At 34.0% G+C, this 57,671-nt stretch carries 52 protein-coding genes and 1 tRNA gene (1 of these 53 running past the window's edge); 39 read left to right on the forward strand and 14 right to left on the reverse strand.

All coding sequences use genetic code 11. From position 1 onward, the window contains the following. Positions 1-127: 127 nt before the first annotated feature. Positions 128-1,387, forward strand: a complete 1,260-nt coding sequence (locus D778_RS04710; RefSeq protein WP_007648185.1) for a Y-family DNA polymerase — start codon at positions 128-130, stop codon at positions 1,385-1,387. Positions 1,388-1,409: 22 nt separating this feature from the next. Here D778_RS04710 and D778_RS04715 read toward each other — a convergent pair whose 3' ends face one another. Then, positions 1,410-2,222 carry a hypothetical protein gene (locus D778_RS04715; protein ID WP_007648188.1) on the reverse strand — a complete coding sequence of 271 codons (813 nt, stop codon included), beginning with the start codon at positions 2,220-2,222 and terminating at the stop codon, positions 1,410-1,412. 36 nt (positions 2,223-2,258) lie between these two features. Between D778_RS04715 and D778_RS04720 the strand changes: the two genes are divergently transcribed. After that, complete coding sequence (locus D778_RS04720) at positions 2,259-2,996, forward strand: SOS response-associated peptidase (RefSeq protein WP_007648190.1); 738 nt, start codon at positions 2,259-2,261, stop codon at positions 2,994-2,996. Positions 2,997-3,350: 354 nt separating this feature from the next. Here the strand turns inward: D778_RS04720 and D778_RS04725 are convergent, their stop codons facing one another. From D778_RS04725 to D778_RS04735, 3 genes are read right to left on the reverse strand one after another with little or no spacing between them, the layout of a single operon-like run. Then, positions 3,351-5,855, reverse strand: a complete 2,505-nt coding sequence (locus D778_RS04725) for a TonB-dependent receptor (RefSeq protein WP_155949887.1) — start codon at positions 5,853-5,855, stop codon at positions 3,351-3,353. Beyond that, positions 5,839-6,750 (reverse strand): FecR family protein, encoded by a 912-nt coding sequence (locus D778_RS04730; protein ID WP_007648194.1) that lies wholly within the window; start codon positions 6,748-6,750, stop codon positions 5,839-5,841. Before D778_RS04730 ends, D778_RS04725 begins: the two co-directional genes overlap by 17 nt. A gap of 48 nt (positions 6,751-6,798) precedes the next feature. Further along, on the reverse strand, positions 6,799-7,323 hold the full coding sequence (locus tag D778_RS04735; RefSeq protein ID WP_007648196.1) for an RNA polymerase sigma factor: 525 nt from the start codon (positions 7,321-7,323) through the stop codon (positions 6,799-6,801). Between the two features lie 145 nt (positions 7,324-7,468). Between D778_RS04735 and D778_RS04740 the strand changes: the two genes are divergently transcribed. From D778_RS04740 to D778_RS04840, 20 genes are all read left to right on the forward strand, one after another. Then, the gene (locus tag D778_RS04740; protein ID WP_007648198.1) at positions 7,469-8,539 is read left to right on the forward strand and encodes a hypothetical protein; all 1,071 of its coding nucleotides are present in this window, start codon (positions 7,469-7,471) and stop codon (positions 8,537-8,539) included. Between the two features lie 28 nt (positions 8,540-8,567). After that, the gene (locus D778_RS04745) at positions 8,568-9,044 is read left to right on the forward strand and encodes a hypothetical protein (protein ID WP_040491550.1); all 477 of its coding nucleotides are present in this window, start codon (positions 8,568-8,570) and stop codon (positions 9,042-9,044) included. A 114-nt stretch (positions 9,045-9,158) separates the two neighbouring features. After that, positions 9,159-9,539 carry an OB-fold protein gene (locus D778_RS04750; RefSeq protein ID WP_007648202.1) on the forward strand — a complete coding sequence of 127 codons (381 nt, stop codon included), beginning with the start codon at positions 9,159-9,161 and terminating at the stop codon, positions 9,537-9,539. Positions 9,540-9,554: 15 nt separating this feature from the next. Next, positions 9,555-10,148 carry a T9SS type A sorting domain-containing protein gene (locus D778_RS14130; protein WP_081602616.1) on the forward strand — a complete coding sequence of 198 codons (594 nt, stop codon included), beginning with the start codon at positions 9,555-9,557 and terminating at the stop codon, positions 10,146-10,148. 40 nt (positions 10,149-10,188) lie between these two features. Beyond that, a complete protein-coding gene (locus D778_RS04760) occupies positions 10,189-11,037 on the forward strand; it encodes a DUF5777 family beta-barrel protein (RefSeq protein ID WP_007648204.1) in 849 nt (282 codons plus the stop codon). Positions 11,038-11,048: 11 nt separating this feature from the next. Further along, positions 11,049-11,408, forward strand: a complete 360-nt coding sequence (locus D778_RS04765; protein WP_007648205.1) for a hypothetical protein — start codon at positions 11,049-11,051, stop codon at positions 11,406-11,408. A gap of 19 nt (positions 11,409-11,427) precedes the next feature. Further along, the gene (locus tag D778_RS04770) at positions 11,428-11,979 is read left to right on the forward strand and encodes a YceI family protein (RefSeq protein ID WP_007648206.1); all 552 of its coding nucleotides are present in this window, start codon (positions 11,428-11,430) and stop codon (positions 11,977-11,979) included. 474 nt (positions 11,980-12,453) lie between these two features. Further along, positions 12,454-13,761 (forward strand): tyrosine-type recombinase/integrase, encoded by a 1,308-nt coding sequence (locus D778_RS04775; protein WP_007648208.1) that lies wholly within the window; start codon positions 12,454-12,456, stop codon positions 13,759-13,761. 85 nt (positions 13,762-13,846) lie between these two features. Beyond that, on the forward strand, positions 13,847-15,229 hold the full coding sequence (locus tag D778_RS04780) for a hypothetical protein (RefSeq protein WP_040491515.1): 1,383 nt from the start codon (positions 13,847-13,849) through the stop codon (positions 15,227-15,229). Positions 15,230-15,318: 89 nt separating this feature from the next. Then, positions 15,319-15,615, forward strand: a complete 297-nt coding sequence (locus D778_RS04785; RefSeq protein ID WP_007648216.1) for a helix-turn-helix domain-containing protein — start codon at positions 15,319-15,321, stop codon at positions 15,613-15,615. A 2-nt stretch (positions 15,616-15,617) separates the two neighbouring features. Further along, the gene (locus D778_RS04790) at positions 15,618-15,899 is read left to right on the forward strand and encodes a helix-turn-helix domain-containing protein (RefSeq protein WP_007648217.1); all 282 of its coding nucleotides are present in this window, start codon (positions 15,618-15,620) and stop codon (positions 15,897-15,899) included. A gap of 32 nt (positions 15,900-15,931) precedes the next feature. After that, positions 15,932-16,645: a hypothetical protein gene (locus D778_RS04795; protein WP_007648218.1), complete on the forward strand. Its 714-nt coding sequence runs from the start codon at positions 15,932-15,934 to the stop codon at positions 16,643-16,645. 288 nt (positions 16,646-16,933) lie between these two features. Beyond that, on the forward strand, positions 16,934-21,814 hold the full coding sequence (locus D778_RS04800) for a DEAD/DEAH box helicase (RefSeq protein WP_007648219.1): 4,881 nt from the start codon (positions 16,934-16,936) through the stop codon (positions 21,812-21,814). Beyond that, positions 21,814-22,254, forward strand: a complete 441-nt coding sequence (locus D778_RS04805; protein WP_007648220.1) for a hypothetical protein — start codon at positions 21,814-21,816, stop codon at positions 22,252-22,254. Before D778_RS04800 ends, D778_RS04805 begins: the two co-directional genes overlap by 1 nt. Before the next feature lie 2 nt (positions 22,255-22,256). Beyond that, positions 22,257-23,657, forward strand: a complete 1,401-nt coding sequence (gene xseA, locus D778_RS04810) for an exodeoxyribonuclease VII large subunit (RefSeq protein ID WP_007648221.1) — start codon at positions 22,257-22,259, stop codon at positions 23,655-23,657. Continuing rightward, the gene (xseB, locus tag D778_RS04815; protein WP_007648222.1) at positions 23,630-23,839 is read left to right on the forward strand and encodes an exodeoxyribonuclease VII small subunit; all 210 of its coding nucleotides are present in this window, start codon (positions 23,630-23,632) and stop codon (positions 23,837-23,839) included. The genes xseA and xseB overlap by 28 nt, the downstream gene beginning before the upstream one ends. 140 nt (positions 23,840-23,979) lie before the next feature. Beyond that, entirely contained in the window at positions 23,980-24,975 is a 996-nt protein-coding gene (locus tag D778_RS04820; RefSeq protein WP_007648223.1) for an SDH family Clp fold serine proteinase, read from the forward strand. 1,338 nt (positions 24,976-26,313) lie between these two features. After that, positions 26,314-26,745: a hypothetical protein gene (locus D778_RS04830; protein ID WP_040491518.1), complete on the forward strand. Its 432-nt coding sequence runs from the start codon at positions 26,314-26,316 to the stop codon at positions 26,743-26,745. Between the two features lie 22 nt (positions 26,746-26,767). Then, positions 26,768-27,499, forward strand: a complete 732-nt coding sequence (locus tag D778_RS04835) for a hypothetical protein (RefSeq protein WP_007648227.1) — start codon at positions 26,768-26,770, stop codon at positions 27,497-27,499. Positions 27,500-27,912: 413 nt separating this feature from the next. Then, positions 27,913-28,554, forward strand: coding sequence for a DUF6266 family protein (locus D778_RS04840; protein ID WP_007648229.1), 642 nt, complete (start codon positions 27,913-27,915; stop codon positions 28,552-28,554). Between the two features lie 121 nt (positions 28,555-28,675). Here the strand turns inward: D778_RS04840 and D778_RS04845 are convergent. Continuing rightward, positions 28,676-28,751 (reverse strand) — tRNA-Phe (locus D778_RS04845). Positions 28,752-28,894: 143 nt separating this feature from the next. Here D778_RS04845 and D778_RS04850 point away from each other — a divergent pair. From D778_RS04850 to D778_RS04880, 7 genes are all read left to right on the forward strand, one after another. Further along, positions 28,895-29,626, forward strand: coding sequence for a type III pantothenate kinase (locus tag D778_RS04850; protein ID WP_007648231.1), 732 nt, complete (start codon positions 28,895-28,897; stop codon positions 29,624-29,626). Beyond that, on the forward strand, positions 29,623-30,942 hold the full coding sequence (locus D778_RS04855; protein ID WP_007648233.1) for a hypothetical protein: 1,320 nt from the start codon (positions 29,623-29,625) through the stop codon (positions 30,940-30,942). Before D778_RS04850 ends, D778_RS04855 begins: the two co-directional genes overlap by 4 nt. 17 nt (positions 30,943-30,959) lie before the next feature. After that, positions 30,960-32,336 (forward strand): hypothetical protein, encoded by a 1,377-nt coding sequence (locus D778_RS04860; RefSeq protein ID WP_007648235.1) that lies wholly within the window; start codon positions 30,960-30,962, stop codon positions 32,334-32,336. Positions 32,337-32,420: 84 nt separating this feature from the next. Continuing rightward, positions 32,421-32,972 carry an LPS export ABC transporter periplasmic protein LptC gene (gene lptC, locus D778_RS04865; protein ID WP_007648237.1) on the forward strand — a complete coding sequence of 184 codons (552 nt, stop codon included), beginning with the start codon at positions 32,421-32,423 and terminating at the stop codon, positions 32,970-32,972. 38 nt (positions 32,973-33,010) lie between these two features. Next, complete coding sequence (locus tag D778_RS04870; RefSeq protein ID WP_007648239.1) at positions 33,011-33,202, forward strand: hypothetical protein; 192 nt, start codon at positions 33,011-33,013, stop codon at positions 33,200-33,202. 3 nt (positions 33,203-33,205) lie between these two features. After that, complete coding sequence (locus tag D778_RS04875; protein ID WP_007648241.1) at positions 33,206-34,495, forward strand: hemolysin family protein; 1,290 nt, start codon at positions 33,206-33,208, stop codon at positions 34,493-34,495. Positions 34,496-34,596: 101 nt separating this feature from the next. Continuing rightward, positions 34,597-36,723, forward strand: coding sequence for a peptidylprolyl isomerase (locus D778_RS04880; protein ID WP_007648243.1), 2,127 nt, complete (start codon positions 34,597-34,599; stop codon positions 36,721-36,723). Between the two features lie 52 nt (positions 36,724-36,775). Here the strand turns inward: D778_RS04880 and D778_RS04885 are convergent, their stop codons facing one another. Together D778_RS04885 and D778_RS04890 are read right to left on the reverse strand one after the other, a co-directional pair. Further along, positions 36,776-37,681, reverse strand: coding sequence for a GYDIA family GHMP kinase (locus D778_RS04885; RefSeq protein WP_007648245.1), 906 nt, complete (start codon positions 37,679-37,681; stop codon positions 36,776-36,778). Between the two features lie 3 nt (positions 37,682-37,684). Further along, the gene (locus tag D778_RS04890) at positions 37,685-39,013 is read right to left on the reverse strand and encodes a hydroxymethylglutaryl-CoA reductase, degradative (RefSeq protein ID WP_007648247.1); all 1,329 of its coding nucleotides are present in this window, start codon (positions 39,011-39,013) and stop codon (positions 37,685-37,687) included. A 149-nt stretch (positions 39,014-39,162) separates the two neighbouring features. Between D778_RS04890 and D778_RS04895 the strand changes: the two genes are divergently transcribed. From D778_RS04895 to D778_RS04910, 4 genes are all read left to right on the forward strand, one after another. After that, the gene (locus tag D778_RS04895; RefSeq protein WP_007648248.1) at positions 39,163-41,394 is read left to right on the forward strand and encodes a S9 family peptidase; all 2,232 of its coding nucleotides are present in this window, start codon (positions 39,163-39,165) and stop codon (positions 41,392-41,394) included. 24 nt (positions 41,395-41,418) lie between these two features. Further along, positions 41,419-42,957 carry a peptide MFS transporter gene (locus tag D778_RS04900; protein WP_007648249.1) on the forward strand — a complete coding sequence of 513 codons (1,539 nt, stop codon included), beginning with the start codon at positions 41,419-41,421 and terminating at the stop codon, positions 42,955-42,957. A 27-nt stretch (positions 42,958-42,984) separates the two neighbouring features. Beyond that, complete coding sequence (locus D778_RS04905) at positions 42,985-44,769, forward strand: peptide MFS transporter (RefSeq protein ID WP_007648250.1); 1,785 nt, start codon at positions 42,985-42,987, stop codon at positions 44,767-44,769. Positions 44,770-44,887: 118 nt separating this feature from the next. Beyond that, positions 44,888-45,433 (forward strand): thioredoxin family protein, encoded by a 546-nt coding sequence (locus tag D778_RS04910; protein ID WP_007648251.1) that lies wholly within the window; start codon positions 44,888-44,890, stop codon positions 45,431-45,433. Here the strand turns inward: D778_RS04910 and D778_RS04915 are convergent. Genes D778_RS04915 through surE form a run of 5 tightly spaced genes read right to left on the reverse strand, consistent with a single transcriptional unit; the run spans position 45,430 to position 50,211 of the window. Beyond that, the gene (locus tag D778_RS04915) at positions 45,430-47,481 is read right to left on the reverse strand and encodes a ComEC/Rec2 family competence protein (RefSeq protein WP_040491521.1); all 2,052 of its coding nucleotides are present in this window, start codon (positions 47,479-47,481) and stop codon (positions 45,430-45,432) included. The genes D778_RS04910 and D778_RS04915 overlap by 4 nt on opposite strands. 21 nt (positions 47,482-47,502) lie before the next feature. After that, positions 47,503-48,039, reverse strand: a complete 537-nt coding sequence (locus D778_RS04920; RefSeq protein ID WP_238307582.1) for a C40 family peptidase — start codon at positions 48,037-48,039, stop codon at positions 47,503-47,505. Then, a complete protein-coding gene (gene lpxB / locus D778_RS04925) occupies positions 48,023-49,138 on the reverse strand; it encodes a lipid-A-disaccharide synthase (protein ID WP_007648254.1) in 1,116 nt (371 codons plus the stop codon). The genes D778_RS04920 and lpxB overlap by 17 nt, the downstream gene beginning before the upstream one ends. After that, positions 49,139-49,420: a hypothetical protein gene (locus D778_RS04930; protein ID WP_007648265.1), complete on the reverse strand. Its 282-nt coding sequence runs from the start codon at positions 49,418-49,420 to the stop codon at positions 49,139-49,141. 11 nt (positions 49,421-49,431) lie between these two features. Beyond that, positions 49,432-50,211, reverse strand: a complete 780-nt coding sequence (gene surE, locus D778_RS04935; protein ID WP_007648272.1) for a 5'/3'-nucleotidase SurE — start codon at positions 50,209-50,211, stop codon at positions 49,432-49,434. A 223-nt stretch (positions 50,212-50,434) separates the two neighbouring features. Here surE and D778_RS04940 point away from each other — a divergent pair, with 223 nt between their 5' ends. Then, positions 50,435-52,549, forward strand: a complete 2,115-nt coding sequence (locus tag D778_RS04940) for a carboxy terminal-processing peptidase (RefSeq protein ID WP_007648274.1) — start codon at positions 50,435-50,437, stop codon at positions 52,547-52,549. Positions 52,550-52,555: 6 nt separating this feature from the next. Continuing rightward, entirely contained in the window at positions 52,556-53,653 is a 1,098-nt protein-coding gene (locus D778_RS04945; protein ID WP_007648276.1) for an ABC transporter permease, read from the forward strand. 52 nt (positions 53,654-53,705) lie between these two features. Here the strand turns inward: D778_RS04945 and yihA are convergent, their stop codons facing one another. Together yihA and D778_RS04955 are read right to left on the reverse strand one after the other, a co-directional pair. Beyond that, a complete protein-coding gene (gene yihA / locus D778_RS04950; protein WP_040491524.1) occupies positions 53,706-54,311 on the reverse strand; it encodes a ribosome biogenesis GTP-binding protein YihA/YsxC in 606 nt (201 codons plus the stop codon). 38 nt (positions 54,312-54,349) lie between these two features. Beyond that, a complete protein-coding gene (locus D778_RS04955; protein WP_007648280.1) occupies positions 54,350-55,114 on the reverse strand; it encodes an alpha/beta fold hydrolase in 765 nt (254 codons plus the stop codon). Between the two features lie 294 nt (positions 55,115-55,408). On the opposite strand from D778_RS04955, the gene mraZ reads away from it, so the two are divergent. The 4 genes in view from mraZ to D778_RS04975 are tightly spaced (at most 60 nt apart) and all read left to right on the forward strand, a layout consistent with a single transcriptional unit that may run on beyond the window. Further along, positions 55,409-55,879: a division/cell wall cluster transcriptional repressor MraZ gene (gene mraZ, locus D778_RS04960; RefSeq protein WP_040491526.1), complete on the forward strand. Its 471-nt coding sequence runs from the start codon at positions 55,409-55,411 to the stop codon at positions 55,877-55,879. Continuing rightward, a complete protein-coding gene (gene rsmH, locus D778_RS04965; RefSeq protein WP_007648296.1) occupies positions 55,866-56,762 on the forward strand; it encodes a 16S rRNA (cytosine(1402)-N(4))-methyltransferase RsmH in 897 nt (298 codons plus the stop codon). The genes mraZ and rsmH overlap by 14 nt, the downstream gene beginning before the upstream one ends. Then, positions 56,763-57,080 carry an FtsL-like putative cell division protein gene (locus D778_RS04970; RefSeq protein ID WP_007648299.1) on the forward strand — a complete coding sequence of 106 codons (318 nt, stop codon included), beginning with the start codon at positions 56,763-56,765 and terminating at the stop codon, positions 57,078-57,080. It abuts the gene before it with no gap. A gap of 60 nt (positions 57,081-57,140) precedes the next feature. Continuing rightward, a protein-coding gene (locus D778_RS04975; protein ID WP_007648300.1) for a penicillin-binding protein crosses the window boundary here: on the forward strand, positions 57,141-57,671 show its 5' portion. The gene runs 1,422 nt beyond the window's last position; 531 of the gene's 1,953 nt are visible here — the first part of the coding sequence; the start codon lies at positions 57,141-57,143; its stop codon lies beyond the right edge, outside the window.

The raw sequence follows: 57,671 nt of genomic DNA on the forward strand, positions 1-57,671 counted from the left end.
GTTTTATTCATTTAGTTTCTCGGTTTTTTACATTAACCACAACTTGGGATATCAACACATTTGTACCTGTTTATAAAAATCCATTAAATCTAAATGTTTCCTCAAATTTATAAAATAAATTTGTTGCATGTATGCCCTTATAGATTGTAATAATTTTTATGCTTCTTGTGAGAGAGTATTTAACCCATCATTAAATGGTAAGCCAGTTGTGGTTTTATCCAATAATGATGGTTGTGTTATTGCGCGTTCTAATGAGGCCAAAGCATTGGGTATTCCAATGGGCGCACCTGCATTTGAGTATAAAAAGACATTTGAGAAGTATAATATCAACATTTTTTCTTCCAATTATGCGTTGTATGGTGATATGAGTAGTAGAGTGATGAATCTACTTTCAGAGTTTACACCGGAAGTTGAAATATACAGTATTGATGAAGCCTTTTTAAAATTTATAGGTTTTGATTTTTTTAATTTCCAAGAGATAGGTCTTCAAATGAAAAGAAGAGTTACCAAAGGAACGGGAATCCCTATAAGTATCGGTTTTGCACCTACAAAAGCCTTGTCTAAGGTTGCTAATAGAATAGCCAAAAAGTTTTCTGAACGCACTAACGGTATCTATGTCATAGATAGTGAAGAAAAAAGGATAAAAGCCTTAAAATGGTTGTCAATAGAGGATGTATGGGGAATAGGGAGAAAGCATGCTAAAAGACTAAAAGCATTGCAAATTTATAACGCCTATCAATTTACGCAACTCTCAGATGACTGGGTACGTAAAAATATGTCGGTTGTTGGTTTACGTCTCAAACACGATTTAGAGGGAAAACCTACTTTAGATTTAGAAACTACGGCAAACAAGAAAATGATAGCAACCACACGTTCATTTGAAGGGATGTTGACATCATATCAAGATATTAGAGAGCGTGTGTCTACGTTTGCTGTGTCCTGTGCAGAAAAACTTCGTCATCAACAATCACAATGCCATATGCTCATGGTCTTTTTGCATACCAATGGTTTTAGAAAAGATTTACCTCAATACGGTAGAAACATTGTTGTAAAAACCCATTATCCAACCAATTCAAGTATCGATTTAGTTACATATGCAGAAGTAGGGTTGCAAGCCATTTATAGAGAGGGTTTTCATTATAAAAAAGCAGGTGTTATTGTAATGGGTTTAACCCCAAACAATCAAAAACAATATAGTTTGTTTACTTCAGAAAATCCAAAGCATGAACCAATAATGAACGTGGTAGATAGACTTAATAAAGCTTATGGTAACAATAAAATTAAGTTTGGTAGTCAGTCATTGGGAAGACAATGGAAGATGAAGCAAGAAAAATTATCTCCAAGATATTCAACTAATATACAAGAGATAATTACAATAAACGCATAACATAGTCCTAAGTTTGAACGGCTTAGTACTCATATTTTGTTTCAATAATTAAAACTAATACATCATCATGAAACACTCGTCTTTCAATTATATTATTTTTTTTGTCATACTTATACTTGAATGAAGTTACTTTTCCCTTAATAGTATCGCTGTTTTTTATCCTAATACTACTTGCCCAAATTGGGTCGTTATTTTTGTTAAATACTGTTTTTGAATGCCTTAAAAGTACGTCTTTATCATTATAATATTTATAGCTGATTTTGTTTCCGTAATTATCATATTCAATTTCAGATCTATTTTTTTGGTTTCCTTTATAATCATACATTGTTGACTCAATTATATTCCATTTTTTATCATATTTATTAATTGAACAAGCTTTAGAAGTACTATCAATACTTTTTTTGTTTAATATTTCTATTCTGTTTTTTATATCTATGATTGCTTTGCCAGTTGTTTTTTTTCCGTCTTCAATAGTCGTGTTTTCAGTTCTTAAACCATATTTATTGTATTTATATGTAGTTTCACGAATAATAGAGTCTCCTTTAGATATAATAGTCTTTATTATATTTCCTTTTTTATCATAAAAATAACTATAGTTTAATGGTAAAGGTGAATAATTTGGTGGTGAGAATGAAAAAGATTTTTTACTCCTTAAATTGTAATCATACAAGGTTACACTTTTAATATCTTTGGTTATAATTTCTATAGTATCCTTGTAGATAACTTCGTAATCAATTGATTCAACTTTTTTAGGATGACCATATAAGCCATCAAAATTTAAACTTGTACAGCTTGTATACGCTATTAAATAGAATATAATTAGAAGTTTTTTCATTAAGTAATTATATATTTATTCAAATATATTTAATTTATGTGCTTTCACACCTCTCAAACCAAAAAAGTGGTCGCGCTTGAAAATAAGTTTAAGGTAAAGATTTCCGATAATGCCTTAATAGACTATTTCAATACGCCAAAGTATCACTTAAATGGTTTCGCCCATCCAAACATGCTCGTTATTCCACAAGAGAGGCCAGACGTTTTGGCACCAGCTGTTTGGGGCATAGTTCCAAATAATAAGAATACAGATGAAATAAAGCCATACTATAAAGAAGCAGTCAAATATGGAGGAGGTTTAAATGCACGTTCAGAGAAGGTATTTCAGCATTTTATTTATAAGGATTCCATCATGGAGAAACGTTGTATCATTCCAGTTTCAGGCTTTTTTGAACCCCATGACCAAAACGGGAAAAAGTATCCGTTCCATTTTAAATCTAAAAGCAATGATGTATTGGCATTGGCAGGCTTATATACAGTAATTGATACATACATCACCTTTACTGTTTTAACAAAAGAAGCATCTCCATTATTCGAGAAAGTGCATAACTCTAAAAAACGTCAGCCAATTATACTTGATGAAGATAGAACCCATAATTGGTTATCTGTGGATTTAAGGGCATCGGATATAAAAGATGTTTTAAAGTATCATTACCCAGAAAATGATTTAGAAGTTTATCCAGTAAGCAAAGATTTGTTCAATACAAACGTTGATAGTAATATCCCAAGTATCATTGAGCGAGCGTACTATGACGATTTATTGCTTAAAGTATAAACTTGATTTGTCTTTATTGATGTTTTTTTAAAACCAAAAAGCGATTGTCTGAAAAGTGGTTTAGATACCTCATTGTATTCAGCATGACACTTTTTCAGACAGTCTCTTTTAGTAGTGGTTTTTCCAGCACTCACCAAAAAAAACGAGTTTGAGTGGTTGGAACTCTTTGAGGACAACAAGCAAAAAGCTCAAGATTTACAAGCCTAAATAACCCAAACGGAAAAAGAGATAGACCAGATGGTGTGTGAGTTGCCTGGCTTGACACAGGAGGAAATTAAAATTATTGAGGAGTCTTAACTATAAACAAGCATGACTATTGTTTTTGATTTTGATGTGATGCATTGCAATACACATCTAAAAAATAAATCGCGCAGACAGGTTTGGGGTAAAATTTAGAGATAATTCGTTTGTTTCAATAACCGTATCGTCCTTTAGCGTGTAGAATTTATTTATTATGTTTTCGGTGCCAAAAACATTCCAAATAGAGCCGCCAAACTCCCCTTTAATTTTACTGTTAAGATCAACAGTGTATAAGGCAGAGACATCTGCCCTAAAATAAGAATCTAACCTAGATGAGTTTGTTGACTGAAAATTGATTTCGTTATTTACTATTTCATTGCCTTTAACGGGTTCTGTAATAGGCTTGCCTGTATGCCAATTTAGTCCCAACGAAAATTTAAAACTATTTTTAGTGTATGAAGAACCAAAGGAGGCAGCATGGGTTATATCGAAATTACTTGGAAATGGATTCTGACTAATAGATTTAAAGGTGTACTTATTATCCATGTAGGAATAGCTTAACCATATATTATAATTGGGGAAGGACTTTTTAAGTAGTAAATCCATACCATAAACGCTGTTGGTACCACTTGATTTTTCAAATTGAAATTGGTCTGTAAATCCTTGGCTTTGCGTAGTAATGCCACTTATGTATTTATAATAAAATTCTGAACTGATAAGAAAACTGTTTTTTGAGTAATTTATACCAAAGGATCCTTGTTTGCTCTGTATTACTGGAATGGAACTGTTATTGGATAATTGCCAACGTCTTTTTTCCACCCCTAAAAAGTCGTTTTGGAAATTTATTATTTGCGAGGTATTCTGACTTTTAAATTCGCCTAATATTTCTACAGAAAAATAGTTCCAAAAGCGATGTGAAAAATTTAAACGAGGTTCCATCAGGCTTTTTTTAAATTTATGGATGTAGTTATAGCGCAGGCCAAAATTAAGATAGGTTTTTTTATTAGAGCTGATATAGGCCATTTCCGAAAATAGACCATTTGTTCGTAAAACTTCGGAAACCAATAGTCTATAAATGGGATTATCCACATCGTCTAAATTGGTGATTTCTGTTTCAACAAATTGGTAGCCCAAGCTTATATTAAACCTGTTATTTATCTTATATTTATTAATAAGTTTTAAACTTGATTCAGAAATCTGGTTTTCCTGTAAGAACCGTTGATCTTCAAGCAGGTTTGCATTTGTGGCTTCTAGTTTATAATCGGTTTCATAAAATTCAACCGATGTATTTATTTTTTCATTCCAGATACGCTCATAAAATAAAGAACCAGCAATACTATTTTGTGTTAGTTTGCTTTCTTTAGATCTTTCTAAATTGTCAATTACCGTATTTTCATCGAATACTAATTTATTTGAAGCATTAATAAAATTAAGGCGCAATTTGTCTTTTGGGCTTATTTCATAGAGCCAGCGCAAGGAAAAATCGTAAAAATCGAAATCTTCATTTGTGTTTAATACATTCGAGGTATTGTTTTCATAATCCGGATTTTGTGTGATTCTTTCAAAATACCTATTGAAGGTTGGTGTTTTTAAATAATCGTATAAGGATTTTCTTGCAGCAATTTCAACCGAGGACTTGTCGCTAATTTTTAAATCTAAAAACCCATTTAAATCTACTAAATTGAAACCAATGCTAGCTGTAGTTTTGGGATTTAACTTAGTTTCTGTATTCATTGAAATGGTTCCGGAAATACCATCTGTATAGGATGCATTTGTTCCATTTTTTATTAAAAGAACATCTTTGGTTATTTGTGGGTTATACAAGGATATGAGACCAAAAAAATGACCAGATTGATACATTTTTATACCATCCCAAAGAATTAAGTTTTGATCGTGGGAACCACCTCTAATATTAAGGTTTGTAGCGGTTTCATCTACACTTAAAACACCTGGAAAAGCTTGAAGTGACAAAAACACATCCGTATCTATAAGTCCAGGTAGGATGTCGAATTTAGAGAAATCTATTTCATAGGTGCCTAAATTGGTTTTTGTGATTCCTGAAGTAATATAATTTGTTAGGTAAACTTCAGACAACGATTGGATGTTAGGTTCAAGAACTATGTCCATACAGGTTGCTTTTTGAGCTCTATTTGCAGACAGGTTTAAAGTTTTAAACCCTAATGAACGGATGACTATTCTGTCATTGATGCTTTTTATATCAATTTCAAAATAACCATGTTTATCACTTATAGTTCCAGAAGTTTTTGTTTGAATGGTAGCTTGTTCAATTGGCAAGCCGTCTTCTTTACTTTTAATGTAGCCACAAAACTTGCCCAAAGGTTTTGTAGTAATAATTATGATGCCGTTTTCGGAAGAATTGAATTTTAAATCCGTATTATTTTCCAAGTACAACAAGACCTCTTGTAAGCTTAAATTTGAATCTGGAGCTCTAATAAATACTTGGTCTATATTATCTGGAGCATAATTAAATTGGATGTTGTAACTGTTCTCAATACCCTTAAGAATTATGGATAAAGGGCTTTTGTCTTGAGCCATCATATTACAGGTAAAACTCAAAACAAAGCATAAAAGAACCAGTATTCTAATGTTGTGCCCCATAAATTACAATGCTGTTTTTTGAACTCCATTTGTATGATAAATTCATAGGCTTTGTAATAGATATAAGCGCATTTTCTATATTGTTATGAGTAAAAGCACCAGAAAACAAACGCTTTAAATTTAATTTTTCTGTAGTAATTTGAATGTTGTATTGTCTTTCCAACTCATCAAGAACGTCGCTCAATTCAATATTTTCGAAACTGCTTTTGTTGTTGGACCAATTTGGAGATTTCAAAGTGGTTTGGGTTTGACTAAAATGACCTTTGTAAATTTTAAATGTATTTCCGGCAACAAGTTGTCTAATAATGGTATCTGAAACTACTTTTACAATCCCTTCATAACATTGCACTTCAAAATAGTTTTCTCTATTTTTCACATTAAATTCTGTGCCAACAACGGTTATGGTTCCAGTAGTTGTTATTACATTGAATGTTTTTCCTTTGGCCACTTTAAAATAGGCTTCCCCTTTTAAATTTAAGGCTCTGTTTTCTGACCATTTTTTTTCTTTAAAGCTTATGGTGGTTAACGCATTTAATATTACTTCTGAATGGTCGGGTAATTCAATAGTAGTTTTTTCGCCTATTTGTGTATTTATAGAGGTAGTTGAATTATAGAAAATAGAAAAATATACGCCTAATGCAATTACAAGTATGGCTGCAATTCTCAAAAATGGTTTATACCAATCTATGTTGCGTTTGGTTGTTTTTTGATTTTGATATTCTTTTTTAAATGCTTCAAAATCTTTTATCTTAATGTGGTTGGATGCTTTAAACAGTTTCGCACTATCAATGATTTTTTGATTAAATATAAAATCATCCTGTTTAGAAAAATGTTCTTTTTCAGATTCGGATAATTCATTATTTAACCACTTTTTTAATAAGGTATCTTGATCCATTAATTTACGTCCTTTTATATATAACAACTCACTTGTAAAAAATCCTGATTATTTAATGGAAAAATTTTCCAGTTCCGATTTTAAAATCTTAAAAGCACTATATATCCTATATTCTACAACTTTTTTTGTTACTCCCAACATTTCGGCAATTTCACTATGTTTTTTTTCTTCCACCTTATTTAGTAAAAAAGCGACCCGTTGTTCTTCGCTTAACTTTTCCAATGCCTTTTTATAGCCTTCTAAATATTGGTCTTTTTCAATGACAAACTCTGGCGTTTCATAATTGTGTTGTCTGTGGTCTTCTTGTTGGTATTTTAAAACTACTTTTTGATGCTTGATTTCGTTTAGCATTAAGTTGTTTGCAACTTTAAATAGAAAGGCTTTGGCTTTGTCAAGTGTAATTTTTTTGCAGTTATTCCATAATTTAATGAATGCCTCTTGGGCTTTATCACTAGGATTATACTGGTTTCCATATTTATAATACAAATAATTGTTTAGGTCTTTAACATGTGTATTGTATATATGTTGAAAGACCATTTCTTGGCAAATATTTTCTTTAGGTTCTTTATTCAAAAAAGTTTGTTTTTCTAAAGTTATAAATAAACGGCATATTATTTAAAAATAGGTATGAATATACTAAAACAAAAAAAAATCGATAAAATTTCAGGAGTTTTTACAAGTGAGTTGTTTTATTAATAGAAAGCCAAATAATACAAAAATGAACGTATTTAAAATTTTAAGTCTCATCCTTATTGTTGCATTTAGCATATTAAGTTGTAGAACCGAAGAAACAGAGTTTATAGAAGCGCCTGCTGAAGAGACCATTCAGCCAAACTCTACTGTTGCAAACCTTATGAAGCGAACAGCGTCTAATGATGGTTCGGTTGATAATATTATTGATTATGCGAATTGTTTTACAGTTAAGTTACCCATATCAGTTCAAGTAAATGGTGTTCAATTAGATATCAATACAACAGACGATTATAATGCCATTGAATTTATTTTTGATGAATTCGACGATGATAATGATACTATTGTTATTAGCTATCCCATTACAATTATTTTCGAAGATTATACAGAAGTTATAGTAAACACTGATTCAGAATTAACAGGTTATGCCAGTCATTGTCTTGGAGAAAATGTGCTTGATGATGATATAGAATGTTTAGACTTTATCTATCCTATAAGTGCCTCGGTTTTTAACACCAACAATGAGTTGATTGAAACCGTTTATCTTAACAATGATTACGATTTATACCATTTTATAGACCATATAGACCTTGATGATATAGTTAGCTTAAACTTCCCGATTACCGTAGTCCTTTTTGATAATTCACAAATTGTAATACCTAGTTTAGCTGAGTTGGAACTAGCCATTAACAATTTTTCGGATTCTTGCGATGAAGATGATGATTATGATTTTAATGATGATGATTGTACTAATTGCACACCTACGGAATTGGAGTCCATTTTAACCACTTGTTCCAATTGGACTGTAGATAAGTTAGAACGAAATGGAAATGATTATGATGACTATTATAATGGTTATGCTTTTAACTTTTTCACAGATGGTTCTGTAGCTGTTGATTATTCTGGAGGAACAGATTATGGAACATGGGCTGCTTCCGGTACAGGGAATAACATTCAAGTTGTTATAGATATCCCTGATTTACCTTACTGTAATAACAACTGGAATTTACACGAAATAGAACAATATTCTGGAGAAACAAAAGTCGATTTCCGTGTAGGAGGCGATGACAGACTTCGGTATGAAAGTACTTGTAACTAAAATAAACAATCAATTAAATACAAAAATTATGAAAACAACTTTTTCACATGGAATGATGCTACTGCTTAGTGTCTTTTTATTATCATCAACATGCTCACATGACGATGACGACGGGATGCCAAACGACAATAGTGGTCAAATTCAACAAATTGAAAATCAAGTGGAATCAGGAACCTGGAGAATAACAAGTTATATAGATTCAGGACAAGATGAAACCAACGATTTTACAGGCTATAATTTCTTGTTTGGTTCAAATGGCACACTAACAGCTACTAAAAACGATTTAAGCCAAACAGGTTCTTGGTCTATTACAAACAGTAATAGCAATGATGATAGTAGTAACGATATAGATTTTAATATTTTCTTCAATGTGCCGGAATCAAACATATTTGAAGATTTAAACGATGATTGGGATATTTTAACCCACACCGATACTATGATAAAGTTACGCGATGTTAGTGGTGGAAATGGAGGCACAGACACCTTAACATTTGAAAGGAACTAAAATTGAAAAAGAAGACGCTTAAGTACTCCCCAAATCTTTTACCCAAATAATTTATTAATAGTAAAACTGCTTCAGTTTAACGATGACACTGAAGCAGTTATTAAAAAGAAAGTTATGCGCAAATGGATTTTAATATTGATATTATTTCTAATAGTCCTATTTATAGCTTATAAATATGTTTTTCAGGAACATCGAGATATACAAACTGAAAAATCAAGCTATACCACATCTGCAGTAGAATTGGCCAAAGAATTTGAAATAAATTCTATTGATTCCGAATCAAAATATTTAGATAAAACCATTCAAATTTCAGGAAGTATTTCTGAATTTAATGAACACTCCATCACCTTAGACAACAGTGTTTTTTGTCTGTTTTCTGAGCCCCAGGTAAGCCTATTTAAATTAAACGAAAAAGTAATAATTAAAGGACGCTTTATAGGCTATGATGATTTGCTTGAGCAAATTAAAATGGACCAATGTGATATTATTAATTAATTAAATGCACTTATTATGAAAACAAATTTACTAATGATGCTATTCTTTGGAATATGCACTTTGCAAGCACAGACCACCCATGATTTAGATTGGGAGAGAGATTTTACCAGTCCACAATCCGATTTGACAATTGAAACAGGAGATACCGTAAGATGGACTTGGACGGATGATTTGCCTCATACTGTTGAAAACGATACAGGAAGTACAGAAACATTTAATAGCGGCACTATAACAGGTTTAGGACAAACCTATTCTTACACATTTACTGTAGAAGGTGTTAACCCATATTTTTGTGGGATTCATGGAGCTGGAAATATGTCTGGAACAATTACCGTAGTAGACCAATTGTCAGTTGATGAATTTGCGGCATCAAAATTATTGATGTTTCCCAATCCCGTAAGTACCGAATTGCAAATACAGTTGCCCAATAACTTCAATGAAGGAACCATTACAATTTTTAGTGTTTCAGGAAAGCAGCTGTTTGGCCAATTTGTAAAAAATGATATAAAAGATGTGACTTTAGATCTTTCACAGTTTAAATCTGGCATGTATTTTATTAAATATCAATTTGGGGAACATATAGAAACCAAACGGTTGGTTGTTAAATAAAAAATAGTTGGTATCCATTTTATGAATTAAAACTGATTTTATGAAAAAGTGCCTAAAAATTATAATTTTTTTTCCGTTGTGTTTGTTTTCGCAAGAAAATTTACTTGATGAAATTGATACCGATTCTGTAACCAACAATTTTACAGAAGCCACTTTTAAAGCTCTAAAAATTGTTAATTTTGAATCTACTAAATTGGTGGCAAAAAAAGATTTCACTTTAGTTGTTGCCCATAGATTTGGCAGTATTGAGGGTGGCTTCGACACGTTTTTTGGATTAGACGATGCCGTTACAAGATTAAATTTTATTTATGGGATAACCGATGGTTTAAACATAGGGATATCAAGAAGTTCTTACCAGAAAACATATCAAGGTTCCATAAAATATCGTTTAATAAGGCAAAAAGAAAATGGTTCTCCTTTTACGCTTGTTGGTTTTAATGCCATTTTAATCAATACCGCCTTAAGCGAAGATAATTTGCCCAAATTGGAATTTGTGAACAGGCTTGGTTACACATTTCAATTTCTATTATCAAGAAAAGTAAATTCAAACCTATCCCTAGAATTGGCACCTACCTTCTATCATGATAACTATGTTATGGTTAATGATCAAGACAACTCGCGAGTTGCCATAGGTTTTGGTGGGAGATATAAATTAGGAAAGCGCTGGTCTATTAATATGGACTATGGTCTAAATCTTAACCGAGCCAAAGATTCTCCCTTTAGAAACCCTTTATCTATTGGCGTTGATTTAGAAACAGGTGGACACGTATTTCAGATGCATTTTACAAATGCGCAACCTATGAATACCAATTACTTTTTGGGTCAAGCTACAGGAGATTGGAGTACTGGAGATATCTATTTTGGATTTAATTTAAGTCGAACCTTTTAAAAAGCTCAATAATGAAGAAGCTATTAAGTTTTATCCTATTTGTGATGTTAATTGTTAACTGTACATCTGTTAGCGAAGATGATTTAATTGATACTACTCCAATTGAAAATGTTATAACATACAATAATCAAGTAAAACCTATTATAGACAACAATTGCATTCAATGTCATTCCATGCCACCAGTAAATGGCGCGCCAATGCCGTTAATAGGTTATGGCGATGTTAAGGATGCCGTATTAAATGATGACTTAATAGAACGCATATCCTCAGAAGATTTAGGTTTTTTAATGCCTTTTGGAGGACCACGCCTGCCACAAAATTTGATTGATATTATAATTCAATGGGAAATAGATGGCTTATTGGAAGACTAACAATATAATACTATTTATTATGAAACAGTTTGTAACAACTTTATTGATATTAGCAACATTAATATTACAAGCACAAGATAAATACTTAACCAAATCTGGAAGTTTGGGTTTTGAAGCGTCCGTTCCATCTTTTGAAGAGGTAAAGGCGAAAAATGAATCTGTAACGGTGATACTAAACACGGAAAATGGAGAGATTGCTGCTTTGCTGTTAGTAAAAGGGTTTCGTTTTAAAAATGCACTTATGGAAGAGCATTTTAATGAAAATTACGCAGAATCTGAATTGTATCCAAAAGCAACATTTCGTGGTAAAATTGTGAATTTTTCAATGGATGGACTTGAAGGCTCTAAAATTCAGAAAGTTACTATAGAAGGTAAATTGGATTTTCATGGAAAAACCAAACAGGTGACCCATATTACAGCTAATATTTCAAAAAATGAGCATATAATAAGTATTGAAGGCTCATTTATAGTTCAAGCGTCCGATTTTAATATTGAAATACCAAAAATTGTAAAGAATAAGCTTTCAAATGAAGTACATGTTGCTTTCAATTTTGACTTGGTTAAGAAGTGACAGCAAAAATTGTTGCAATAAACATACATCATTGGGGCAAACGCTCCTTTTTACTTCACTGTTAGTTATGGTGAAAATAATCTTTTTGAATGCTTTGGATCCATTTCACATACCTAACATTACTTGTGCTTAAAAACCCGAAGGCTTGATTGTCCGGATCTTTTGGGATTTGTGGTGGTGTCTTTAGCTTCGACGCTTCCAAGGACCCATAAAGAACAGATTTTTAATTGGTTATACGCCAAAAACCAAAAAACCCGAACGAATGTTCGGGTTTTTAGTGGTGGTGCCTCCAGTACTATTATTAACTTTGTCGTTTCTTTTCATTTTTACCTAAAACCTCTTGAAAAGCCTATAAAATAAGAATTGTTTGTATCTTTTATTTAAAATTTAATCAAGTAAATTGTTTATAAATAAGGGTGTAATTGCACCCTATTTTGAACCCTTTTTTGTATCTTGTAGTATAAACAAATACTTATGAGTACTACAATTGAGAGGTCTAAAGGAACTGTCAGATTTGCATTCAAGGACTCGAATACAAACTTACAGAAAAATAAGAAGAAACAAAGCTTAATCTATCTTCACTTTACCTATGGTAAAAACAAATTCAAATATTCAAGCGGTTACAAAAGCTGCTTTGATGATTGGGATTTTAATAAGCAACGTATAAAAAACAAGGTAGGAATCACCAACAAGGATGAAGTTAACGGCCATTTGAGCGATTTAGAGAAGTTTATCAATAAAAAGTACAATGAACTATCAGGTGAGTACGACGTAGTGCCTAAACATCTTTTAAAGTACGCATTGGACGTAAAAACAAATAAGGTAACTCCACATAAGGTTAAGGATAAAAAAGGGATGTCCTTTTTTGAGGTAATTAACGAGTTTATAGAAACAAAAGAGGGTGAAATATCCAAAATAACAATTAGGTCCTATAAGCAAACTAAAAAGCGTTTAGAAGAATATCAAAGGCACTACAATGAAACACTCATGTTTGAATTTATTGATATGTCATTTTACAATAAGTTTAATAGGTTCATGGAAGCCAATAACTATTCATTGAATACTATAGGTAAGCACCTCAAAACAATAAAAACCTTTTTGAATTATGCGCTCATTGAGGGTTATACAACCAATCAACGATTTAAGAGCGATGATTTTAAGGTTAAAAAGGAAATTACAACCGAGATTTATTTAACCGATGATGAAATCAAGAAAATGTACGAGCATGATTTGTCAAAATATCCAGAACTTGAACACGCCAGAGATGTGTTCTTAATGGGGTGTTATACAGGGCAGCGTATAAGTGATTACAATGGGCTGAAGAATGAAGATGTCGTTGTTATAGATGGTTTCAAGTGTTTCAAAATACGTCAAAAGAAAAACCGTAAGCATAGTAGAATAGTACATTGCCCTATTACAAAAGAAATGCAGGATATTATGGATAGTCGTTATAACGGCCATCCGCCAACCAAAATCTTGGAGCAAGACTTAAACGAGAATATCAAGCAAGTTGGGCAAATGTTAGAATGGGATGAACTTATTAAATGCGAATACACTAAAGGTGGTAAATATCAGACAAAAATGATTTCTAAATACGACCTCATTAAATCACACACGGCAAGGCGTAGTTTTTGCACTAACAAGTATAAAGCAGGAATGAGTGTCTTTGATATTATGCTGTTTAGTGGTCATACTACAGAAAAAGAGTTTTATAAATATATCCGTATTAAAAACCAGGAAAGAGCAGCACATATTATTAAAGGTGGATACTTTAACGTATGATTAGTTAAAACAAAATAAAAAGAATAAATTAAAGCAAGTTAAAATGAAAAAGGTTTAATAAATTTAGGACTTATATTTTGTGCTTATGAGTGAAAATTATTACGGTTTTAAGAAGTTTTGTAGTTTATTAAGTGACAACAATGTTTTAAAGAAGCATTCGGTTATGGGTGTGGTAAGAATGTTGCAAATCTGTATTGATGAAATAAAAAAAGAAACCCTTAAAGTTTTAATTGAAATAGATGAAAAGAAAAAAGATTATTATTTAGATTTGAAAATACATGAAATCAGAAATCAGGATTATTTAAAAAATTACGGGGAGGATAAAATTTATCATATTTTAAAAGACCTTGATGTGTCTTTAGGGGAATTGATAGCAATTAACTACCCTTATGAACTTAATGAAAAGATAGATAAAATCTTGGATTTTGATGACTATGATGAAAACTTTGAATATTTAAGAAAAACGCAAGATGGTCTGTTATTGTACTTTTTAAATTATTACGCCAACGAATTAATATCATTTTTGGAATCTAAAAAAACTAAAAGTACACAGAACGTTCAAAATATGAAACCAAATAATGAAATATCCAAATCTGTAACAATTGTTAAGGAATTAGGCAAAACATATATTGATTTTATCAAATTAAATAAAAAAATGGATGCTGAAATTCTGCTCCAATACGGAAATGATCCTTGGGCTGACCATACCACAATAGAATTAAAATATGAAGATGCCGTGAAGGGTTATCAACAAGAAATTAAAACTCATTTAGATGATTTATATTATTCCTCAAATAAAGATGGATTTTTTTATTTTGATTGTTCAACTAAAGTATATGAACAACATTATGAGCAACGCAAAGAATCGTACCTTCAAAAAATTATAGACTCAACGGAAGAAGATTTTATTGCTTCTGAAGTAAAATATTTAACAACGCCATATCTTAATAGGGTTATAAAATTTAGTGAAATTGATAGTATGTATTATAATTCATACATTAATTATGAAGATAAGTATAGAATACCATTGATAAAGAAATTAAAGTATTTAGATGTTAGATTAGTGCCTTATCATAAAGCTATAATAATAAAAGAAAATCAACTATTACAAAATGAAAATGGAAATGATGTCTGTTACGGAACAGATGCCGAAATTGTAAATGTTAAAGAGTCAAAAACTGAAATTCATAATAATAATAATAATTCCGATACAGACTTAAAAACTTCAAAGCAACTCACCACAAATCAAATAGTGTTACTTCTTCAAGAAGTTGGTTTTTTTACACATCCTAAAATAGAAAAGGCTACTAAAGAAAAACAATCAGAACTTATCAGTAAAATATGTGGACTTAATTCAAAAAACATAAAAACTCACATTCAAAAACTAGATAAGAAGCCTTCAGAATTAGGCGATAACTACCAAAAAGATATTGATAAAATAGATGATATTTTAAACAACTTGGAGTAGCCTTGGAGTACCTTTTGGAGTTACTCCAGTAGCAAAAAAACGTTAAATACAGGATACTTTTACATCGTAGAACAATAAAACGTATCACGATGCAAGAAAGTAAAATTACACAAGTTTTCGGTATCACACCTTCCGAATTAAAAGACGACATCATTAAAGATGTTAGAGCAGAATTAAATGTAATTGCTCAAAATTTCCAACCTATTAAACCTGCTGAATATCTTACCAGGCAAGAAGTTGCAACCATTCTAAAAGTATCTTTAGTGACCTTAACAGATTGGAACAAAAAAGGAATCTTAAAACCTTATAGATTAGGCAATTTAATTAGATATAAGCAAGCGGAATTAGAAGAAGCATTAATTAGTATTAATAACAAAAAACACTAATTATGACAGCTTTTAAACACCCAATAAACGATAGTTTAAATAAGATTTTAGACCGTTTAGAATATTTAATAAAGCAAAGTAAGCTTAAAAATAATCAGGACCCTAAATATGTAATTTTGGATAATGCTGATATTTTGCAACTATTTAAAATTAGTTCTAAAACTGCTTCAAATTGGAGAGAAGAAGGGATATTGCCATATTCACAGATCAAAGGTAAACTGTATTATAAACTTTCAGATATTCATAGCATAATAGACAATCACTACTCTGTTAAAAAAAAATAGCAGTTGTAAAGCATATTAGTGTACCAATAGAAATGTTTATTGATGCACAAAGCAATAACTATTCAAAAGAATTAAAATTCTTTTTATTGCTAAAATTAATTTATCCATGTGGTAAAGCACAATTAAATAATGAAGCATTACAATTTATTGAGTTAGTAGAAAATATAAGCAGTCGTAAAACCACTAATAAGTACATCAACTTTTTAATGGAAATAGGCTGGATTGATTACAATCAAAAAACACAGTTTCATATATTCAAATCATTTGATAGAATTAGAAAAGAAAACAATTGGGAAGTAAGATTAGCATTTCAAATAGACTTTAATAATTACTATAAAATAAAGGCAGTTACAGGAGCGGTAATTTATGGTTATCTTCATAAAGATTTTTGGAGAAAAGTTAAGAAACAAAAAAGCGTACAATTAAAGGGAAGTACCTATTATTTTTTGTCTCCTAAATTTAACTATAAAGAGGAATATGCTCCTGTTTCTGTTAATGGTGTGACGCAACTTTTTAATATCTCTACTGCTACTGCATCAAGACTTAAAAATGAAGCTTTTAATGAAGGTTTAATTAAGTTGAAAAAGAACTATTCTAAAACATTATTTAATAAAAAATTCATGCAATATTATCTTGATTACAATGATATGAAACAAAATATAGTTTTTAATGATGGTAGTTACCGTTTACAGCTTATTGATACTTTATACCCTCTTTTTTATTTCTCAAAACGGAAATCTCTGTAAACATAAAGAAAGGGATTAATAACAATTTTTAACCTTGGTGAAAGAATATATAAATAATTAAGTATATTTAAACTCTCCCTAAAAGAATTAATAGCAATAATAAGAGCAGTACATACAATGTAAAATTCAATTATATTACTTTTAAGTTCATTGTGAATTAATGTAGAAAAACCCTATAAGTGAAAGCAGAGTTAAACTATTCTATGTTTCTTTCATAGACCAACCATATATCTTTAAAAGATTTATATTTTTACCTAAATCAAAATATATTAATCCATATCTATTTAAATGGCCACACCCAACCAATTCAACGAAATATTACAAGACTATAGAAACTTATCATTTTCTGAAAGAGATAAGGGAGATAGATTTGAAAGATTAATGCAGGCATACTTACAAACAGACCCAACATATTCAAACACTTTAAAATATGTTTGGATGTGGAATGAGTTTCCTGGCAAAAAGGATTTTGGTGGAAAAGATACAGGTATTGATTTAGTGGCTCTAACTTTTGAAGGTGACTATTGGGCAATACAATGTAAATGTTTTGCTGAAAACGGAAGAATAAACAAAGCGGAAGTAGATTCATTTTTATCTACTTCAAGTCGAGATTTTAAAAACGACCAATTACAAACCATTAGTTTCTCAAAACGTATTTGGGTTTCAACTACTAATAATTGGAGTAGTAATGCAGAGGAAACAATAAAAAATCAAAACCCACCTGTAACAAGAATAAACCTAACAGATTTACAACAAGCACCAGTTGAATGGGAAAGACTTCAAAAAGGTATTACAGGGGATTTAGCCAGAACAGATAAAAAAACACTTTTCAAACATCAAGAGGAAGCGTTAAACAAAACACACGAACATTTTAAAGAAAATGATCGTGGTAAATTAATAATGGCTTGTGGTACAGGTAAAACGTTTACTTCTTTGCGAATAGCCGAAAACGAAACCAACAATAGTGGTTTAGTATTGTTTTTAGTGCCATCAATAGCCTTATTAGGTCAAACATTGCGTGAATGGACATCTGATGCTAATGAACCAATTAAACCTATTTGTATTTGTTCAGATTCAAGAATAACAAGACAAAGAGGAAATAATGATGATGATTCAGATTTTAGCGTTGTTGATTTAGCCTATCCTGCATCAACAGACCCTAATAGTGTTATCAAACAGTTTAAAGCAATAGATAGAACTACTAAAAAAGGTATGACTGTAGTTTTCTCTACGTATCAATCCATAGATGTTATTGCCAATGCACAAAGACACTTATTAAACGAGAATAACAACAATGCAATTTTCGATTTAATTATTTGTGATGAAGCACACCGTACAACAGGTGTAACTTTAGCTGGTAATGATGAATCTGCATTTGTAAAAGTTCACGATAACGAGTTTTTACAAGCCAATAAAAGGCTTTATATGACTGCTACACCTCGTTTATTTAGCGATGATTCCAAATCAAAAGCTGATATGAATGATGCTGTAATTTGTTCTATGGATGATGAAACTAAATACGGAATAGAAATGTATCGTATTGGTTTTGGTGAAGCTGTAGAAAGAGGCTTATTAACCGATTATAAAGTTTTGGTACTAACATTAAGTGAAAATGATATACCAAGTGCAGTTCAAAAAATGGTTGCTAATTCTGAAAATGAAATCAATTCTGATGATGCTTCTAAATTAATTGGTTGTTTAAATGCACTTTCAAAACAAGTATTAGGCGATAACGGATTGATAAAGGAAGTTGACCCAGAACCAATGAAACGTGCTGTTGCTTTCTGTCAAAACATCAAAATTTCTAAAAAAATAACCAATACATTTAATGATACTTCAGATGTTTATTTAGATTCTGTAGAACCAAGCCAAAGAGAAAAATTAGTAAATGTATCATCAAACCATATTGATGGTAGTATGAATGCGCCACAACGTGATGAATTATTAGGCTGGCTTAAATCTCAATCTGCCGATTCAAACGAATGTAGAATATTAACCAATGTACGTTGTTTAAGTGAAGGAGTAGATGTACCATCATTAGATGCAGTATTATTCCTTTCTGCTCGTAATTCACAAGTAGATGTAGTTCAGTCCGTAGGTCGTGTAATGCGTAAATCACCAGGGAAAAATTATGGGTATATCATTATTCCTGTGGTGGTTCCTTCCGATGTTGAACCTTCAAAAGCATTAGATGATAATGATAGATTCCGAGTTGTTTGGTCAGTATTAAACGCCTTACGTGCTCACGATGATAGATTTAATGCTACCATTAATAAAATAGACCTAAATAAAAAGAAACCTGATAATATTTTAGTTGGTGGCGTTACTCACGGAATAGATGGTGTAGATGATGCAGAATCTACCAAAGCTACCAAAGAAATCAACAACCAATTACAAATGCAGTTTGAACAACTGCAATCTGTAGTGTACGCTAAAATGGTTCAAAAGGTTGGTGATAGAGTGTATTGGGAAAAATGGGCAAGAGATGTAGCAAAAATTGCTGAAAACCAAATAGACCGAATAAACAATCTTATTAATAGAGAGCCTAAATATCAAAAGGCATTTAATAAATTTTTAAAAGGACTTCAAAAGAATATCAACCCTTCAATTTCAGAAAGTCAGGCAGTAGAAATGTTATCACAACATATCATTACAAAACCTGTTTTCGAAGCATTATTTAAAGGCTATTCTTTTGTGAAAAACAATGCTATTTCAACATCTATGCAAACAATGTTAGATGTTTTGGAAGACCAAGCATTAGATAAAGATGCAGAAACATTAGATAAATTCTACCAATCGGTTAAAAAACGTGCAGAGGGTATTGATAATGCAGAGGGTAAACAGCGTATAATAATCGAGTTATACGATAAGTTCTTTAAAACTGCTTTCCCTAAAATGGTGGAACAATTAGGTATTGTTTATACACCTGTTGAAGTGGTAGATTTTATTATCCATTCTGTTAACGATGTCTTACAAAAAGAATTCAACCGTTCTATTTCAGATGAAAACGTACATATTTTAGACCCATTTACAGGTACAGGAACATTCATAACTCGTTTATTACAAAGTGGCTTAATTAGACAAGAAGATTTATACCGTAAATACACCAAAGAGTTGCATGCCAACGAAATCGTTTTACTGGCTTATTACATAGCTGCTGTAAATATTGAAAATGCTTTTCACGACCAAATAGAGCAAGAAGAATCAGAATACACACCTTTTGATGGTATAGTATTAACAGATACCTTCCAATTAGGCGAAAGTGATAGTGATGTATTGTTTTCTGATATGTTTCCTGAAAACTCAAAACGTTTAGAAGAACAACGTAGAGGTCCTATAAGAGTAATTATGGGCAATCCACCTTATTCAGTTGGTCAAAAATCGGCTAATGATAATGCTGAAAATCAAAAATATGAGAAATTAGATAAAAGAATTGCGGTTACATATGCAAAATATACAAGTGCAACCAACAAAAACTCTCTTTATGATTCTTATATAAAAGCTTTTCGTTGGAGCACAGATAGATTAGACCCCAAAAACGGGGGTGTTATAGGATTTATAACAAATTCAGGTTGGTTAGATGGTAATTCTCATGATGGCTTTAGAAAAAGTTTAGAAAACGAATTCTCTAATATTTATGTAATCAATTTAAGAGGAGCAATTAGAGGAAAATCAGGAGAGTCTGCAAGAAAAGAAGGTAATAATATATTTGACATATTAACAGGTGTCGCTGTTGTTTTATTAGTAAAGAAACCAAACCATAATGAAAAGGCAAATATTTACTATTTTCAACTTGATGATTATTTAAGTAAATTAGAAAAGCTTTCCTTTTTAAATAAATCAAATTCTTTTATTAATTTAAAAAATGAATGGAAAAAAATCAGGCCTAATTCAGATAATGACTGGATTAACCAAAGAAATAGTCTTTTTAAAGATTTTATAGGGCTTGGAGATAAGAAAACTAAAAACAAAATAAATACTTTTTGGTTGAAAAATTATTCAAATGGTATTAAAACAAATAGAGATGTTTGGTGCTTTAATTCAAGTCAGCATAAGTTAGCATCTAATATTTCAGGAACTATCGATGTTTATAATTCTGTAACTTCTGAATATTCGGAGAAAGCTTTAAAACATACAATTCAAGAGGTTAAAAATTTTATTCCATTAGACGAAAAAAGAATCAGCTGGTCTGGTAATTTGCAAAATGGTGTTTTAAGAAATAAAAAAATAAGATATAAGAATTATTCATTAACAAAATCATTGTATAGACCTTTTTTTAAACAGTTTTTTTATTATGACAAAATGCTCAATGAAAGAAGGTATTTAATGCCAAAAATATTTCCAAACAAGGAGCTTAATAACATATTAATTTGCGTTTCTGGCATTGGAGTTGCAAAAGACTTTAGTGTTTTAATAACTAATATTATTCCTGATTTAGAATTAGTTGGAAAGTCTCAAACCTTCCCTCTATATTATTACGAAGAAAAAGAACAAGTACAAGGCAGTTTATTTGATGCAGCAAGTGAATCTAAATATATTCGTAGAGATGGTGTAAGTGATTTTATTTGGGAACGTGCCAAAAAACAATATGGTAAGTCAGTAACTAAAGAAGATATTTTCTATTATGTGTACGGTATTCTACATAGTCCAGATTACAGAGAAACTTTTGCAAACGACCTTAAAAAAATGTTACCTCGCATTCCTTTAGTAGATAAACCAAAAGACTTTAAAGCCTTTAGTGATGCAGGTAGAAAATTAGCAGAATTACACATCAATTATGAATCTGTAGAAGAATATAAAGGTGTTGCGGTACAATTACCAGAAGACCAACTTCAAATGGATGCTTATGAGTTTTATAATGTCACAAAATTACGTTTCCCTAAAAAAGACCAAAAAGAAACCATCATTTATAATTCTCGTATAAAAATCACAAGCATACCAGAAAAAGCATATGAATACGTTGTAAATGGTAAATCTGCTATCGAGTGGATAATGGATAGATACCAAGTATCAATAGATAAAAAATCAGGTATTAAAAACGACCCTAACGATTGGAGTAAAGAAGTAGAAAACCCACGCTACATTTTAGACCTCATATTGAGTATTATTAACGTAAGTGTCCAAACCGTAGATATAGTAAACGATTTACCAAAATTAGAATTTGAATAATGTATAAACCTGTTAAAATTGAAGTATGTCTGGTAAACCTCTTGCTTGAAGAATATAAGCAAAATTGTATTTATGAAGATTTAAAGGAAAAAGGGATTGATATTGAAAATTTATTAATTGATAACTTTGAAATTGTTTTAGACATTATAGGTTTTCCAAGAGAGAAAACTTTCAAATATGATATCTCTAAATTAGATGCAATTGAAATTGATATACAGACGGGTGAGCCTATGAAGGAAGTATATTTTGAAAGAAATCATTTATATTATGCATTTGAAGATGTTCTTGGCTCAATAAAGAAAGTTCAACACATTGAGGTTTTAGATTCTGGTCTAAAATTAAAAGAATATGTTGATTTACAATTAGCTCATCAAAAGTTTACTGATTTTGTAGAATGGCTGTTTATTGCTTTTGAAGATTTTAAAAATTCTATTAAATAAAAATGTCAACCCTACCAACATATTTTTCATTATCTAAAATCCTAAATAGGGTTAAAACGATAATTGATGAAAATGTAGCAGGTAAAGAATTTTGGTTAAAAGTTGAAATCGCAAATATTAATTTCCATAGATCAGGTCATATTTACCTTGAATTAGCCGAAAATCAAAATGGAAATACCATAGCAAAGTGTAGGGCTATGATATGGAGTTATAATGTTCCTCAAATACGTCAAGTATTAGGAAAAGATTACAACAACATATTAAAAAAAGGTAATGAAATTTTATGCTATACTAATATTAAGTTTGATACAACCTATGGTTTAAGTCTATTAATAACCAATGTTAATTTAGAATTTGCAGTTGGTCAAATAGAAAAGAAACGTCAAGAAACAATCGATAGATTGAAAAAGGAAGGTTTAATAGATTTAAACAAAAGAATCCAAGTTCCTTTAGTAATAACAAGTATAGCGGTAATAGCTTCTAAAAACACTTCTGGTTATCAAGACTTCATTAAAAATATTCAAGATAACCAATATGGCTATAAATATAACGTAGAGATTTTTTCATCAGCTGTTCAAGGAAGTGGTGCAGAAATCGAAATCTTAAATAGACTTAAAACAATCAATCAAAAAAAATACGATTGTGTTGTAATTATAAGAGGTGGTGGTTCTAAAATGGATTTAGATATTTTTAATTCTTATGAAATATCTAAACAAGTCAGTCAAATGCAAAGTGCTGTTTTTTCTGGTATAGGTCACGAAACAGATATTACAGTATTAGATTTTGCTTCCAACAAAGCATTTAAAACACCCACAGAAGTATCAAATTATATAGTAAATAAAACCTATGATTTTGAAAAAAGAATTATAAATAATTATGAATTGATTTTTGAGCGTTATAATAAGTTAATCGATAGGAAATTTAGTGATTTAAAACTGTTTACAGAGGGGATTGCTAATGCATCAAATAGTTTTACACGTTTACGCAGAGGAGCATTACACACGCTTATGAATCGTATTGTGTCAAGCACCAATTTATTGATTAATCAAGAAAATAATAAGTTATCACTTATCAATCAGGAAAATTTACAACAGAGTAAAAGATTAGTAAATAATCAAAAGGAATCAATATTTAAACATTCTGAAATGCTCGGTATTCTAATTGAGAAAGTTATCAATAATGAAAGAGCTTATCTAACTAATGCATTGGTGTTAATATCATCAAGTAGCCCTAAAACAATCTTAAATAGAGGTTTTACAATACCAAGAGTTGATGGAAGCCTATACACAGGTCAAGAATTATCTAAAGACACAATAATCAAATTAGAATTTAAAGATTCGGTTATAGTAACTAAATACGTTAAAAAGGAAAAACAATGGAAAATAAACCCCTTTCAGAGTTAACTTATGAAGAAGCTTCAAAAGAACTCGAATCAATTCTTGAAAAATTAAGAAATGATGAAGTAAGTATTGATAAATTAGAAAAGGTTGTTACCAGAGCAGCAGCACTATCAAAACTTTGTCAAGACAAACTACGCAACACCGAACAAAAAGTACAAGACATAATCGACAAACTTGGCTTATAAATTGAATATCAAGGAATTAAGGATTTAAGGAAAATATCTATTTTCATCTTCAGTTCAATATTCCTATATTATAATATAAATACTGATAAATGTGTATATTGTTACTGCTTTAACACACATGTTACTTTAAAAATAAAACTATGCTTAAAGACAGAATTGAAAATTACAAAAAGTTAGAGAAGTTAAGAAATTCCAAATTACTTGTTTATTGCACAAGCGATAGGCCAAAAGCTGAAACAAATATTGGGAGTGACATTCTTGGGCCTTTTGCTGACCATTTGGACAAAATAGGCGATGTTGAAAAAATCACTCTTTTTATTTATTCAAACGGCGGTAGTACTTTAGCCGGTTGGAGTTTGGCAAATTTAATTAGAAGTTTCTGTAAAGATTTTGAGGTAATCGTACCTTTCAGATGTCAAAGTGCAGCTACTCTAATAAGTCTTGGAGCGAATAGAATTGTTATGACAAAACAAGGTACATTAGGGCCAATTGATCCAAGCACTAATGGATTAATGAATCCTCAAATAAATATTAATGGACAGAATATTAGAGTTCCTGTTAGTGTTGAACATATAAATGGATACCTTGAAATGGCTAAACAAGATTTTAATATCACAAGACCAGAAGATTTGAGTAACGTATATTTGAAGTTAACTGATAAAATTCATCCACTTTCTTTAGGTGACGTATATAAATCAAAAGCACAAATACAAATGTTAGCAGAAAAACTACTTAATTACCATGATATTAAACCTGAAAACATAGCCAAAGTAGTTAATTTTTTATGTTCTGAATCAGGTAGTCATGACTATACTATTTATAGAAAGGAGGCAAAAGAAGAATTAGGTTTGAATGTTGAAAAACCTAATGATGAATTATATTCAGTCATAAAAGCAATTTATAAAGATATAGAAGGAGAAATGGAGTTAAAAGTTCCGTTTAACCCTAATGTATTATTAGCAACTTCTAATCCTTATAATTATTCTATGCGACGAGCATTAATTGAAAGTACAGAAGGTGGATGCGATGTGTTTTTAAGTCAAGGGACATTAACCAAACAAAATCTACAGAATGGGCAAATTGCTGTAAGTGATAATAGAACCTTTGAAGCTTGGAAACATGAAAATTTAGTTTAAATTTGTAAACCAATGGATTCACAAAACAAATATTACGAAACAGGTTCAAATCCATATTACTTGAATTTGAATAATACTGCGATAGAAATCACAAACCTTCAAGATTCTACTAATCCTGAATACGGTTTTATGAATCATTTGAATAGTCATATTTTAATTCAAAATCCTACACTGATTGTTGACACATCAGAAAATGGTTAGTACAGCCTCTTACTCCTTACAGTAGTCCCAACTATTACAATATGTAGTGCAGGTAATAAGGTGTTCGTCAGTCGTTCCATTTTGTTCCATAAAACATATCTGCAAGCCAATTATCTAATTTACGTTATTACGCACAAAGGAAAGCTTTTTCTATATCAATAATAGTTTCAAATTCAAGGGCTTGCATATACCATAAATAGTACCACTGCGGCGACACGTCCTCGTTGGCACTATTTATTTGTTTTATTACACACATTCTCTCCTTCCTCACCCGTAGCTACTTTTGTACCCAAACCCAATAAGGTTTCGCTACGCGAGTTTTTTTATTGGGTACAACCGCTACTTAATGTTATGCGAGCCTGCGGGTCGCTTCGGGCAAAACCCACATGATTTTATCTTTTAAAGTTTATTAATAACATAATTGAAAAAACCTAAATTCAATTACATCTGATTTAAGGAAGCATGTGGGTCTGCGGGTGTCACATTTTTTGAACCAATTCAATGGCAAATAAGATAACCGCAATACTGCTAAAGAATATTTAATAACTGCATTAACAAAACTTACAATTAACATCAACCTGAATTTCCATTCACATTGCGGTTTATCCCATTTGCTGTCAATAAGCAAGAGCAACTCATTCAGTCGGCAATTCCATCCACGCTAAATAGTTTTTACATTACGGTTTTGCTATTGGATAAATCCATAAAAACCCTCAAACCCTTAAATCCTCAATACTCTTTTAATTACGTAAACGCAAAACCTTAAAAGAAAACTATTCTCAAAACCTTCCATTGCCTCTTTCAATCCCTGCACTTGCCTAAACTTGATTATGTCGTAATATCCATAAAGTATCGTCTGACTACATAAAAAATCAAAAAATCCGCCACCCTTGCGGTAAACCGTAGCTGTGGTACGCACTTTTGCGAAAATGCAACGTGCTATTACCACACCACCCTTGCTCAACTCGCAGCCGGCTCGCGCCTTTTAGATTACCTGCTAAAACCCGTAGTCATACATAAAATTTCACAAATAAAAAAAACATTATTTAAAAAAAACGAAAAAATAAAAACCGTTTTTTTTCTAAAAAAAGTTTGTCATATATTTACAATAAACCACTTTAAATCAATTCGTTATTTATGAAAGTCATTAAGCCTTCAAAGGTGTTTTTAGGGCATATTTATATAGAATATATCGGTAATAATATGATCTTTTTAAACTCTGATGATGACAGAATTTTTGAAAATGTTCATCTCTTTGAATATATATCTTTAAAGGATGGAATAAGGGCTAATTGTAGTTTTAAAATTGTTTTGTTAGGCCTTAAATATATAGTAGGATTTAAAGATATGACAATCTATAAATTTGATACAGTAACTAACAAATACTTTGAAGATGACTGGTCTTTTTTAGTGGAATACGAAACATTTACAAACAGAAATATATTTATGGTTACTGGAAAATTAACTATATACAATAAAATTAGTGAATCAGATGGCAGAAATGAAACTTTTAGCTTTAAACTAATATTTGATAACAAAGAAGAAATTAATAATTTATTTAAACATTAATCAATAAAAAACACACCTATAGATGCAAAAATTTTATGAAACGTTCCACGAATTGGTAAAAAAAAGGGTTGAAAAATATAATGCTTTTAATGTCTTTGGGGAAGATAGCATTAGGTATGACTTTGCTTTTACAGCTGTTAACACCTATAATCTAACATCAATAGATGTTATTTTGGAACAACCCATGCCTAAAACACAATTTATAAACCAAATACAAATCAATAATCAAGGACAAGGTAGAAAAAACAAAAAACCAGAATTTGATTTGCGTATAGATCCAAAAAACAAATTAAAGCAAGGCATTATAGCCGAATTCGCATACTTTAGACGCACTGCCATCTCTAAAAATCAAGCGCGCCCTAAAAACCATGGTAAAATATTAAATGATATGTTTAGGTTGGCATTATTAAAACATTATACTAATGAAGAAAATGATACTCTTTATTCAGACTTTTCCAAGTATAAATGTTTATTAGTTTGCGTAACGGATGATGAAATGATTGATTATGGTATTGGTGGTCGGAATAATACTGTTCCAATTCAAGTAGATTACCCTTCTATTGATTCTGCTTTTTTAAATACATTGACTATTACTTCTAATAAACAGATACAGCCTATGTTTAAGGATAAGCTAACCGATCTAAATCTAATTGTTAATGCAAAACGAGTTTTCTGTAAGGAAGAAGCATCTACAATAAATTTACCCAAATGGGTCACATGGATTTGGGAAGTAGATTATAGTATTATAAAATAAAAAAGTTTGCAAATTTAGTAGCCTTTCTTCATCCACCGCCATTATACTATAAAGTTCAAGCCCTCCGGGTTTTGAAAATAATATTGCACCTACGTTTAGGTGCTTATTTTAAAAACCTTTCCCTGGGCAATATTTTTTCCAAAAAACTTGACAGTATAGCCACGGCTCCAAGTTTTCGGCTTTCTTTTTTCTTTTTTTTTTGTCTAAAAAATTATTTGAAGGGGGAGTTGGAGTAAATATTGATACTCTAATTGAATAATAATAGAATTGAATGTAAAAGGAAGCATTACAAGAATTTAAAAGTCTTATCTGAAGATTATTAACGTATTTTATAGTATAAAGAAATAGGGGTTAATTCCCTATTAAGTCCGTACCAAGTCCGAATGAGTATTAATTAAAAATTGTTATATGTTATGGGAAAAATAGCCCAAGGAATTTTAGGAGGACTATCTGGAAAGGTAGGAAATGTTATTGGTGGTAATTGGAAAGGAATTGATTATTTAAGAATTAAGCCTTCCAGTGTTGCTAACCCAAGAACAGAAGGACAAGTAAATCAAAGAAATAAATTTACTGTTACGTTAGAGTATTTACAGCCTAATCTTGCATTTGTGCAAAAAGGATATAAAAACTATGCGGTTAAAATGACACAGTTTAATGCAGCTATGTCTTATGTTTTAAACAATGCTATTACCGGAATTGCACCCAACTTTACAGTTGATTACACTTTAGCCTTGTTGAGTAGAGGAAATCTATCAGGTGTATTGAATCCGGGTACAGATTTAGCAACACCAGGAGAAGTAACGTTTACATGGGATGATAACTCTTTAGAAGGAAATGCTAATCCAACAGATAAAGCGATGTTATTGGTTTATAATCCAAGTAAGAACGAGTCTATTTCGCAATTAGAAGGCGCTGATAGAACAGTTGGAACAGAAACACTAATTATACCATCAACTTATGCAGGGGACACTGTAGAGTTGTTTATGGCATTCATTGAAGCTGATGGCTCCAGAGTATCAAATAGCGTTTATTTAGGTAGTGGTACGGCATCTTAAAAGTGATCCTAGATTAATAGCGATTAAACCGTTACATTAATTTGTAGCGGTTTTTATTTGCACCTTATTTTGCACCCTAAAAACAAAAAACCCCGTAAACATTGATGTTACGGGGATTTTATGGTGGTGCCTCCAGGAATCGAACCAGGGACACAAGGATTTTCAGTCCTTTGCTCTACCAACTGAGCTAAGGCACCAGTCGCTTATTTGCGGACTTGGACAATTAAAATCAAATGTTTTCAATCATTCAAGCGGGTGCAAATATATATTCATTTTTATTATTCGCCAAAAGAAAATAAATAAAAAATGGTTTTGTAAATTTACAAACTTAATTTAAGATATGAATTTAGTTGTAGACGTTGGGAACACTTTTGTTAAATTAGCTGTCTTTCAGGATCATGACATGGTTTTTAAAACTGTGGTTGAGCTACAGGCTTTCCAACATGCGTTTGAAACTATTTTAGAAACTTATCCCAAAATAGATGCTTGTATCCTTTCCTCTGTTGGGAACTTGCATGATTTGGCGCTAAAGCAGCTAAAAAAGCGCTTGCCAGTGGTTGTATTGAATTCTGAAACCAAAATGCCTTTTAAAAATCTTTATGGGACCCCCAAAACATTGGGAGTGGATAGGTTGGCTTTGGTGAGTGCTGCTTCTGCTCAATTTTCAGGAAAAGATGTGTTGGTTATAGATGCAGGAACATGCATTACCTACGATTTTATAACCAAAGAAAACAGCTACTTGGGAGGAGCCATTTCACCAGGCTTGCGGATGCGATATCAAGCATTAAATAATTTAACGGCCCATTTACCGTTATTGGATACAAAGCGTCCCGATCATTTTATAGGACAGTCCACAGAACAAGCCATTCATTCCGGGGTTGTTTTTGGTGTTTTAAATGAAATGGAAGGTGTTATAGAGGCTTATAAAGAAAAATATTCAGATTTAACAGTTATTTTAACAGGTGGTGATGCTAATTTTTTGTCTAAACAATTAAAAAGTAGCATATTTGCCAACTCAAATTTCCTTTTAGAAGGATTGAACCATATTTTACAATTTAATTCAACCGAATGATAAAAAAACTGGTATTCGTTTTTATTGCATTATTTGCAATTAAAAGTTACGCACAAGAGGGCACAGCCTCGCCATATTCATTTTATGGCATGGGTAGCTTAAAATTTAAAGGGACCGTAGAGAGTAGAAGTATGGGAGGGTTGAGTGTATATTCTGATAGTATTCATATAAATCTAAGGAATCCAGCATCGTATGCTTCAAAAAACTTAGCCATATACAATAACGAAAGCAGGCCTGTAAAATTTGCCATAGGAGGAAGCCATACCAATGCCAAATTAAAAAGCGATACAGCCTCAGATGAAGTCAATTCCTCCACCTTGGATTACCTGGCCATGTCCTTTCCTATTGGGAGGTTTGGTTTGGGAATGGGTTTGATACCTTATACATCTGTGGGATATAAATTGGAAACCTTGAACAATAACAACGACCTTTCCACCAAGTTTAGAGGAGAAGGAGGCGTGAATAAAGTATATGCTTCCCTTGGATATCTGGTGATGGATGGGTTGAGTGTAGGTGTTGATTTGGGTTATAATTTTGGTAATGTTAAAAATAACACCATTGAGTATGTTTACACAAACGAAGGCACTTTGGCACAATACCAAACCCGTGAAGACAACCGATCGGATATTGGTGGTTTGAGTGCCAATTTTGGGGTTATTTTTTCCAAAATGATCCAGGATAAATTTGAATTGACAACCAGTCTTACGTTTAGACCGGAAATGAATTTGAATTCCGAGAACTCACGTACCTATAATACCATTACCATTAATGCGATAAACGATCAAGAATACGTGATCAATTCCATAGAAGCAGATTTGGCCTCTCAAGGGTTAAAAAGCACAGATTTGGTATTGCCTACCAAATTATCCCTTGGAGCAGGAATTGGGCAGCCAAGAATCTGGTTTGTTGGGGCAGAATACACGTACTTAAATACCAAAGCGTTTAAAAACGAATTGTATGCTTCAAGTGATTCTGCAGGAAACGTTACCTATTCCAATGCCTCCACAGTATCCATAGGAGGTTTTGTGATACCAGATTACAATTCGTTTTCAAGTTACTTTAAAAGAGTGGTTTACAGGGCTGGAGTTCGTTTTGAAGGCACTGGTTTAAACATCAACGATCAGGCCATAAACGAGTTTGGCATATCTTTTGGAGTAGGGTTACCAATGGGAAACACGTTCTCCAATGCCAACATAGGTGTTGAGTTTGGAAAAAGAGGAACAACCAGCGAGAATTTAATACAAGAAAATTTCATTAATTTTCAACTAAGTTTTTCATTTAACGATAGATGGTTCCAAAAAAGAAGATTTAATTAAGTATAAAATAAATTATTATGAAAACCAAAATTACATTATTGTTGTCGTTCCTATTCCTAGGAGTGAACTATGTATCTGCCCAAGATGAAGATTCAAGCACATTATCCATTATGAGTGAGTATGCCAAAGCAAAAAATTATGATGCAGCATATAAGCCTTTTATGGAACTGAGAAAGAGGAATCCTAATTACAGCAGAGCAATATATGTATACGGAGAAGACATACTTGAGGATAAAATTGAAAAATCCTCTGGAGCAGAGCAAGCTGCCTATATCAACGATTTGGTAAAGCTTTGGGAAGAAAGGGAAACGCATTTTGCCAGCAAAACCCCTAAAGGCGAATTTGGTGCCAAAGCTTGTCAGTTAATGTACGATTACAGGGAGGTTTTAAATAAAACGGACGAAGAATTATATGCGTGTTTTGATGCTGCTTATAAAGCAGATGCTGAAACCTTTACAAACCCTAAATCCCTTTATACCTATTTCTCTTTGATGGTAGATTTATTTGATGCCGGAAAAAAATCGGCTGGGGAATTATTCACCAAATACGATGAGGTTGTTGAGAAGGTAGACAGCGAAGTTGCCAATTACTCTGAAAACTTAAATGCCCTTATTGAAAAAGAAGATGCAGGAACTGCTTTAACCAGTAAAGAAGAGAGATATAAAAAATCTTATGAGAGTTATTTAAATGCTTACGATCAAATTTCAAGTAGTATCAACAGTAAGTTAGGTTCTAGAGCGAATTGTGAAAACTTGGTGCCACTTTACACTAAAGACTTTGAGGCCAACAAAGATAATGCTGTATGGTTACAAAGAGCAGCCGGAAACATGTCGGCTAAAGAATGTACAGACGATCCTTTGTTCTTTAAATTGGTGAATGCGTATCACAATTTAAGCCCTTCAGCCAACTCGGCTTATTACTTAGGAATCTTAAAAGATAAGGAAGGTAAAACATCGGAAGCCATTAAGTTCTACGAACAAGCTTTAAGCCTGGAGTCTGATAGTTTCAAAAAAGCCAAGCTATATGAAAAAATTGGTGATAAATTAAAAGCTAGGGGAGATTTTGGTTCTGCTAGGGCTTACTTTAGAAATGCTTTAAAGTTCAACCCATCAAACGGAAGACCACATTTAAAAATTGCCGATATGTATAATAGAAGCGCCAATAACTGTGGAGACACCAACTTTAACAAGCGTGCTGTATTCTGGTTGGCTGCCGATGAAGCTGAAAAAGCAGGACGTGTGGACCCAACCTTAAAAAGTGCAGCAGCTCAAACAGCAGCCAATTACAGAGCTAAAGCACCTCAGAAATCTGAGATTTTCAGTGAGGGGAATGCTGGACAAAAAATCAACATTGGATGCTGGATTGGAGCCAGTGTTACTGTGCCAAGCTTATAATGGACAAGACAGGTTTACATAACATAAATTACATAGTCATAGCGCATGCTGTGACTATGTTTTTTTATATGATACATTTATAGCATGGACCTCAATCATTCGTTTAAAGTGTTTTTTGTTTGCCCTGTGGTTTTAAGCCTGTTCCTTTCGTGTAAAAACAATTTTGAAGAGGTTAAAAAAATTGGGATATCAGAAAACGAACCTATAGGCATTGCAGAGCATATCAATTTAAAATATACAGATTCTGGTCGGGTAACCGCCAATTTAAAGAGTCCTAAAATGTTGGATTATTCCAATAGGGAGTTTGCCTTTAACGAGTTTCCAGATGGCATAGATTTGGACTTGTTTGATGAGCAAAACCAAAAAAGCAACGTTATAGCAGACTATGCCATAGTTTACGACAAAACCGGAATTATAGATTTGCAAGGCCATGTGGTACTTTCTTCCACCAATAAAGACACCTTGTTTGCAGAACAGTTGTATTACGACCAAAATAGGGAATGGCTTTTTACAAACAAGCCAGTCACCTTTAGAACCGGAAGGGATGTTATAAACGGCAAAGGCTTCGATTCCGATACCAAGTTTACCAAAGCCCAAGTTTTGGAAATTGATGGAATCATCACACTTGACGAATAATTCTGTATCTTTACCCCATCATTTTTAATATATACTAAATGAAACTATTTAAGTTTTTCCAATACGCCTATTTGTTTTTTGCTGTTATCTTTATTTACGATGCTGTTTCAAAATACATGGAAACAGGACAGGTAGAATACACTTCCTTATTATTGGCAGCAGCAGCTATTTTTATGTTTTTCTTTAGAAAACGATTCAACAAAAAATTTGAGAACAAAGACCGTAATTAAAACATGAACCCAGATGTTATAATTATTGTTGTCTCTTTAATTCTTTCTGCTTTTTTCTCCGGGATGGAGATTGCTTATGTGTCTTCAAACAAGATTCATATAGAAATAGAAAAAAAGCAACAGGGGATTTTAGCAAAGATTTTAACAAAAATAACCGCAAGGCCTTCCAAGTTTATTGCAACCATGCTTATTGGCAACAATATTGCTTTGGTTATTTATGGGTTTTTTATGGGAGATTTGTTGGTAGATTGGTTTCAGTCCTTTTTGCCCTCCAGCTCCAAGCTTATCAATTTTCTATTGGTGGATTTTAGTTTGTTAAGCCAAACCGTCATCTCTACCTTGATTATTTTAATCACTGCCGAATTTTTACCAAAGGTATTTTTTCAAATCTATGCCAATTCCCTACTCAAGTTATTGGCTTTTCCGGCCTACTTTTTTTATCTGCTCTTTAATTACATTTCCAATTTTGTGATTTGGATTTCGGATGTGGTATTGAAAAAATTTTTTAAAACCGAAGGCGACCAAGTCCAACTGGCCTTTTCCAAAGTGGAACTGGGCAATTACATTAGTGAGCAGATGGAATCTGTGGAAGAAAGTGATGATATAGATACCGAAATACAGATTTTCCAGAATGCCTTGGAATTTTCTGAAGTAAAAGCAAGGGAAGTGATGATTCCCAGAACCGAAATTACGGCTGTGGATGTTACCGAGTCATCCAAAAACCTAAACACATTATTTACGGAAACGGGATTTTCAAAAATTCTGATTTACAAGGATACCATAGACGATATCTTGGGTTATGTGCACTCCTTTGAACTTTTCAAAAAGCCCAAAAACCTCAAATCCATTCTGGTTCCCGTAGAGTTTGTACCAGAAACCATGTTAATAAAAGATATTTTAAGTGTGCTTATAAAAAAGCGAAAAAGTATCGCAGTGGTTCTGGACGAGTATGGAGGCACTTCTGGTATCATAACCGTTGAAGATATAGTGGAAGAACTTTTTGGCGAAATAGAAGACGAACACGATACCATAGATTTAATTGAAGAGAAATTGGGAGAAGACATCTATAAGTTTTCAGCCAGACTGGAAGTGGATTATATAAACGAAACCTTTAAGATCAACCTTCCGGAGAGTGAAAACTACGAGACATTGGGAGGTTTGATTGTAGACCATAAAGAGGAAATCCCTCAGCAAAATGAAGTGGTTTTAATAGACAGGTTCCAGTTTACCATCCTTGAAGTTTCCAATACAAAAATAGATTTGGTAGAGCTTAAAATACTGGAAGCCGACTAATTTGCTAAGCTTAAAAGAATTAATATAACATTCTATTTTATTATTAAATAGAAAATGGTATTTTCGCGCACGATAATTTATAATCAATATAGACATATAAAATGGCAGTTTTAAATAAAATTAGACAACGTGGACTCTTTTTAATCATTGTAATTGCGTTAGCGTTATTCTCTTTTGTAATTGGAGATTTGTTTAGAAACACAGATGCACTGGTAGGAAAATCTCAAAACATTGTTGCAACCATTAACGGCAAAGACATTTCCCGTGAAGACTTTATGCAAAAAGTGGAGGTTGCCCAAAGACAGCTTGGTCCTAACGGCACCAATACACAAGCTATGAACAGGGTTTGGGAGCAAGAAGTTAGACAGGCAGTACTTGAAACACAATTTGAAGAATTGGGTATGACTGTTGAAAAAGACCAAATGAGGGATTTGTTAAGAACCAATTTGGCCAATAGTCCGGAGTTTCAAAATGAAGCAGGACTTTTTGATGAAAATAAATTAAACGAGTACATTGCCAATCTCAAAGAAACCTCTGCCGTTGCTTATGCGCAATGGGTTGATTACGAAAACAGCATTGGAGTGAATGCCTTACAGCAAGACTATTTTAATATGGTGAAAGCTGGTATGACAGGCACTTTGGCCGAAGGGAAATTGGAACATATGTTGGAGAGCGAAACGATTGACATTAAATATGTTCAGATACCTTACACGTCCATTCCAGACAGCACTGTTTCTGTGTCTAAATCTGAGATATCTTCTTATATCAACAAGCACAAAAAACAATATGAAGTAGAGGCTACCAGAGACATTCGTTATGTGGAATTTAAGGAAGCTGCTACAGTTGAAGACGAAAACAACATCAAACAGGATTTAGCAAACTTATTGAAAGATCAGGTGGTTTACAATGAAGTTACCAAGAATAACGATACAATAAAAGGATTTGCTACAGTAACCAACCATAAGGTGTTTGTAAATTCAAACTCCGACATTAAATTTGAAGACCGTTTTAAATTCAAATCAGATTTGCCTGCATCAGTTGCAGATACCATCTTCAACATGAATGTTGGAGATGTGTATGGACCATACAAAGACGGGAATTATTTTAAATTAACCAAAGTAATTGCTGCCATACAAATGCCAGATTCGGTAAAAGCAAGACATATTTTAATTCCTTATGTTGGTGCTGCAAGTGCACAGCCAGATGTAACACAATCCAAGGAACAAGCTAAGAAAACAGCAGATAGCTTGCTGTCTGTTTTAAAGAAAGACAATTCTAAATTCGGGGAATTTGTAAGTACCTATTCGTCAGACCAAGGCAGTGTTGCCAATGGAGGAAGTTACGATTACTTTACATACAATACCATGGTACCAGAGTTTAGGGATTATGTTTTCCAAAACAATGTAGGTGATATGGATGTGGTAGAAACCGTATATGGATACCATATTATTGAAGTGGAAGGACAGAAAAACAAGCAACGTGCCATTAAGGTAGCAACCGTTGCCAGGGAAATAGAGCCTTCCGAAACCACTATAAACCAAGTGTTCAGGGATGCTTCAAATTTTGAAATAGCCATAGAGAAAGGTGATTTTGAAGCTGTAGCCAAAGAAAAAGATTTGGCTGTACGTCCTGTAAATGGTATTAAGGTTTTAGATGAAAACATCCCTGGTTTAGGAAACCAAAGAGCCATGGTACGTTGGGCTTTTGAAGAAGGAACAGAGGTTGGCGATTACAAGCGTTTTAACTTAAATGGTGGTTATGCCATTGTGCAAGTAACGGCTACCAATGCTGCTGGATTGATGAATACAGAGCAAGCGTCGGTAACTGCTTTGCCAGCTATAAGAAAAGAGAAAAAAGCAGCATTGATTAAAGATAGGATTTCTGCAACCACTGTGGAAGATGTGGCTGCTGCCGAAAACCAAACAGTTAAAACAGCTTTAGCCATCAACATGAAAAACCCAACCATTTCTGGAGCTGGAAAAGAGGGTCTTGTTGTGGGAACAGCCTTTGGATTAAAAGAAGGTGAAACCTCTAAATTAATTGAAGGTGAAAAAGGCGTTTACATGGTACAGGTAACCAAAAAGACACCTGCTCCAGAACTAGACAACTATCAAGGGTTTGCAAACCAAGTAGGTACGTCTAAAATGAATAACGTAAACACCAAATTATACAATGCCTTAAAAGAGGCTTCAGATATTGAGGACAATAGAGCCAATACGGTTCAATAATAATTAGGAATTATACATATAGAAAAGCTTCACAGAACATGTGAAGCTTTTTTTATTTTATCATTTCAGAATAGGGAACAATGGTATCATAACCTTTAGATCTAAAATAGGCTGTCGGGTTTTCTTCAGATGTAACCAATACAAAATCGCCTCCCCAAGCACCAAGGCTTTTTACAGACCCTTTAAAATCTGAAAATAAGGCCTCTTTTACGGGAACTTGGTGGATGATGCTGGATATAATTTGTTCGTGCCTGTTTATTAAGAGATTGCAATCGGTTAGATTGGAGCAAGAAATCAGTTGGGAAGTAATCCCGCTAATTTCCTTAATAACATATGTTTTATTTGAAGTGTTGGCTTTGTATTGCGCAATACCATCACGACTGTTCTGTTTTTTGTTTAAATACACAAAATATAGTGAGTCTTTAAAAGAAGGATTAAAGTTTGCTTTCTTAATATGTCTGTTGTTATTTTCAATTTGATAGGTAATGGCAGTGTCGTGTTGTGCGCAGGCAATATCATAGCCAGAACCACCAAAGGTTTGATCCAATAACCTGTAAGCATCTATTTGAGCCCAATTTGCCATGTTGTTTATTAAAGTGGATGAGGAACCCAAACCCCAATCTTGAGGGAATGTTAATTTGTTCTCTACTTGACATCCAGATTTTAAAAACCCTGGATTTAGTTTTTTTGCAACCTGTAATATTTGTAAGAGACGCTCTGTTTTACCATTGTTATTTAAAGCTTGAGTGGATATCTCGTTATGGTTGATTTTAAAGACTGTCTCAAACCAAATGTCATCTTTAAAATCAAAACTTTTCCACACCAGGATGGGTTTGTTTAAAGTGGTGACCTCTAGGGATTGTCCGAATTTAGTAGGCACAGCCAAAGCCATTGCGCCATCAAGAACTAGGTATTCCCCTGTAATCAATAATTTTCCGTTACTCTGAAACTTCTGCATTCGTTATTTGTTATTCTTCAATCTCAAATCCTTTATGGCTTCTACTACAGCGCTATGTGTAGCCGTATGGTTTTTAAAATGGTTTATTAAGGTGTTTTTTTCTTCATCTGTTGCTTGAAACTGGTTTAGGATATTCAACAAATGCATTTTCATATGGCCTTCCTGGATTCCTGTGGTGGTTAAAGAGCGCAAGGCTGCAAAATTTTGTGCCAATCCGGCAACAGCCACAATTTGCATGAGTTCTTTGGCAGATGGGTTGTGCAATAATTCCAAGGCCAATTTTACCAAAGGGTGTAAACTGGTTAAACCACCAACAGTACCTAAAGCCAACGGGATTTCCATCCAAAAATAAAAGATGCCAGCTTCTATTTTAGCATGTGTTAAACTGCTGTATTGTCCGTTTCTGGATGCATAGGCATGAACTCCAGCTTCCACAGCCCTGAAATCGTTTCCGGTAGCCAGAACCACGGCATCTATTCCATTCATGATGCCTTTGTTGTGTGTTACCGCGCGATACGGTTCCACTTCGGCAATTTTAACAGCTTGTATAAATTTTTTGGCAAACTCTTCGGGGTTTATGGATGTGTTTTCGGTTAATTGTTCCACAGGACAACTTACTTCAGCCCTTACCAAACAATTAGGGACATAGTTAGAGAGGATGCTCATAATGACCTCGACCTGTTTTTCTTTTTCAGTAAAGCCATTAAACAAGCGCGCTTCCTCCCTAAAGGTTTTGGCAAATTGTTCCAAACAAGAATTTATGAAATTGGCGCCCATGGCATCCAGGGTTTCAAAGGTGGCGTGAAGCTGGTAATAGTTGTCCAGGCTTTGGGTTTTATCCCGAAGTTCAATATCCAGGATGCCTCCACCACGTGCTTCCATATTTTTGGTCAAGGTTTTTGTGGCTTGTATAAGTTTGGGTTTAACATGTTTAAAAAAGCTCTGTAAGGTCTTTGGGTCGCCATAGAACATAACATGTACCTGACCAATTTTGGTAGTGGATAGCACTTCTGCTTTAAAACCACCCCTTTCCAGCCAAAATTTAGCAGCTTTGCTAGCAGCAGCCACAACGGAACTTTCTTCTATGGCCATTGGGATGGCGTGCATTTTGCCATTGATTAAAAAATTGGGAGCCACACCAAAAGGCAAATAATAATTGGTAATGGTGTTTTCTATAAACTCGTCGTGCAACTGTTGTAGCTTGATGTTGGAATTCCAATACTGTTTGATGATGTTTTTTGCGTCTTCATTGTTGTTGAAATAAGTAGCTACAATCCAATCGATTTTATGCGATTTGGAAAGTTTAGAAAAGCCAGATATAGATTTGCTCATGAAATATAAATTGAAAACACAAAGATACTGTTCTTGTAACTAATTTTATATTAGTTGGGTTTTAAAAGGCTATTTAACTGTTAATATTTACTGTTTTTTGCTTATTTTTTAGTAAACTTGGCATTATTTTATTCAAAAGAAACATTTAAATGAAATTTACCAAACTCCTTCTACTGTTTTGCATATTTGCAACTTTCTTAACCTCAGCACAAAATAAAGAGATAACCCTAGAAGATATATGGACTGGCGCCTTTAGAACCGAAGGTATGGACGCCTTGCATTCCATGAAAAACGGGCAGCAATATTCTGTTTTGAATTTTGATAGAACCTCTGGAACCACCTCTATAGATGTTTACGATTATAAGACCCTGAAAAAAGTGAAAACTTTGGTGAATTCTAACCAATTAGAGGCCATTCCAAATTTTTTGGATTATACTTTTAGTGAAGATGAAAGTAACATACTTTTGGCTACAGATGTGACGCGTATTTTTAGACGTTCGTCTTTAGGGACTTATTATGTGTACAATACCAAAACAAAGGACCTTAGTTTGGTAGCCGAAGAACAGATTCAAGAACCAACCTTTTCCCCAGATGGTACTAAAATTGCCTATGGCTATAAAAACAATCTTTTTGTAAAAGATTTGAGCTCTGGAACCACCACACAAATCACTTTTGATGGGGAGAAGAACAAAATCATCAATGGTATCACAGATTGGGTTTACGAGGAAGAGTTTGGATTTGTTCGCGCTTTCGAGTGGAATGCAGCCAGTGATAAGATTGCATTTATCCGTTTTGATGAAACCCAAGTACCAGAATTTTCAATGGATGTCTATGGTTCAGCTTTGTACCCTACGCAAGATGTGTTTAAATACCCTAAGGCAGGAGAAGCCAACGCTTTGGTGTCGCTTCATTTGTATGAGTTGAAAACCGATACCGTTACTGAAGTGAAAGTGAACAAAGACTACACCGATTTTTATATTCCCAGAATAAAATGGACCAATGATCCAGATGTGTTGAGTGCCCATTATTTAAACAGACACCAAAACGAATTGGATTTATGGTTTATAGACGCTAAAAACCAGACAGCAACCTTGGTTCTTGAAGAAAGGGATGTTGCTTATGTGGATGTGACAGACAATTTAACTTTTCTAAAAGACAATAGTTTTATCTGGACCAGCGAAAAAGATGGCTACAATCACATTTATCACTATTCAAAAGAAGGAGATTTAATAAACCAGGTGACCAAAGGAAACTGGGAAGTGACCAGTTATTATGGATATGATGAAAAAAGCCATAGAATTTTCTACCAGTCCACCGAAAACGGTTCCATTAACAGAGATATTTATTCCATAAAACTGAATGGTAGGGATAAGGAGCGTTTAACCAAAAGCGAAGGCACCAACAGAGCCTCTTTTAGTGCCGATTTTTCTTATTTCATCAATACGTTCTCCAATGCTTCCACACCACCAGAATACACATTGAACGATGCCAAAACAGGAGATTTAATCAAGAGCATTAAGGACAACGACAAACTCTCTGAGACTTTGTTGGACTATAAAACCTCCAAAAAGGAATTTAGTACCATTCATGTAAACGGAAACGATTTAAATATGTGGATGATTAAGCCAGCAGATTTTGATGCCTCCAAAGAATATCCATTATTTATGTATCAATATTCTGGTCCAGGGTCTCAAAGTGTTTCCAATACTTGGAACAGTGCTAACGATTATTGGTATCAGTACTTGGCTCAAAAAGGCTATATTGTAGCATGTGTAGATGGTAGGGGAACCGGTTATAAAGGAGCCGATTTTAAAAAAGTCACACAAAAAGAATTAGGGAAATACGAAGTTGAAGACCAGATAGAAGCAGCCAGACAATTAGGTAAACTACCTTATATTGACGCTTCTAGAATAGGAATTTGGGGCTGGAGCTATGGAGGCTTTATGAGCAGTAATGCGCTTTTTAAAGGAAACGATGTATTTAAAATGGCCATTGCTGTGGCACCTGTAACAAGTTGGCGTTTTTACGATTCTGTATACACAGAGCGTTACATGACCACACCTCAGGAAAATCCTAGCGGTTACGATGACAATTCCCCAATAAACCATGTTGATAAATTAAAAGGAGACTTTTTGTTGATACATGGTACAGCAGATGACAATGTACATGTGCAGAACACCATGCGTATGGTGGAGGCTTTGGTGCAAGCCAACAAACAGTTTGAGTGGATGATCTATCCAGACAAAAACCATGGTATTTATGGCGGCAACACGCGTTTGCATTTATATACCAAAATGTCTGATTTTATAGATAGAACTTTAGGAGATAAGATACCTGAGGCATCAAAAAACCATGAAGAAAAAGTAAAGATTAAAGGATAAGATAACGAACTAACTAAACACTATATGTCAAAATCAATTTTAACAGAACAGGGAGAACCAGAATTATTCGGACATCCTAAGGGATTATTTTATTTGTTTTTTGCTGAACTATGGGAACGTTTTAGTTTCTATGGGATGCGAGCTTTGTTAATGCTATACATGGTTAATGAAATTTTCCAGGCATTGGCAGAACGAGACACAGCAGCTGCAGCAGTATATGCTTCTTATGGTTCCTTGGTTTATGCGTCCACAGTTATTGGAGGTCGTATTTCCGATAAGATATTAGGGATGCGAAGCTCCATTTTCCTTGGAGGTGTTTTAATGGCTTTGGGACATTTTGTTCTTGCCATTGAGAATGATGTGGCTTTCTTTTTGGCCTTGGCATTTATAGTGGTAGGAAACGGTTTCTTTAAGCCTAATATTTCCACCTTTGTAGGGTCTTTGTATAAAGATGGGGATAGACGAAAAGATTCTGGGTTTACCATCTTTTACATGGGAATCAATATTGGAGGTTTTGCTGCTCCATTGCTTTGTGGTTGGCTTGGTGAAACCTATGGTTGGCACTATGGATTTGGACTTGCGGGAATTGGGATGTTAACAGGTCTCCTATTCTTTTGGAGTGGTATAAAAAAGAATGTGTTTGGAGACAGGGGAATGCCTCCCAATAAGGAAATATATGAAAAGAAAATATTGGGTATTCCACAAAAAACATTCGTTCCCATTGTTGCCTTTTTAGCAGCTCCTGTGGTAGCACTTATGTTGGCAAGTTATAAGGATATTGGTGGAGGAGATACCTTTTTAGGGGATCAGAACGTGGTGAATTTGCTTTTTAAGCTCATAGGTGTTGGCGTTTTGATTTTTATGACATATGTGATTATTAAATCCAAACCAGATGAGCGAAAAAAATTAATCATGGCCGTTTTAATAACCTTTTTCATGACCTTGTTTTGGGGTTTCCATGAATTGTCCGGAAGTGTTATAACCTTGTTTGCCGACAGAAATGTGGATTTAGAGGGTGTTATGAACGCCAGTCAAACCAACTCGTTAAATTCTTTGGTTATCATTGTACTTTCCATCCCAATTTCATTGCTTTGGGCGTATTTATCCAAAAAGAATTTAAACCCTAGAACCCCTTACAAATTTGGCTTAGGTTTGTTACTGGCTGGGTTGAGTTTTTATATTCTATCCTTAAGTGGAGGAAGTGCAGACGAAAACGGGATGGTTCCGTTTGCTTACTTGTTTATCATGTATGTAGTTATTTCCATTGGAGAATTGTTTATGTCTCCTGTAGGACTGTCTAAAATAACCGATTTGTCGCCACAAAGAATTGTTGCCTTTATGATGGGGATTTGGTTTTTGTCTTCGGCTTACGCTTTTCAAATTGTAGGTTTTATTTCAAAACAATTGGCAGTTGAAAGTACAGACGTAAATGTTGGAGGTTTACAAACATTGGCAATATATACAGACGGGTTTGGCTTAATTGCCAAGTATGCTCTTGGGGCAGGACTTGTGGTATTGATCTTTTCGCCATTAATGAAAAAATTAATGGGCAATGTCCACTAAAAAAAGAACTAACTAAATTTATTATATATGAATACAGATGTTGAAAATCTATTTAAAGACAAGGTAATAGGCCATCCAGCCGGACTGTTTGTACTGTTTTTTACCGAAATGTGGGAACGTTTCTCGTTTTATGGGATGCGTATATTATTGGTATTGTTTTTAACAGCTCCAATTTTAAGTGATAATCCAGGATGGGAATGGCCAAGGGAACATGCTTTGGCTTTAATAGGTACTTATGCCTCCTTACTTTACTTAACCCCAATAATAGGAGGTTGGGTTGCCGATAAAATTACAGGATATCGTGTGGCTGTGGTTATAGGTTGTTTGATCATGACCTTAGGGCACGCTTCCATGGCTTTTGAGACCACCACAAGCTTTTACATAGGTTTAGCTTTGTTGGTAGTGGGAACCGGTTTCTTTAAGCCCAATATTACCTCTATTATTTCTGAAATGTATAAAGGCAAGGAATCCAAAAAAGATGGTGCTTATACCATTTTCTATATGGGAGTAAATGCAGGTGCTTTTTTTGGAATGATGTTATGTGGTTATCTGGCTGAAAACTACGGTTGGTCTTGGGGCTTTGGTTTGGCAGGAATCTTCATGTTATTGGGGATGCTTCAGTTTTGGTTGGCTAAAGATTTGTTTGGAAACGTAGGTGGCAAACCATCCATAAAACATGTGGTTGAAATCCCTCAGAATATCAATGAGGAAGCACCTAAAGAACAAGAAGAGCCAGATGCAGATGAAAAGTTGAACCCTTTTACCATGTTCGATAAAATTTTAGTGGTGTTATCTTCCCTTGGAGGTTTGATTTATCTGTTTAACGATCCCTTGGAAAAAATTGATGGCTCCAGTTTGGTGCCATTTACAGTAGGTAATTTAAGCGGTTCCAATTTTGTGGTGCTTTGTGCCTTGGCATTATTCCTAATCTTGCTTGTAACAAGAATTGCCAGGTATTTACCAATTGTTAGGGACCGTATTATAGCCGTGTCTATCTTTGGGGTGTTTACTGTATTTTTCTTTGCGTTTTTCGAGCAATCTTTAGGCTCCATGACGCTTTTTGCCAGAGATTACACAGATAGGACCTTGGTAGGAAGTTCGGCCATGATATTTAAAGTGGTTGATGCTTTGTTGACAACCGTTCCCTTAATGATCATTACTTGGGTACTTTGGTTGTTGGCCAAAAAAACGTTTTCCAGAATAGGTTTGTCCAATGTCATTTTGGCTTTGGCATTTGCTGGTTTGTGGTTCTTGGTTATATTTAGGTTGATGGATAAGTTCTCTCAAGAAGGGAACGAGATTGAAGCCACTTGGTTTGGTATTTTAAACTCGTTCTTTATTATTACCTTGGCACCATTGTTTTCCCGTTGGTGGGAAAGCAAATACAATCCTAGCGCTGCCATGAAATACGGTTTAGGTTTAATTTTGTTAGGTTTAGGTTTTGCCATCTTATCATATGGAGCTTCAGAGATACCTTCAGGAGCCAAAACAGCTTCGGTTAGTATCATCTTTTTAATATTGGCTTATTTGTTGCACACCATGGGCGAGTTATGTATTTCCCCAGTAGGCTTATCATATTTAAGTAAGTTGGTACCTGCCAGAATGATTGGATTTATGTTTGGGGTTTGGTATTTGGCCATTGCCGTTGGACAAAAAGCAGCGGGTACCATGGGAGGCATGATAGATAAAATTTCAGAACAATATTCCTTAGGGACCTTCTTTTTAATTTTTACCTTAATCCCTATAGGTGTTGGAATTATCTCCATTATATTAAACCCGTTATTAAAACGATTGATGCATAACGTACGTTAATCGAATAAAGCGTTAAAATTTATAGAAAACACTCCTGAATTGGAGTGTTTTTTATATTTTAGGAACAGTTTTTGAAACCTACAGAACTTATTTACTAAGTTTGAAATTATACATTATTATGAAAAAATTACTATCTGTATTTGCCATTTTATTATTTGTTGTTAATATATCTGCTCAAGAAATTAACTGGGTCACTTTAGAAGAAGCTGTAGCGCTACAAAAGAAAAACCCAAAAAAAATAATGATTGATGCCTATACCAACTGGTGTGGACCATGCAAAATGTTGGATAAAAACACTTTTAAAAACAAAGATGTGGCAGACTACGTAAACAAGCATTATTATGCCGTGAAATTTAATGCCGAAGGCAACGAGACCATTAATTTTAAGGGTAACACCTTTACAAATCCGGGTTATAATCCTGCCAATGCCAACAGACGTAATTCGCAACACCAATTATCAACCTATTTTAGTGTCAGGTCTTATCCAACCATTTTGTTTTTGGATGAGCAGGCCGAGTTTTTAAGCCCAGTTATTGGGTATAAAACGCCACAACAGCTGGAACTGTATTTGAAATTGTTTAAAAATGATGCGCATGTAAACATGAAAACACAAGAGGATTTTTCTGCTTATTACAGTGCTTTTAAACCAGAATTCTCAAATTAATCCCCTTTTAAATTTACTACAAAAGCTCCCTTTTTATATGTATGATGAAAAGGGACTTTTTTGTTTTTACAGGTCGCTTCCCATCGCATGACATAGGATTTGTAGTTGCTGCCATCTGCAATTATCAGTTTCGGACTCAAACTATCAATAAGCCGAACCAGATTGATTTTAGGGGAATCGCGTAGTAAGACGAGTTCTGGTTTAAAGCTGGAAACTTGGTACACACCAAGGCTGTCAATAATTAAAAGGAGCTTGTTGTTTAGTCGGTAAAGGGGCAGAATGTCCTCTTGCTTGATCTCTGAAATATGATGTTTAGTTGCATAATTTACAAGCATGGTTTCGTTTAACAGTTTTGTGCTATCCAGCGAATGATGTACTTGCAGGATGCCGTTTTCTTGAAAGCCAAGAATGGAAGATTGGCTTTTATGGAACACCATCCATATGGAATCGGTTTTTGTTTGATATTTAGTGTACAGGCTTGCAGATTGAAACAATATTATAGCCACCAAAAGCATGCGTAAATTTTTATAGTCTTTATGTTTGTAAACATGGTATATGCTTACAATGATGGCGTAACTGGTCAATACTTGAAGCAGGTTGAATGCTATGTCCTTAAACAGGAACGCTTCTTGTTGGGAAATCCATCTAAAAAACTGGTTCATCCATCCAATTATCTTTCCATAGAACAGAGCCACAAAATTGGGTAATATGTTGCATAAGGCCAGGACAATTACAGCAATGCCATAAGCCAAAATAACCCCTAGAAAAGGAATGACAATAACGTTTGAGAGAAAAAACAGCCCTGGGATTTGATGAAAATAATATAAACTTATAGGCAAGACACCAAACTGTGCAGCGATGGATACGATAAAAGCTTGCCATAACTTATCCACTACCCAATATTTGGGCTGCCAAAAGCTATACAGTAAGGGATAGATGGTTACAATGGCAATCACAGCCAAATAACTTAACTGAAACCCTACATCAAACAGTATGTTGGGCTTAAAAAGTAAAATGATAAATGCCGAACAAGCTAAAATATTCAATGTGTTGGTAGGTCTTTTGTAATTTAAGGAAATTGCGACCAGGCTAAACATTAGTGCTGCCCTGGTAACAGAGGCAGAAAGACCTGTAATGACTGCAAATCCCCATAGGCATAAGATAATCAGGATGATTTTATATACGCGTCCATGCTTGAGCAACCCCACTGGCTTGAACAGCATATTTAAAAACAATAAAATGATGCCTACATGTAAACCGGAAACAGCAAGGATGTGAACGGCTCCAGAGTTTTTGTAGTCTTCGTAGATTTCTTTGGAAATATCATTTCGCTGACCCAATAAAAGGGCGTTGATTATGGCGCGTTCATTTGGTTTAAACGGATATTTTTTAAGCTCTTGGTTAATATGTGCCCTTAAGGCATTGGCATAGCCAAACAGTGTGTGCTTTTCCTTGCTTACAATATATGTTTCTTGGTAAGTGCCATACATTTGCGAATAGATGTATTTGTTTTCCAAAAACGATTTGTAATTGAATTGCCCCGGATTTATAGGGCTTTTAATGGGAAGTAAAGATGTTTTTACAAACAGGATATCATCAACTTCAAACGCACTGGACAAGGAGTCTTTTTTCAAATTTAGCAATGCCAATCCGTTAACTGAAATACTATCGATTTTTAAGAGTTTCACAACATATCTGTCGTTGTAAGTGTTGGATTTTAAAAGGTTTGAAACTTTAAGCTTTATTAAGGAAGGGGTTTCGTTTAAATGGTTACTGTAAGCTGTATAGTGGTTTTTATGAAGTTTCTGGTCGTGTAGCTTTTCAATATTAACACCTAGGGAGACCATGGTTAAAAAGGCTATGGTTCCAAACCAGATATTTCTGGTGAACAACGGCTTGGAAAGGACATAGGCTATGCTAAGGAATACTATAAGTATGACCGTAATTATTACAGAACCGGTTAAGGAAATATCTGTAACCTGAGCCAATAGAATTCCTAAAACCAAACAAATGGTTAGCTTAACAATAACAAAGTCAAGTAGTTTCACATAAGTAAGATACTAAAAAACTTATAATATTCTACGTGCTTGTACGAAAGCAAAATACCAATATTTTTCAGATAATCTAGAAGTAATCACACCACTGCTTGTGGTGGAATGAATAAATTCCACATAACCAGACCTGGCTTCGGTAACCAGGCCAACATGGTTGATGTTTCGGCTGTTTTTTTGGGTTGCGAAAAACAGTAAATCGCCTTTTTGAACTTCTTTGACATCTACCCAGTTTCCGGTAGTTGCCAAAGCTCCAGTGGTTCTGGGCAGCAAGATGTTTTCGCTGTTATAGGCTGTGGTTATCAGGCCAGAACAATCCATGCCTTTTTTAGAGGATCCACCATATTTGTAGCGCACTCCATTGTATTTTTCGGCTGTTTTAATAATGTTTTCTATGCTGGCGTTTGAGGCAGGACTTGCGTTTTTGGCAACCGCTGTTGTTCTAGTTGTTTTTTTGCTTGAAGCTGCTGTTTTTTTGGACGACTTGCAAGCCGATAAGCTTAATAGAAGACACAATAAAAAGACTGTTTTTCGCATGTTAATTTTTAATGGCATTGTAAATTAGTTTCGCTGTTTTTTGGCTAGCTCCCTTTCCTCCAAGTTTCTTCTCAAGTTCGTAATAATCAATAAAAAACTTTGTACGCTCGTAAGGGTCTAGAATGAGGTCCAGTTCCCTTTTTAAGGATTTGGTGTTAAAGTTGTCCTGGATCAATTCCGTAACCACTTTTTTATCCATGATTAAATTCACCAAAGAAATATACTCAAGATTGATTACGCGTTTCCCAATTTGATAGGATATCCAATTGCCTTTATAACACACAACTTGAGGCACTTTAAATAAAGCTGTCTCTAGAGTGGCAGTTCCAGAAGTAACCAAAGCAGCTGTAGAGACAGAGAGTAAATCGTAGGTCTTGTTGGAAATAAAACCCACGTTGGCATTTTTAATAAAAGGCTGGTAAAAACTGTAATCCTGACTTGGAGCGCCAGCAATAACAAATTGGTAATTGGGGTATTGGTTTACCAAAGAAACCATCACCGATAGCATTTTTTTAATTTCCTGTTTTCTGCTTCCAGGTAAAACGGCAATGATGGGTTTTTCGTTTAACTCGTAGTCAGCCCGAAAGGTATACTCGTCCACTTGATGCCTGTTTGCTATGGCGTCTATGGTTGGGTGTCCCACAAAATGAACTGGGTAGTTATGTTTTTTTTCGTAAAAATCTTTTTCAAAAGGAAGTATCACATACATTTCATCCACATCTCTTTTTATGGCTTTGATTCGGTTTTCTTTCCAGGCCCAAATTTGAGGGGAGATATAGTAATGTGTTTTAAAGCCTTTTTGTTTTGCCCATTTGGCTATTCTTAAGTTAAACCCTGGGTAGTCAATAAAAACAATTACATCTGGGTTAAAAGCTTCAATATCTTTTTTGCAAAAAGACAGGTTTTTAAATATGGTTCTCAGGTTCATGAGCACTTCGGCAAAGCCCATAAAAGCCAAATCCCTATAATGTTTTACTAAGGTATCGCTAGTGGCTTCCATTAAGTCGCCTCCCCAAAACCTAAACTGGGCATTGACATCTTCTTTAAGCAATGCTTTCATTAGGTTTGAGCCATGTAGGTCTCCAGAAGCTTCTCCAGCAATAATATAGTATTTCATCTAGATAAATTTAAAGACAAACGTTGAAACAGCAATAATAATTGTAATTAAAAGTACGCCTCTTGCTCTATAATCCTGTCTTTTTTTAATAAACACAAAAAACGCCAGAAGGTTTAATATGGCTCCCAAACTGATGAGTTTGCCCAAAAAGCCTTCAAAAGAAGCCGCTTTTAGGACCGAAACAACATCTTCGCCATTCCCAAAGAAACTAGTGGCAAAATAAAGTCCTATCACATTGGCAATAAGCCCAACGACAACACCAATAAGCAATTCCTTTTTCATACAAGCAAGTGTTAAGTTTTATTAAAATCCCAAGTGTTTAAAGTTGTAATGGCATGATGTGCCGTTAAATCAAATTGTACAGGAACTACAGAAATATAGCCGTTTTCCAAGGCCCATTCATCTGTATCGTCACCATGGTCTAAATTTACAAATTTTCCAGTTAGCCAATAATAATCTTTGCCTTGTGGCGACTGTCTCTTATCGAATTCCTCTTCCCAATTGGCTCTGGCTTGTCTGCAAACCTTGATGCCTTTCATATCTTTTTCAGGTAAATTGGGAACATTGACATTTAAAACCACCTGTTCTGGAATGCCGTTTTCCAAAGCATTTTTGGCTATGGTTTTTGCGTATTTTTTGGCAACTTCAAAATTGGCATTGTAGTTATAATCCAAAAGCGAAAACCCAATGGCAGGAATGCCTTCAATTCCGGCTTCCAAGGCTGCGCTCATGGTGCCTGAATAGATTACGTTTATAGACGAATTGGAGCCATGGTTTATGCCAGAAACGCATAAATCGGGTTTTCTTTTTAGTATTTCCCTTACAGCCAGTTTCACACAATCGGCTGGTGTGCCGGAACAACTGTATTCTTCCTGGTTTCCTTCATCTATGTAAACACGTTCCAAGTGCAACATGGAATTAATGGTAATGGCATGTCCCATACCACTTTGTGGGCTGTCTGGAGCTACCACTACCACATCTCCAAGTTCTTTCATGACTTCTATAAGAGCTCGAATTCCTGGAGCTGTTATTCCGTCATCATTGGTCACTAAAATTAGAGGTTTTTCTGTCATTCCAACTATAAATTAACAGTGCTAAAATACATAATTTCCTACGGAAGACATGAATTTTTCTGGTTTAACAAAAAATTAGTACCAATTGTCTTTATTGGCATAGTTTTTTCTTTAAATTAGTAAAATAAAAAGACACTTTTGGGAAAATTTAATCGATTAGGTTTTAAATTGCCCACAAATTTCAATCCTAAAAAGTGATTATTAAATTAATATGATAAGATTTATGAAAAGGAATTATAAGATTTTGGTGTTAGTGCTTTTATTGGCATTTGCTTCTTGTAGTTTTACTACAAAAACGTTTGAAGATCCAGATAAAGATAAATTACTGATACAGGTCATTACTTATGTCTTACAACGAGGACACTTTGATCCAAAAGAGATAAACGATGATTTTTCTGCAGAGGTATTTGCAGATTATTTGGACCAACTGGATCCTTTAAAAAGGTATTTCTATAAATCGGATATTGAAGAATTTGAAGCCTTTAAATTCCAATTGGACGATCAGTTAAAAGAATACGACATTTCGTTTTTCAATTTAACCCACGACCGTTTGGTGCAACGTATCGAGGAGTCTAAAGCCATTTACAAGGAAGTTTTGGACACGCCATTTGATTATTCTATAGACGAAGAATTTAATTCCGATTACGAAAATATTGGTTATGTAAAGAACAAAAAGCAAATGAAAGAGCGTTGGAGACAACAGCTTAAATTTTCTAATCTGGTAAATTACGACGATTTAATGTCTGCACAAGAAACCAGCGAAGAAAAGAAAACACTTACAGAAATTGAAGCTGAAGCTCGGGCAGAAACCCTAAAATCCATCGATTTATATTATAACGATTATATAGACGACCTGGACAGACAGGACTGGTTTTCTATGTATATCAATGCCATTGTAGAGGAATTTGATCCTCATACAAACTATTTTGCCCCCGAAGATAAGGAGAATTTCAATCAGCAAATGTCCGGAAAACTGGAAGGGATTGGAGCGCGATTGTCCAAGCGTATGGATAACACCAAAATTGTTGAGCTTATTTCCGGAGGTCCAGCATGGCGAGGGAACGAGCTGGAGGTAGGCGATATTATCATGAAGGTGCGTCAAGAAGATGAAGAAGAACCGGTAAATATTGTGGGTATGCGTCTAGACGATGCCATTAAACTTATAAAAGGGCCTAAAGGCACCACTGTTATCCTAACCGTAAAAAAGGTTGATGGTACCATTGAAGAAATCAGTATCACCAGAGATGTGGTTGAAATTGAGGAAACCTATGCCAAGTCTTCCATAGTAGAAAAAAACAACAGACGTTTTGGGGTTATCAATCTCCCAAAATTTTATGTGGATTTTGAAGATTACAAAAGCAGAAATGCTGCTTCAGATATTAAACAGGAAATAGAGCGCTTAAAAGCTGAAGGCATGGAAGGTCTTGTTTTGGATTTAAGAAATAATGGAGGAGGGTCGCTTCCTGTGGTAGTGGATATAGCAGGTATGTTTATTAAAGAAGGCCCCATAGTACAAGTTAGGGCAACTGGAGAGCCAAAAGAAGTGTTAAAAGACAAGGATAAATCCATTGTTTGGGATGGCCCTTTGGTAATTATGGTGAATGAGTTGTCTGCTTCAGCATCTGAGATTTTAGCAGCAGCCATGCAGGATTACAAACGTGCCATTGTGATAGGTAGCAAGCAAACCTATGGTAAAGGAACCGTTCAAAACTTTTTGGATTTAAACAACATGGTTAGAAATAATAAAAATGGCGATTTAGGTGCTTTAAAATTAACCACCCAAAAATTCTACAGAATCAATGGAGGTTCAACCCAACTTGAAGGGGTTAAAAGTGATGTGGTTGTTTTAGATAGATATAGTTTTATAGATGTAGGTGAAAAAGACCAAAAAAACCCATTACCTTGGGATAAAATCGATTCTGTGGATTATACCTTTTGGGATGGATATTTTGACTACAATGAAACCATAGAGAACAGTACCCAGCGTATGAATGCGAATGAGCAACTAAAGCTAATAGGTGAAAATGCCAAGTGGATCAAAACCAGAATGGACGAAAACATTCATTCCTTAAACTATAAAAAATATAAGGCACAATTAGAGTTAAATGAAGAAGAAGCCAAGCGTTTTGATAAAATTTCCGAATATCAAAGTAATCTAACCTTTGAATCCCTGCCTTATGAAAAAGAACTGTTTAAAACCGATACCATCCTTAAAGAAAAAAGAGACCGTTGGCATAAAAGTTTAAGTCAGGATGTGTATGTGGAAGAAGCTATTAACGTATTGGAAGACTTAAAAATGTCTTATGCCATCAAAAAGGTAGCCAATGTTAAAGATTAATAATCAATGAGTGAAATTACAGGCTCATTAAGTACTTTAGCGCTCCAAAAATTCAAACAGGATTTTTGGGGCGTTTTTAGCTTTTGGTTTATTGTTTTGGTAGGTTTTGTTTCTGTGTTTGCCTATGTTTTAGCTCCAGACAATTCGCAGCATGCCAACCAGATGCATTTGTCCATACATTCCAAAAAACCTGGCTTTAAGGTGCAGATGCTCAGCATCCCTTCCAGTATCGCTCAAGACCAATCTGTTATTGATAGGCTGTTTTTTGGTAAAAAAAATCCAGCCTCCGAAATACCAATATCGGCATATCGAATAACAGGCAACAAATTGTTATATACAGAATATGCTTCCGATGGTCTTGAAGGAGCCGAAAAAGAATTGGATTTAAACAATTACCAAAACTTTAACAAAGCCACATTTATTAAAGAGCAAACTTTTATTTTTGGTACAGACAAATATGGACGCGATTTGTTAAGTCGTATTCTTGTTGGGGCAAGAATTTCTTTCTTTATAGGTTTTGTAGCAGTCTTTATTTCATTGGTTATAGGTATTTTTATGGGAAGTGTGGCAGGCTATTTTGGTGGGAAAATAGATGCTTTCATCATGTGGATTATTAATGTAACCTGGTCCATACCAACCTTACTTTTGGTTATTGCCATTACCTTAGCTTTAGGCAAAGGCTTTTGGCAAGTGTTTATTGCCGTAGGTTTAACCATGTGGGTTGAAGTAGCCCGAGTGGTACGTGGGCAAATTATAAGTGTAAAAGAAATGCAGTACGTAACTGCCGCCAGAGCTTTGGGATTTAACGATTTTAGGATAATAACCAAACATATTTTGCCAAATATCATGGCTCCTGTGATTGTTATTTCAGCCGCAAATTTTGCGGCTGCCATTTTAATTGAAAGTGGCTTGAGTTTTTTGGGCATTGGCGCACAACCACCCATGGCTAGTTGGGGAGCCATGATTAAAGACCATTACAATTATATTATTTTAGGAAAGCCTTATTTGGCGTTAATTCCAGGTTTTTGCATCATGAGTTTGGTTATGGCTTTCATGCTTATAGGCAATGCTTTAAGAGATGCTTTAGATGTAAAAAGCGCCTAAGTTTTTTGCTAAAGCTATGATAAAGTTTCCCGTTTTGCAGCAGCCAATCGGTTTAGTCTAATCGCATGTTTTTATTAAGTGAGTGTATGTATTCCAAAACGGCTTCTTTGCCAATGTCCTTTGAGGATGAAGTAATAAAATAGTTAGGCATTTCTTCCCAAGCTTCCAGCATGATGGCTTTATAATCGGCTACGTGCTTTTCAATGGCTTTGGGTTTAAGCTTATCGGCTTTGGTAAAAATAATGGAAAAAGGAATACCATTTTCTCCCAGCCACTGCATAAATTCCAAATCTATGGGTTGGGGTTTGTGCCTAATATCCACCAATACAAAGGCAGAAACCAACTGCTCTCTCAAGCTAAAATATTGGGTTATGAATTTTTGGAAAGTTTTTTTTGCACTTTTGGAAACCTTGGCATAACCATAACCAGGCAGGTCTACCAAATACCAATTTTTATTGATAATAAAATGATTGATAAGCTGTGTTTTTCCTGGTCTTCCAGAAGTTTTTGCCAAACTTTTCCTATTGGTTAGCATGTTTATAAGAGACGATTTTCCCACGTTGCTTCTGCCAATAAATGCATATTCCGGAATGGTGTTTTTTGGGCATTTAGAAACATCGGAATTGCTCATTACAAATTCAGCCGATTTTATTTCCATAGATCATTTCCCTAAAAAGGAATGTGTTTTTAAAGGGTTTAAAACCCTTTTTTGGTTAACCAGTTATTTAAAATCTCATTAAACTCATCTGGATGTTCCATCATGGCAGCATGGCCACATTTGTCTATCCAAAACAGTTCGGAGTCTGGTAAGAGTTCATTAAATTCTTCAGCAACTTCAGGAGGTGTCACTGTGTCGTTTTTCCCCCAAATAATACAAGTTGGAGTGGTCATGTTGGGCAAATCTTTTGCCATGTTGTGTCTAATGGCACTCTTGGCAATGGCCAATGTTTTAATAAGTTTGTTTCTGTCGTTTACAGTTTCATAAACTTCATCAACTATTTCTTTGGTGGCAATTTCAGGATCGTAAAATACGTCTTGTGCCTTTTTCTTTATCACCTCGTAATCACTACGTTTGGTATAACCTCCACCCATGGCACTTTCATATAGTCCAGAACTGCCAGTAATAACCAAGGCTTTTACTTTTTTAGGATATAATTTTGTATGATATAAACCTATGTGTCCACCTAAAGAGTTTCCTAACAAAATGACTTCGTCAAATCCTTTAAACTCAATAAAATCGTGTAAATATTTAGCAAAACTCTTAACGTTGGTTTTTAATAAGGACATCGTATAGATTGGTAATTCAGGAATTACAACTTTATAACCCTTGGTGCTAAAGTATTTTGTAACCGACTCGAAATTACTCAATCCACCCATTAATCCGTGGAGCACAATTATGGGTGTTCCTTCGCCAACTTCAATATATCTGTAATCTTTTTCTTTTTTTAGTCGATGCGCCATTAATTCGTTAATCTTAACATTGAAACAAATATAGTTAAATCATTCATATTATTTTCATAATAATTACATCTCCTTAGTGCGCCTTGTTAAAGAGATATTAACAAGATGTCTTTAAAAATACATCCATTTTGTAACCTTCTGAAAAAGAGCTTTTAACATTTGTGAAGCTTCTGAAATAACGAAATAAACATGCTGTTAATCGAAAATTTATCAACAAAGTGGTAAAATGTGGTAAAATGTGGTATATTTTTCGATATATTTGAAACTTAAACACAAAATCGAGAACGAACCCCTTTGAACTCATTAATAGGAACATACGAATGTAAAGTAGATGCAAAAGGCAGACTGATGCTTCCTGCTGCGCTTAAAAAGCAGTTGTCTCCTGTATTGCAAAATGGGTTTGTTTTAAAGCGAGCAGTTTTTCAACCTTGTTTGGAATTGTACCCCATGGAAGAGTGGGAGGCTTTAATGCAGCGAATTAATAAGCTTAACCGGTTCAAGAAAAAGAACAACGATTTTATTAGGCGTTTTACGGCTGGTGTTAAAGTCGTGGAAATTGATGCTACGGGGCGTTTGTTGATACCAAAGGATTTGGTTGTTTTTGCTGATATCTCCAAAGAGATTGTGCTTTCGGCTGCTGTGAACATTGTGGAAATTTGGGATAAAGATAAGTATGAACAGGCCATAGACGATGCTACTGTAGATTTTGCAGATCTGGCTGAGGAAGTTATGGGACAAGATGATGAAGCGCATGGACTATCATAATCCAGTATTATTGAAAGAAACCGTAGATGGTTTAAATATCCAGGAAGATGGTGTTTATGTGGATGTGACTTTTGGAGGAGGAGGACACAGTAAGGAGATCTTGAAACGATTAGGAACTAAAGGGAAATTATTTGCTTTTGATCAGGATGCTGATGCGCTTGAAAATACAATTCACGATGACAGGTTTACCTTGATCCATGAAAATTTCCGGTACATCAAACGGTTTTTAAGGTTTTATGGTGTGAAAGAAGTGGATGGTATTTTGGCAGATTTTGGTGTTTCATCTCATCAATTTGATGTGGCAGAAAGAGGGTTTTCTACCAGGTTTGAAGCCGATTTGGATATGCGTATGAATCAAAGCAGCAGTCTTTCGGCTTATCATGTAGTCAATGAATATGATGAAGAACAGCTTAAAAACGTGTTGTTGCAATATGGTGAATTGAGAGCAGCGCCAGCCATGGCAAGTTTAATTGTGGCCAGTAGAGCTGTTGAACCTATTAAAACAAGTGAACAATTAAAAAGGGTGTTAAAGAAATTTTTGCCACCTAAACACGAAAATAAAGTGTTGGCTCAAATATATCAAGCCATTCGGATAGAGGTCAACCAAGAAATTGAAGCTTTGAAAGAGCTTTTGTTGCAAACACCGGATTTGCTGAAACCAGGAGGTAGGTTGAGTGTCATTTCCTATCACTCTTTGGAAGATAGATTGGTAAAACGCTTTATAAGAAATGGCTTGTTTGAAGGAGAGCCAGAAAGAGATGTGTTTGGGCATTTTGAAGTGCCTTTAAAAAAAGTTGGAGGATTAATAGTTCCAAGTAAAGAAGAAATTAAAATAAACAATAGAGCTAGAAGTGCAAAACTAAGAGTGGCTGAAAAGTTATAGATGAGAAAAAGTGTGTCAAATATTTTAAAAGGAACCTTTTTGGTTAATGACGATGCGTTTAAAAACTGGAGAATGATCCTTTTTATTTCGTCACTAGCATTCGTTATGATAGCCAGCTCACATAGTGCAGATAAAAAAGTCCATAAAATAGCCAGATTGAATAATGAAGCAAAAGAATTGCGATCGGCATTTGTGGATGGCAGAAAAAAACTCATGGAACTCAAAAAAGAGTCGGTTGTAGAATTAAAGATGAAAGAAAAAGGCTTGTCCATTTCAGAGATTCCACCAACCAAAATTAAAGTTAAATCCCAAAATTAGTTCGACTTGGCAGTAAAAGAGAAGAACATATTAAACCGATTGTATTTTATAGCAGGATGTATGTTCATCTTCGCTCTGGCAGTTGTGTTTAAACTTTTGAGCATTCAATTTATTCAAGGGGACAAATACCGGGAGTTGGCAGAAGAACGCACCATTAAAAACGTGGTGATTCCTGCCAATAGAGGCAATGTGTATTCGGTTAATGGGAATTTACTGGCTACTTCTGTCCCTAAATACGATATTAGGATAGATGCTGTGACTTCAAAAGCAAAAGTATTTGAAGAAAATTTAAAACCATTGGCGGACTCCTTGTCCAAATTTTCAGGAAAGCCATCATCCTATTACCAAAAAGAAATTAGGAAAGCTAGAGCAAACAGAAACAGATACTACTTATTGGCGAGGGATATTGGATATTCCGATTACATACGAATAAGAAATTTCCCATTATTGAATTTGGGAGCTTATAAAGGAGGTTTGATTGTTGAGCAAACAACCAAAAGAGAGCATCCTATGGGTGGCGTTGCCGAAAGGACCATAGGTTACGAGCGTTTTGATGAAAATGGCAATGTAACCAGGCCAGGTATTGATGGT

Origin of the sequence: Xanthomarina gelatinilytica, from assembly GCF_000348685.1 — a bacterium.
Classification (GTDB): domain Bacteria; phylum Bacteroidota; class Bacteroidia; order Flavobacteriales; family Flavobacteriaceae; genus Xanthomarina; species Xanthomarina gelatinilytica.

Coding starts and splice junctions, on each gene's coding strand:
- D778_RS04885 (WP_007648245.1), bottom strand. CDS start 37,681: ATGCAGAAGTTTCAGAGTAACGGAAAATTATTGATTACAGGGGAATAC.
- xseB (WP_007648222.1), top strand. CDS start 23,630: ATGGAAAATAAACCCCTTTCAGAGTTAACTTATGAAGAAGCTTCAAAA.
- D778_RS04770 (WP_007648206.1), top strand. CDS start 11,428: ATGAAACAGTTTGTAACAACTTTATTGATATTAGCAACATTAATATTA.
- D778_RS04905 (WP_007648250.1), top strand. CDS start 42,985: ATGAATACAGATGTTGAAAATCTATTTAAAGACAAGGTAATAGGCCAT.
- surE (WP_007648272.1), bottom strand. CDS start 50,211: ATGACAGAAAAACCTCTAATTTTAGTGACCAATGATGACGGAATAACA.
- D778_RS04870 (WP_007648239.1), top strand. CDS start 33,011: ATGAAACTATTTAAGTTTTTCCAATACGCCTATTTGTTTTTTGCTGTT.
- D778_RS04715 (WP_007648188.1), bottom strand. CDS start 2,222: ATGAAAAAACTTCTAATTATATTCTATTTAATAGCGTATACAAGCTGT.
- D778_RS04900 (WP_007648249.1), top strand. CDS start 41,419: ATGTCAAAATCAATTTTAACAGAACAGGGAGAACCAGAATTATTCGGA.
- D778_RS04765 (WP_007648205.1), top strand. CDS start 11,049: ATGAAGAAGCTATTAAGTTTTATCCTATTTGTGATGTTAATTGTTAAC.
- D778_RS04830 (WP_040491518.1), top strand. CDS start 26,314: ATGAAAGTCATTAAGCCTTCAAAGGTGTTTTTAGGGCATATTTATATA.
- D778_RS04790 (WP_007648217.1), top strand. CDS start 15,618: ATGACAGCTTTTAAACACCCAATAAACGATAGTTTAAATAAGATTTTA.
- D778_RS04955 (WP_007648280.1), bottom strand. CDS start 55,114: ATGGCGCATCGACTAAAAAAAGAAAAAGATTACAGATATATTGAAGTT.
- D778_RS04930 (WP_007648265.1), bottom strand. CDS start 49,420: ATGAAAAAGGAATTGCTTATTGGTGTTGTCGTTGGGCTTATTGCCAAT.
- D778_RS04910 (WP_007648251.1), top strand. CDS start 44,888: ATGAAAAAATTACTATCTGTATTTGCCATTTTATTATTTGTTGTTAAT.
- lptC (WP_007648237.1), top strand. CDS start 32,421: ATGGACCTCAATCATTCGTTTAAAGTGTTTTTTGTTTGCCCTGTGGTT.
- D778_RS04820 (WP_007648223.1), top strand. CDS start 23,980: ATGCTTAAAGACAGAATTGAAAATTACAAAAAGTTAGAGAAGTTAAGA.
- yihA (WP_040491524.1), bottom strand. CDS start 54,311: ATGGAAATAAAATCGGCTGAATTTGTAATGAGCAATTCCGATGTTTCT.
- D778_RS04775 (WP_007648208.1), top strand. CDS start 12,454: ATGAGTACTACAATTGAGAGGTCTAAAGGAACTGTCAGATTTGCATTC.
- D778_RS04725 (WP_155949887.1), bottom strand. CDS start 5,855: ATGGGGCACAACATTAGAATACTGGTTCTTTTATGCTTTGTTTTGAGT.
- D778_RS04880 (WP_007648243.1), top strand. CDS start 34,597: ATGGCAGTTTTAAATAAAATTAGACAACGTGGACTCTTTTTAATCATT.
- D778_RS04760 (WP_007648204.1), top strand. CDS start 10,189: ATGAAAAAGTGCCTAAAAATTATAATTTTTTTTCCGTTGTGTTTGTTT.
- D778_RS04730 (WP_007648194.1), bottom strand. CDS start 6,750: ATGGATCAAGATACCTTATTAAAAAAGTGGTTAAATAATGAATTATCC.
- D778_RS04970 (WP_007648299.1), top strand. CDS start 56,763: ATGAGAAAAAGTGTGTCAAATATTTTAAAAGGAACCTTTTTGGTTAAT.
- D778_RS04920 (WP_238307582.1), bottom strand. CDS start 48,039: ATGCCATTAAAAATTAACATGCGAAAAACAGTCTTTTTATTGTGTCTT.
- D778_RS04835 (WP_007648227.1), top strand. CDS start 26,768: ATGCAAAAATTTTATGAAACGTTCCACGAATTGGTAAAAAAAAGGGTT.
- rsmH (WP_007648296.1), top strand. CDS start 55,866: ATGGACTATCATAATCCAGTATTATTGAAAGAAACCGTAGATGGTTTA.
- D778_RS04745 (WP_040491550.1), top strand. CDS start 8,568: ATGAAAACAACTTTTTCACATGGAATGATGCTACTGCTTAGTGTCTTT.
- xseA (WP_007648221.1), top strand. CDS start 22,257: ATGTCAACCCTACCAACATATTTTTCATTATCTAAAATCCTAAATAGG.
- lpxB (WP_007648254.1), bottom strand. CDS start 49,138: ATGAAATACTATATTATTGCTGGAGAAGCTTCTGGAGACCTACATGGC.
- D778_RS14130 (WP_081602616.1), top strand. CDS start 9,555: ATGAAAACAAATTTACTAATGATGCTATTCTTTGGAATATGCACTTTG.
- D778_RS04710 (WP_007648185.1), top strand. CDS start 128: ATGTATGCCCTTATAGATTGTAATAATTTTTATGCTTCTTGTGAGAGA.
- D778_RS04800 (WP_007648219.1), top strand. CDS start 16,934: ATGGCCACACCCAACCAATTCAACGAAATATTACAAGACTATAGAAAC.
- D778_RS04860 (WP_007648235.1), top strand. CDS start 30,960: ATGAAAACCAAAATTACATTATTGTTGTCGTTCCTATTCCTAGGAGTG.
- D778_RS04945 (WP_007648276.1), top strand. CDS start 52,556: ATGAGTGAAATTACAGGCTCATTAAGTACTTTAGCGCTCCAAAAATTC.
- D778_RS04805 (WP_007648220.1), top strand. CDS start 21,814: ATGTATAAACCTGTTAAAATTGAAGTATGTCTGGTAAACCTCTTGCTT.
- D778_RS04940 (WP_007648274.1), top strand. CDS start 50,435: ATGAAAAGGAATTATAAGATTTTGGTGTTAGTGCTTTTATTGGCATTT.
- D778_RS04720 (WP_007648190.1), top strand. CDS start 2,259: ATGTGCTTTCACACCTCTCAAACCAAAAAAGTGGTCGCGCTTGAAAAT.
- D778_RS04855 (WP_007648233.1), top strand. CDS start 29,623: ATGATAAAAAAACTGGTATTCGTTTTTATTGCATTATTTGCAATTAAA.
- D778_RS04895 (WP_007648248.1), top strand. CDS start 39,163: ATGAAATTTACCAAACTCCTTCTACTGTTTTGCATATTTGCAACTTTC.
- D778_RS04740 (WP_007648198.1), top strand. CDS start 7,469: ATGAACGTATTTAAAATTTTAAGTCTCATCCTTATTGTTGCATTTAGC.
- D778_RS04750 (WP_007648202.1), top strand. CDS start 9,159: ATGCGCAAATGGATTTTAATATTGATATTATTTCTAATAGTCCTATTT.
- D778_RS04850 (WP_007648231.1), top strand. CDS start 28,895: ATGAATTTAGTTGTAGACGTTGGGAACACTTTTGTTAAATTAGCTGTC.
- D778_RS04840 (WP_007648229.1), top strand. CDS start 27,913: ATGGGAAAAATAGCCCAAGGAATTTTAGGAGGACTATCTGGAAAGGTA.
- D778_RS04785 (WP_007648216.1), top strand. CDS start 15,319: ATGCAAGAAAGTAAAATTACACAAGTTTTCGGTATCACACCTTCCGAA.
- D778_RS04875 (WP_007648241.1), top strand. CDS start 33,206: ATGAACCCAGATGTTATAATTATTGTTGTCTCTTTAATTCTTTCTGCT.
- D778_RS04890 (WP_007648247.1), bottom strand. CDS start 39,013: ATGAGCAAATCTATATCTGGCTTTTCTAAACTTTCCAAATCGCATAAA.
- D778_RS04780 (WP_040491515.1), top strand. CDS start 13,847: ATGAGTGAAAATTATTACGGTTTTAAGAAGTTTTGTAGTTTATTAAGT.
- D778_RS04795 (WP_007648218.1), top strand. CDS start 15,932: ATGTTTATTGATGCACAAAGCAATAACTATTCAAAAGAATTAAAATTC.